The 44110-nt window shown below is 44.0% G+C and carries 42 protein-coding genes (1 of these 42 running past the window's edge); 17 read left to right on the top strand and 25 right to left on the bottom strand.

Translation table 11 applies throughout. The features are described 5' to 3' along the window. The first annotated feature begins 399 nt into the window (after positions 1-399). Positions 400-1335, top strand: a complete 936-nt coding sequence (locus tag H9653_RS04460) for a D-2-hydroxyacid dehydrogenase (protein WP_191690759.1) — start codon at positions 400-402, stop codon at positions 1333-1335. Between the two features lie 20 nt (positions 1336-1355). On the opposite strand, the gene H9653_RS04455 is transcribed toward H9653_RS04460, so the two are convergent. Together H9653_RS04455 and H9653_RS04450 are read right to left on the bottom strand one after the other, a co-directional pair. Further along, positions 1356-2987 carry a flavin-containing monooxygenase gene (locus tag H9653_RS04455; protein ID WP_191690757.1) on the bottom strand — a complete coding sequence of 544 codons (1632 nt, stop codon included), beginning with the start codon at positions 2985-2987 and terminating at the stop codon, positions 1356-1358. A gap of 81 nt (positions 2988-3068) precedes the next feature. Beyond that, entirely contained in the window at positions 3069-3782 is a 714-nt protein-coding gene (locus H9653_RS04450) for an RluA family pseudouridine synthase (RefSeq protein WP_191690755.1), read from the bottom strand. Positions 3783-4153: 371 nt separating this feature from the next. Between H9653_RS04450 and trxA the strand changes: the two genes are divergently transcribed. From trxA to H9653_RS04435, 3 genes are all read left to right on the top strand, one after another. Next, positions 4154-4480 (top strand): thioredoxin, encoded by a 327-nt coding sequence (gene trxA, locus H9653_RS04445; RefSeq protein WP_068403703.1) that lies wholly within the window; start codon positions 4154-4156, stop codon positions 4478-4480. A gap of 572 nt (positions 4481-5052) precedes the next feature. After that, entirely contained in the window at positions 5053-6321 is a 1269-nt protein-coding gene (gene rho, locus H9653_RS04440; RefSeq protein WP_068403707.1) for a transcription termination factor Rho, read from the top strand. Between the two features lie 293 nt (positions 6322-6614). Then, positions 6615-6860 carry a hypothetical protein gene (locus tag H9653_RS04435; RefSeq protein ID WP_191690753.1) on the top strand — a complete coding sequence of 82 codons (246 nt, stop codon included), beginning with the start codon at positions 6615-6617 and terminating at the stop codon, positions 6858-6860. A 182-nt stretch (positions 6861-7042) separates the two neighbouring features. On the opposite strand, the gene ypfJ is transcribed toward H9653_RS04435, so the two are convergent. After that, on the bottom strand, positions 7043-7945 hold the full coding sequence (ypfJ, locus tag H9653_RS04430) for a KPN_02809 family neutral zinc metallopeptidase (protein WP_318242147.1): 903 nt from the start codon (positions 7943-7945) through the stop codon (positions 7043-7045). 477 nt (positions 7946-8422) lie between these two features. Between ypfJ and H9653_RS04425 the strand changes: the two genes are divergently transcribed. Then, positions 8423-8779 (top strand): hypothetical protein, encoded by a 357-nt coding sequence (locus tag H9653_RS04425; RefSeq protein ID WP_191690749.1) that lies wholly within the window; start codon positions 8423-8425, stop codon positions 8777-8779. A gap of 189 nt (positions 8780-8968) precedes the next feature. Here the strand turns inward: H9653_RS04425 and H9653_RS04420 are convergent, their stop codons facing one another. The 5 genes from H9653_RS04420 to rpmI all read right to left on the bottom strand — a co-directional run bounded on the left by H9653_RS04420 (position 8969) and on the right by rpmI (position 14067). Continuing rightward, positions 8969-9265 (bottom strand): integration host factor subunit alpha, encoded by a 297-nt coding sequence (locus H9653_RS04420; RefSeq protein ID WP_068403716.1) that lies wholly within the window; start codon positions 9263-9265, stop codon positions 8969-8971. A gap of 248 nt (positions 9266-9513) precedes the next feature. Then, positions 9514-11928, bottom strand: a complete 2415-nt coding sequence (gene pheT, locus H9653_RS04415; RefSeq protein ID WP_191690747.1) for a phenylalanine--tRNA ligase subunit beta — start codon at positions 11926-11928, stop codon at positions 9514-9516. Between the two features lie 68 nt (positions 11929-11996). Next, complete coding sequence (pheS, locus tag H9653_RS04410; protein ID WP_191690745.1) at positions 11997-13052, bottom strand: phenylalanine--tRNA ligase subunit alpha; 1056 nt, start codon at positions 13050-13052, stop codon at positions 11997-11999. Between the two features lie 329 nt (positions 13053-13381). Further along, complete coding sequence (gene rplT, locus H9653_RS04405; protein ID WP_191690743.1) at positions 13382-13738, bottom strand: 50S ribosomal protein L20; 357 nt, start codon at positions 13736-13738, stop codon at positions 13382-13384. Positions 13739-13869: 131 nt separating this feature from the next. Beyond that, positions 13870-14067, bottom strand: a complete 198-nt coding sequence (rpmI, locus tag H9653_RS04400; RefSeq protein ID WP_011281253.1) for a 50S ribosomal protein L35 — start codon at positions 14065-14067, stop codon at positions 13870-13872. 350 nt (positions 14068-14417) lie between these two features. Between rpmI and hisIE the strand changes: the two genes are divergently transcribed. The 6 genes from hisIE (at position 14418) to H9653_RS04370 (ending at position 20128) form a co-directional block, all read left to right on the top strand. Beyond that, positions 14418-15266 carry a bifunctional phosphoribosyl-AMP cyclohydrolase/phosphoribosyl-ATP diphosphatase HisIE gene (hisIE, locus tag H9653_RS04395; protein WP_191690741.1) on the top strand — a complete coding sequence of 283 codons (849 nt, stop codon included), beginning with the start codon at positions 14418-14420 and terminating at the stop codon, positions 15264-15266. Positions 15267-15455: 189 nt separating this feature from the next. After that, positions 15456-15695 carry a Sec-independent protein translocase subunit TatA gene (tatA, locus tag H9653_RS04390; protein WP_144297674.1) on the top strand — a complete coding sequence of 80 codons (240 nt, stop codon included), beginning with the start codon at positions 15456-15458 and terminating at the stop codon, positions 15693-15695. Between the two features lie 25 nt (positions 15696-15720). Then, the gene (tatB, locus tag H9653_RS04385) at positions 15721-16437 is read left to right on the top strand and encodes a Sec-independent protein translocase protein TatB (RefSeq protein ID WP_191690739.1); all 717 of its coding nucleotides are present in this window, start codon (positions 15721-15723) and stop codon (positions 16435-16437) included. Then, a complete protein-coding gene (gene tatC, locus H9653_RS04380; RefSeq protein ID WP_191690737.1) occupies positions 16437-17315 on the top strand; it encodes a twin-arginine translocase subunit TatC in 879 nt (292 codons plus the stop codon). Before tatB ends, tatC begins: the two co-directional genes overlap by 1 nt. Before the next feature lie 224 nt (positions 17316-17539). Then, complete coding sequence (locus H9653_RS04375) at positions 17540-19039, top strand: UvrD-helicase domain-containing protein (RefSeq protein ID WP_191690735.1); 1500 nt, start codon at positions 17540-17542, stop codon at positions 19037-19039. Between the two features lie 66 nt (positions 19040-19105). Continuing rightward, a complete protein-coding gene (locus H9653_RS04370) occupies positions 19106-20128 on the top strand; it encodes a tRNA dihydrouridine synthase (RefSeq protein WP_191690733.1) in 1023 nt (340 codons plus the stop codon). A gap of 70 nt (positions 20129-20198) precedes the next feature. Here H9653_RS04370 and H9653_RS04365 read toward each other — a convergent pair whose 3' ends face one another. Continuing rightward, positions 20199-20624, bottom strand: coding sequence for an MAPEG family protein (locus H9653_RS04365; protein WP_144297679.1), 426 nt, complete (start codon positions 20622-20624; stop codon positions 20199-20201). A 14-nt stretch (positions 20625-20638) separates the two neighbouring features. Continuing rightward, on the bottom strand, positions 20639-21052 hold the full coding sequence (locus H9653_RS04360) for an OsmC family protein (RefSeq protein ID WP_191690731.1): 414 nt from the start codon (positions 21050-21052) through the stop codon (positions 20639-20641). A gap of 582 nt (positions 21053-21634) precedes the next feature. Between H9653_RS04360 and H9653_RS04355 the strand changes: the two genes are divergently transcribed. After that, entirely contained in the window at positions 21635-22156 is a 522-nt protein-coding gene (locus H9653_RS04355; protein WP_068403735.1) for an RNA pyrophosphohydrolase, read from the top strand. Positions 22157-22219: 63 nt separating this feature from the next. Here H9653_RS04355 and H9653_RS04350 read toward each other — a convergent pair whose 3' ends face one another. After that, positions 22220-23038 carry an NRDE family protein gene (locus H9653_RS04350; RefSeq protein WP_191690729.1) on the bottom strand — a complete coding sequence of 273 codons (819 nt, stop codon included), beginning with the start codon at positions 23036-23038 and terminating at the stop codon, positions 22220-22222. 35 nt (positions 23039-23073) lie between these two features. Next, the gene (locus tag H9653_RS04345) at positions 23074-24687 is read right to left on the bottom strand and encodes a DUF4139 domain-containing protein (RefSeq protein WP_191690728.1); all 1614 of its coding nucleotides are present in this window, start codon (positions 24685-24687) and stop codon (positions 23074-23076) included. A 180-nt stretch (positions 24688-24867) separates the two neighbouring features. On the opposite strand from H9653_RS04345, the gene lgt reads away from it, so the two are divergent. The 3 genes from lgt (at position 24868) to H9653_RS04330 (ending at position 27320) form a co-directional block, all read left to right on the top strand. Continuing rightward, complete coding sequence (lgt, locus tag H9653_RS04340) at positions 24868-25752, top strand: prolipoprotein diacylglyceryl transferase (protein ID WP_191690726.1); 885 nt, start codon at positions 24868-24870, stop codon at positions 25750-25752. A 79-nt stretch (positions 25753-25831) separates the two neighbouring features. Further along, positions 25832-26704, top strand: coding sequence for a thymidylate synthase (locus tag H9653_RS04335; protein ID WP_191690724.1), 873 nt, complete (start codon positions 25832-25834; stop codon positions 26702-26704). A 43-nt stretch (positions 26705-26747) separates the two neighbouring features. Then, entirely contained in the window at positions 26748-27320 is a 573-nt protein-coding gene (locus H9653_RS04330) for a dihydrofolate reductase (RefSeq protein ID WP_191690722.1), read from the top strand. A gap of 109 nt (positions 27321-27429) precedes the next feature. Here the strand turns inward: H9653_RS04330 and uvrC are convergent, their stop codons facing one another. Both uvrC and H9653_RS04320 read right to left on the bottom strand, forming a co-directional pair. Then, positions 27430-29274, bottom strand: a complete 1845-nt coding sequence (gene uvrC / locus H9653_RS04325) for an excinuclease ABC subunit UvrC (protein ID WP_191690720.1) — start codon at positions 29272-29274, stop codon at positions 27430-27432. Between the two features lie 148 nt (positions 29275-29422). Next, a complete protein-coding gene (locus H9653_RS04320; RefSeq protein ID WP_191690718.1) occupies positions 29423-30943 on the bottom strand; it encodes a DUF3360 family protein in 1521 nt (506 codons plus the stop codon). 444 nt (positions 30944-31387) lie between these two features. Here H9653_RS04320 and H9653_RS04315 point away from each other — a divergent pair, with 444 nt between their 5' ends. Further along, complete coding sequence (locus tag H9653_RS04315; protein ID WP_191690716.1) at positions 31388-31945, top strand: DUF4442 domain-containing protein; 558 nt, start codon at positions 31388-31390, stop codon at positions 31943-31945. Positions 31946-32175: 230 nt separating this feature from the next. Here H9653_RS04315 and rplS read toward each other — a convergent pair whose 3' ends face one another. From rplS to rpsP, 4 genes are all read right to left on the bottom strand, one after another. Continuing rightward, positions 32176-32568: a 50S ribosomal protein L19 gene (rplS, locus tag H9653_RS04310; protein ID WP_191690714.1), complete on the bottom strand. Its 393-nt coding sequence runs from the start codon at positions 32566-32568 to the stop codon at positions 32176-32178. Between the two features lie 203 nt (positions 32569-32771). Further along, positions 32772-33542, bottom strand: coding sequence for a tRNA (guanosine(37)-N1)-methyltransferase TrmD (gene trmD / locus H9653_RS04305; RefSeq protein WP_191690712.1), 771 nt, complete (start codon positions 33540-33542; stop codon positions 32772-32774). A gap of 62 nt (positions 33543-33604) precedes the next feature. Next, complete coding sequence (gene rimM / locus H9653_RS04300; protein ID WP_144297691.1) at positions 33605-34138, bottom strand: ribosome maturation factor RimM; 534 nt, start codon at positions 34136-34138, stop codon at positions 33605-33607. Positions 34139-34350: 212 nt separating this feature from the next. Further along, positions 34351-34620 carry a 30S ribosomal protein S16 gene (gene rpsP / locus H9653_RS04295; RefSeq protein WP_021812802.1) on the bottom strand — a complete coding sequence of 90 codons (270 nt, stop codon included), beginning with the start codon at positions 34618-34620 and terminating at the stop codon, positions 34351-34353. A 426-nt stretch (positions 34621-35046) separates the two neighbouring features. Here rpsP and H9653_RS04290 point away from each other — a divergent pair, with 426 nt between their 5' ends. Then, positions 35047-36519: an ATP-binding protein gene (locus H9653_RS04290; protein ID WP_191690711.1), complete on the top strand. Its 1473-nt coding sequence runs from the start codon at positions 35047-35049 to the stop codon at positions 36517-36519. A gap of 81 nt (positions 36520-36600) precedes the next feature. On the opposite strand, the gene H9653_RS04285 is transcribed toward H9653_RS04290, so the two are convergent. The 7 genes from H9653_RS04285 to atpA form a co-directional block, all read right to left on the bottom strand. Further along, a complete protein-coding gene (locus H9653_RS04285) occupies positions 36601-36780 on the bottom strand; it encodes a hypothetical protein (RefSeq protein ID WP_068404248.1) in 180 nt (59 codons plus the stop codon). An 84-nt stretch (positions 36781-36864) separates the two neighbouring features. Next, positions 36865-38550, bottom strand: a complete 1686-nt coding sequence (locus H9653_RS04280; RefSeq protein ID WP_191690709.1) for an ATP-binding protein — start codon at positions 38548-38550, stop codon at positions 36865-36867. 366 nt (positions 38551-38916) lie between these two features. Continuing rightward, positions 38917-39633: a response regulator gene (locus H9653_RS04275; RefSeq protein WP_021812806.1), complete on the bottom strand. Its 717-nt coding sequence runs from the start codon at positions 39631-39633 to the stop codon at positions 38917-38919. A 779-nt stretch (positions 39634-40412) separates the two neighbouring features. Next, positions 40413-40829 (bottom strand): F0F1 ATP synthase subunit epsilon, encoded by a 417-nt coding sequence (locus H9653_RS04270; protein ID WP_191690707.1) that lies wholly within the window; start codon positions 40827-40829, stop codon positions 40413-40415. A gap of 115 nt (positions 40830-40944) precedes the next feature. Beyond that, the gene (gene atpD, locus H9653_RS04265; protein ID WP_144297510.1) at positions 40945-42378 is read right to left on the bottom strand and encodes a F0F1 ATP synthase subunit beta; all 1434 of its coding nucleotides are present in this window, start codon (positions 42376-42378) and stop codon (positions 40945-40947) included. Positions 42379-42428: 50 nt separating this feature from the next. After that, positions 42429-43310 (bottom strand): F0F1 ATP synthase subunit gamma, encoded by an 882-nt coding sequence (atpG, locus tag H9653_RS04260; protein WP_068404256.1) that lies wholly within the window; start codon positions 43308-43310, stop codon positions 42429-42431. A 249-nt stretch (positions 43311-43559) separates the two neighbouring features. Next, positions 43560-44110, bottom strand: the 3' portion of a protein-coding gene (gene atpA / locus H9653_RS04255) for a F0F1 ATP synthase subunit alpha (protein ID WP_068404258.1). 994 nt of this gene lie beyond the right edge of the window; only the last 551 of its 1545 coding nucleotides appear in the window; its start codon lies off the right edge, out of view — the gene reads right to left on this strand; the stop codon is at positions 43560-43562.

Here is a 44110-nt window from a genome sequence, read left to right as displayed (position 1 = left end):
TTTCGGTAGCAACCATGTTGTGCCATAGTCACTTGTAGCTGTTCCCAGAGATTATCGGTCAATGCTTGTCTGGCCATTTTTCTTATATACCTCTTATTTTATAAAGTGTATGCTTTATTTTAGAAGATATATACTTTTTTGCCAATTAGGGACACGCCCTAGGAACGATATAAGTACAAGAACTCCTGTTGCATAAAATAAAACCTCTATTTCAATTGAAGTAGAGGTTTTTTACTGCACGTTTTTCGATGAGGTTTTTGACGCATTTTTTGACTAAGTGCGGCAACGTGCTACATTAAGCCAATAACTCTGTCAGCCTATTTAAAATGCAAGCCCATTTAAAACGTACTCTATTTAAAATGTCATCTATTTAAAATAACAATGAAATAAGGAATCATCATGCAAGCGGTTTTTTTAGACAAAGGTACTTTTTCTGATAATGTCGACTTGCCAGCACCCGTTGGCGTTACCGACTATATTACTTACGACGATACGCCTCAGGAGCTGATTATTGAGCGCTGTCAAGATGCCGACATTATTTTTACCAATAAAGTCCAAATCAGCGCTGACGTCATAGCCAATTTGCCCAAGTTAAAGCTTATCCAGCTAACTGCCACTGGTATGAATAATGTCGATCAAGATGCCTGTGCTAAGCAAAATATCGCGCTGTATAATGTCGCTGGTTACGCGGTCAAAAGCGTGCCCGAGCATACCTTTATGCTGATGCTAACGGCCATGCGCGCAGGCATCTATTATCATGAAAAAGTTGCTGACGGTACGTGGCAAGATAATGGTAATTTCTGCTTGCTCGATATCCCACTGATAGATTTGGAAGATAAGACGCTTGGTATTATTGGTGTTGGCACTATCGGTAAACGTGTCACCGACATCGCCCGCGCTTTTGGGATGACGGTATTGTGGGCGGAGCATCAAGGGCGTACGCCGCGTAATGAGGATTATACGGCGTTCGATGAGGTACTTGCGCAGTCTGATGTATTGAGCTTACATTGCCCATTAAACGAGCAAACCAAGCACATAATTAATAAAGACACCTTAGCAAAAATGGCTAAGCAGCCACTAATTGTTAATGTCGCTCGTGGTGGTATTGTCGACAGCCAAGCGCTGAGCGATGCCATTAACAACGAGCAAATTATTGGTTATGCCACCGATGTATTTGAGCAAGAGCCGATTGTCAAAGACGACCCTTTATTAACCCTTTCTAATCATCCTCGGGTGATATTTAGCCCACATAACGCTTGGGGCAGCAAAAGCGCGCAAGAAACCTTGTGGCAAATTTTAAGTAAGCAAGTTTCAGAATTTATCGATAAGCATTAAAAGACAATCACTAATAACACTTAACGACTAAAGCGTAACCAGTCGTCTTTTACTTTACGGTATTTAAGCATCACGCGGTCACTCAGATAATTATTGGTGACTCGCCAAGGATAAATATCGCCTTGTTTCGGTAATTCGTGTTGCGCGCGCTGCACGTAGCCTGCCGTTAGCGCGCCCATGACCGTATCTGGCTGCGTATGCGCCTCGCTATGCGCAGTTTTTGCGTGTGGCACTGCCACCTGATAACCGTGCTTGTGCATATGGTTGAGCAAGCGCAGCACATACTGACAAGCCAAATCGATTTTGAGCGTCCACGACGCATTGGTATAACCAAATAGCGCCACCATATTTGGTACACCTTCAATCATCACCGCCTTATACGTCATGCGTTTGCCAATATCAATTGCCCGTCCATCGATATATAGTTTCGCGCCGCCAAGCATTTGCAGCTTTAGCCCCGTTGCGGTCACAACAATATCAGCGTCAAGGTGTTTACCAGAATCAAGCATGATGCCAGTTTTGGTAAAGTGGCTAATTTGATCAGTCACGACGGCAGCGTGCTTGCCATGTAATGCCTTAAACAAATCGCTGTCTGGCACGGCACAAAGCCGCTCATCCCACGGATTATAAGTAGGCATAAAATGCGCAATATCAACCCCGCTGCCCTTTAACTCGGTTTTAACGCCACGCTTTAATAAGGCTTTTATCACCTTGGGCGCAAACACCGCCGCTCGATACGTCCCTTGTTGCATCAACACATTACGCGCGCGCAGTAGCTTATAAGCTTGCGTTTTTGATAACGGCGAAAATTTACCTGCCAGCCAATCAAGCGCATAATCATCGCCCGGTACACTTGCTACATAGGTCGGCGAGCGTTGTAGCATAGTGACGTGCTGCGCGCACTGCTCGCTTTCTTCATCGACCATAGCGGGCAGTAGCGTCATCGCGGTGGCACCGCTACCGATTATGACCACTTTTTTATCGTCATAATTGACGTTTTGCCAATGCTGCGGATGGATGATTTCACCTTGGAAATCTGCTTCGTTTTCAAAATGCGGGCGATAACCTTGCTCATAATCATAGTAGCCTGTAGCACCGACGACAAACTTTGCCGTTAAGGCAAATACCTCGCCGCTTACATGGTTTTTTACCGTTGCCGTCCACTGCTGACTATGGCTTGACCAAGACAGTTGTTGCACCTCATGCTGATAGCGAATGTGCTCAGAGACGCCAAACACACGCGCGGTATCGGCAATATAGTTTTTAATATCATCGCCTTTTGCCAATACCCGATGGTCCAACCATGGACGAAAGCTATAGCCAAAGGTCAAAGCATCAGAATCGGAACGAATACCAGGATATGTAAACAAATCCCACGTACCGCCCAAGTCTGCGCGTTTTTCTAATACCACAAAGCGCTGGCTAGTTTTTTGCCGCTTTCTTGTGGCTCGCTGTTTTAAGCGACTTGGGCTTTTCTGCCCAAACAGCCCTTTGTGCTTTTGCTGCTGCAATCGACACGCCATACCGATACCGGCAATCCCTGCGCCAATAATCAGCACCTCGCAATCGACGGGCGTCTTTGAGGTAGATGACGACGATTTAGGTTTAAAGCGCTGTTTAAGCGTCTGTTTAGCGGTATTGATATCAAGCATAATACGATCCTTGTTTTGCATGATTTATTTAAAAAAGCTTTTTAAAATGAGCTGATCAAAAAAGTTGTTAAAGAGGAGTGGCTAAAAAGGGCATGGGCTTTCCCAATCCATCCAAGCACCAAGCGTCGGATGCTTGAGGCGCAAATGCTGGGCATGTAAATTAAGCCTCGGCGCAATCGTTAAGGCATCACCTTCAGCATAGATTGGGTCGCCAATCATCACATGACCGACGTGTACCATATGCACGCGCAGCTGATGACTGCGTCCGGTCACGGGCTTTAACAGCACGCGGGTGACGACCTGACCATTGCATTCTTCATGCGCCAATACTTCATACAATGTCAATGCATGCTTTGACCAATCATAGTCAACGATATGCCGCGGTTTGGTCGTGGGCTCATAGCGCACTGGCACTGATATCTCGCCTTTGGCACCGACACGCTGCCACGCCCCAAAGACGCGCGCTTGATAGCTTTTTTGCGGCAGGCGGTCGATGAATTGCTTACTAATATGGCTTTGTGCGGCGGCATTCTTGGCAAAAATTAGTAGCCCTGAAGTATCCATATCTAAACGATGAATCAATTTTACCGCCGGATTGGCGCGCTCGAGCCGTGCCAATAAGCTTACCTTAAGGCTTTTACCATCGACGCTTAACAGTCCGGCGGGCTTATCAACAACCCAAATGTCATCGTCTTCATAGACAGTAATGTCTTGGGCAAATTTTTGGAAAAACGCAAGAGGATAGGCATTTTCTTGAGCGTTTAAGGCGTTTATTGCTTCATCGGTAAAAGGCATAAAAATGGGCTACTTATATCAAAAGGTTGGTGGTCTAAAAATAGATTATTCTAATAAGGCAATAAATGATATTAGGGTTTAGAAATATTAACGGCGCTACACGGTAAACATGCTAGATGTAGAATAATGCCCGCAAGAGATTAGGGTGACAGATAAAACATAACCTGTGTCATTATGTGTCGATTTATTGTGCTAATAGTAATAGTTAAACATTTTAACCCGCCTGCATCTGTCAACTTTGAGCAAACATGTTAATATAATGGCAGATTTTCACCACCTCCCAACCATTCTTTAACCACTCATCGCTCGAATATGACAGCCGTATTGTATGATGACTGGTGATAGAAATAATAAAACAAGAGAGATAAATTATGTCAGACCTTATTGTTAATACCACTGATGCAAACTTCGACCAAGACGTTCTACAATCTGATATGCCAGTGCTAGTAGACTTTTGGGCAACTTGGTGTGGTCCTTGTAAAGCCATTGCACCTATTTTAGAAGATTTGGCGAGCGAGTACCAAGGTAAAGTCAAAATCGTTAAAGTCGACGTCGATAACAACCCGCAAGCAGCGAGCCGTTTTGGTATCCGCAACATCCCAACGCTATTTGTCTTTAAAGATGGCGAAAAAGTCGATTCAGTCATGGGCTTACAGCCAAAAGCTGAACTTGCTAAAGTATTAGATAAACATCTATAAGTACGGTTAATACACGCCCTCTAATAATCGCTAAAGGTGTTTGTTAAAAATAGCGATTTTAAAGAATGCGCTATGCTATTTATAAAGTACGTATTGAAAAAGCCATTATCTTTTTGAGCTAATGGCTTTTTTGCTGCTTTTCTGAGCAAAAAGCTGGATATTATAGCTTTTTTAGCAAAAATTATTGACAACGCTGTCTTGAACGCCGTATAGTCTGCTGACAAGAGAAAACTAATCATTTTCCTAAGTGTCTTGTCGCTATTCTCCTCGTGTTTATCAACAAAAACACAATCGTCATTATAAAACACCACTACTGAACGCAATGACTAAACACAATTACTGATATTGAGTTTTTGACGCAGACTCTTATGTAGACTTCTTTATCTTCACTTTTTATAAACCTGCCCGACTGTCTTGCAAGGCGTTTATAAGCTGGCACGTAAAACAAATCCTACATAAGCCCCAAGCCCTGTGTATATACCCTCTATCGCCCTACACCCTTTGTTTAATCCTTGTCGTGATTTGTGCTGATAATGGCATCTCTCATCTGATCAACTGCTAATGACCTATCTATGAATCTTACTGAACTAAAGAAAAAATCAATCGCTGAGCTATTGGCCATCGCCAAAGAAATGGGCCTTGATAATATGGCGCGTAGCCGTAAACAAGACATTATCTTTGCTATCTTAAAAACCCATGCCCGTAACGGCGAAGCCATCTACGGCGACGGTGTGCTTGAGGTACTTCCTGATGGTTTTGGCTTTTTACGCTCATCAGAGGGCTCTTATTTAGCAGGCCCTGACGACATTTATGTCAGTCCGAGCCAAATTCGCCGTTTTAGTCTCAAGACGGGCGATAGTATCGCGGGCACCATTCGTCCGCCAAAGGATTCTGAGCGTTATTTTGCGCTACTAAAAGTTGGTGAAATCAACTTTGATACCCCAGATCGCTCGCGTCATAAGCTGATTTTTGAGAACTTAACGCCATTATTTCCAACTGAGCAATTAAAGCTAGAGCTTGGTAATGGTACGACTGAAGATTTGACTGGTCGTATCATCGACCTGATTGCCCCGATTGGTAAAGGACAGCGCTCGATTATCGTTGCACCGCCAAAAGCCGGTAAGACCATGCTCTTGCAATCTATTGCTCAGTCTATCACCCGCAATAATCCTGAATGCTACCTTATCGTCTTGCTCATTGATGAGCGTCCAGAAGAAGTAACCGAGATGGAACGCACCGTGCGCGGTGAAGTCGTTGCCTCAACCTTTGATGAGCCACCGCAGCGCCATGTCCAAGTCGCCGAAATGGTCATCGAAAAAGCTAAACGTCTGGTCGAGCATAAGCAAGACGTGGTCATTTTGCTTGACTCTATCACCCGTCTTGCCCGTGCTTACAACACTGTTATTCCATCATCGGGTAAAGTATTGACCGGTGGTTTGGATGCTAACGCGTTAGAACGTCCAAAACGCTTTTTTGGCGCGGCGCGTAACGTCGAAGAAGGCGGCAGCTTAACCATCATTGCCAGTGCCTTGATTGATACAGGTAGTAAAATGGACAGTGTTATCTTTGAAGAGTTTAAAGGTACGGGTAACCAAGAAATTACCCTTGAGCGTGACTTAGCCGAAAAACGCGTCTTCCCTGCGATTAATATCAAGAAATCCGGTACCCGCCGCGAAGAGCGCCTACTTGATGAAGATAAACTACGTAAAGTTTGGATATTGCGTAAACTGTTACAACCGATGGATGGCGTGCAAGCGACTGAGTTTTTGCTTGATCGTTTAAAAGAAGCCAAAACCAATGATGAATTCTTTGAGCAAATGAAACGTAAGTCACAAAACTAGACCGATAGCATGACTTATAGATTAAAAAAGACCACTTTATGTGGTCTTTTTGGTTTTGCAATTACGCAATTGCAAAAAACAGTTAGCGGACTATCACCATAAATACAATAACTATAAGCAAAACCCCTACCAATGATACAGCGAAGTAACATAATTTACCGTATATTTGCAAAGCTTAGCGTTTCTACTACGGCTTGATAGAGACAAACAAGCTATTATTAAAAGTAGTACAGACATATTTAGATACATCCTGTATATTGGATTTCAAATTTGACAACTTAATAGGTGATACCATGAAATTTGCTAAAACTTTTGCACTAACTGCGATTGCAAGCTCAGCTTTGATGATGGGCGGTTGTGCTAACAATGGTTATGGTTACAACAGTGGCTTAAGCAACACTGCTAAAGGTGCAGCAGCGGGCGCAGCAGCGGGCGCTTTGATCAGAAGTGGCGGCGACAGTAAAGATATCGCTCGCGGGGCATTGGGCGGTGCTGCTGTTGGTGGCGCAGGTGCTTATATCCTTGACCAAACTCGTTAATCACTATTCGTTAGCTATGATTAAATCATTATCTTAATTAAGATGATAGATTACATGAATATTGAAAAAAGATAGCTGACTATTAAAAAGTTAGCAAGAAAAAAGCCTGCAATGGATTTGCAGGCTTTTTTACGTTTATAGGGTAAGCAATACCCAAATATTTTTATAACACAAAACGAACTCTATAGCGCGCCGCTAAAAGTATCGCATGCTTGTACATTACCGCTCTCTAAACCACGGGTAAACCACTGCACGCGCTGTTGACTGGTGCCATGAGTGAAATTATCTGGTACCACAGCGCCGCCACCGGCACGCGCTAAACGGTCATCGCCGATTTGACTGGCCGCATTGATGGCTTCATCAATATCGCCCGCTTCTAAGAACTGTACGCGCTCTTGATTGCGCTGCGCCCAGACACCTGCAAAACAATCGGCTTGTAACTCTTGCATGACGGATAACCTGTTAGCCTGCGCGCGTGTTACTTGACGACTGGCTTCATTGACTTGCTGAGTAATACCAAGCAAAGTCTGCACGTGGTGACCGACCTCATGAGAGATGACATAGGCTTGCGCAAAGTCTCCCGCTTTACCTTGATTTTCACTATCGCCTGAACCTTGTTCATCGCCAGTAATACCCAAACTTTGCCGCATTTCTACAAAAAACGACGTATCCAAATATACCGTCTGATCGCCTGGGCAATAAAAAGGCCCGGTGGCGGCGCTGGCACTGCCGCAAGCTGAGCTGACCTGTCCATTAAATAAAATCAATGACGGCTCTTTATAAGTGCTCCCTGCCTCGTTAAATATCTGATGCCAAACTTCTTCTGTATCCGCCAATACGACTTTTACAAAGCGAGTATCACGGTCATCACTAGTGGCAGGTTGGGTAGACGTATTGCCGCCACCCGTAATCACTTGCCCCGTTTGCAAGGCGGTCATCGGATTGACTCCAAACACCAGCCATAAAATACCAGCAATGATAATACCGCCGATACCGCCACCAATCATTTTGCCGCCGCCACTGGTGGTGCGCACATTCGAGCTGCCACGTCTGTCTTGCCACTTCATAATGTTTCTCCTAAAAATCCAATAGCATGCCTATCACTATCGTAGTAAACCCTATTATTTGATTATTAACGTTATAAGATATATGACTCATTCCGTTGATTTTATATTCTAGCTTTCAACCATAATCGCTTCTATATTTTTGCTTTATTTTAATGTCAATTTTATTGATAAATAGCCTATCGATAATCTCGAAATACGCTTAAAATCCTAAAGAAAATCCTTTTATCAAAAAAGTGCTAAAACGTCCTGATGTCATTGATTATACGTCGATTAATTTGGCTTGTTGTATTAAAAAGTATATTAAATGAGCAAGTTAAAAGTCGGTTTACAATTTTATTGTTACTTAATTGTACAACCTCTTTCCATGCAGAAAGAAATCATATAGAATGCGTAAAAGCTGAGTAGCTGTAATTAATACTAGTTGAATTCTGGGACATCTCAGATATTCAACCTTTTTTGCTGCTACTGATCATTTCATTTTTCCGGAGAAACCCTATGAAACTTAAATTACTTGCTCTAGCTGGTATCATGACTGCAACTATGGGCCTTACTGCCTGTGATAGCAACAAAGAAAACGCTGCTGAAGATTTATCTGACGCGCAAGAAGAAGTGCAAGACGCTTCTGAAGAACTAAACGAAGCTGCTGCTGAAGGCGAAGCGGTACCTGCAGAAGCTGAAGCTGCTGTAGCTGATGCTGAAGCTGACATCGCTGATGCACAAGCGGCTACTGCTACTGACGAAGTTGATGCTGAAGTACCTGTAGACGGTACTACTACTAGCGTTGATGTAGCTAGCGAAACTCCAGCTGTTGACGCTGCTGACGAAGTTGTTGTTGAAGAACCAGCTCAGTAATTTTTATTTTTCATAATAAAAGTACTGCAGTAAAAAAGAGAGCCTATGCTCTCTTTTTTTATGTCTACTATTTATGTTTTATAAAAAGTAGTATGATATAAAAGCGCCACATAAAAAATGATGGTTATCACAGTAATATATTCAATAGACTGTGATAACCATCATTTTCACTTACTGCCGAGATTATTATTAGTCAAATAAGCGCTCATCCACTTGTTGGCGAAACTTCTGTCCTGTTTTAAAGGTGACGACGCGGCGTGCTGACACGGCAACGGGCTCCCCTGTTTTTGGATTGCGCCCAGGACGGCTGTTTTTATCTTTAAGCTCAAAGTTGCCAAAGCCTGACAGCTTGACCTCTTTGCCATCAATCAAACTCTCTGACAACTCGTCAAAAAAATTCTCCACCAAACAGCGGCCTTCTTGGCGTGTCAGGTTAAGATGACTCATCAAATGCTCAATCATGTCAGATTTGGTTAAGGTGCTCACAGTACGACTCCTATGCTATGTCGTGATGTCGAATATCATGGTTTAGCGGCATGAGAATTAATGTTAGTTATTATAAAGGTTTTTTGTCATCTTTTTCATAAAGTCTGCATGAAAATCCTTTATTAATAACCACTTAACTTTTTTAAGGATGAAAATTTCTATCAGATAATCATTTTTATAAATAGCAAAACGCCATAGCCTCATTTATGCAGAGGCCATAGAGCGTTTTAGATGGTTATATCTTGGTTTTAGCTATCACGCAACTGAGCGGCGTGCTGTTCAGTTAGCGCTTGCACGACTTTATCTGTCGCCGTTTTTACTGCGTCATCAGATAATGTCTGTGCTTTGTCTTGCCATATTAAAGCGAATGCTAAAGAGCGTTGACCAGTCGGTACTTTGTCGCCTTCATACACATCAAATAACCATAAATCTGTCAGCAATTCATCAGCTGCGGCACGAATCGTCGCCTGCAAGGTCTGTAAGCTGATGTCACTATCGACTAAGATGGCGATATCGCGGCGTACGTGCGGGAATTTGCTTGGCGTGGTGATAGCGTGCTGTTCACGTACCAAGGTTAATAATGGCGCCAGTGACAATTGCGCCACCCACGTCGCTGGCAAGTCTAGCTGTTTAGCGGTATTAGGATGGAGTTGACCCAACCAACCGATGTATACCTCATCGATATAGAGCTTAGCACTTTGACCAGGATGTAAGAAGGCAAGCGCACTACGCTCATAGCGGATACGCGCACTGTCGATTTGCGCAGGTAATAACTGCTCAATATCATGCTTAAGATCATAAAAATCTAGCGCACGGTTTTGATACGCTTGCTCATCCCAAACATCGCCGACAGCAACCAACGCAATACTTGGCGTTTGTACCAACTCGCTAATACTTTGACCGACAAAGCTTAACCCCGTTTCAAAGAAACGCACGCGCGGCTGCTGACGATTGAGGTTATATTGCACACAAGGCAATAAGCTTGATAGCAAAGTACGGCGCATCACTGCCAAGTCGCTAGAGATAGGATTGGCCAGTGCCAACACTTCGCCCAGCGCTTTATCATCAAGCAAGGCTTCTATTTTTGCATCACTAAAGCTAAAGCTAATGGCTTCCATATAGCCATTATCGACTAGCGCGAGCTTCATCTCGTGCGTCAAGTCCGCGGTGTCGTCATAATCCATACTGACTTGCAAATGCGGCAAGACGCTTGGAATATTATCATAACCGTAAATACGGGCAATCTCTTCAATCAAGTCCTCGCGGATACTCATATCAAAACGATACGATGGCGGCGTGCAAATCAGCTTATCTGCTTGCTGCTCTACCTCAAAGCCTAATTGAGTCAAAATACGCACCATCACGGCAGGCTCAATCTCAATACCAATGACCTCACGGACTTTAGTGATTGGCAAAGTAATCGGCGTACGTGTTGGCAAGTGCACGATATTTTCTACTTTTACTATTTGCCCAGCTTGAGAGCTCGTGACACTGGTAATCAAATCAACTGCACGCGCTAGTGCTAACGCTGGCAATTCAAAATCGACACCACGCTCAAAGCGTTGTGAGGCATCGGTATGCAAACCAAAACGGCGGGCGCGTGCAGCGATCGCTAATGGGTTAAAAAAGGCACTTTCTAGGATAATATTGGTGGTGTTATCAGTGACACTGCTGCGCTGACCGCCCATGATACCAGCAAGTGCCAATGCACCTTTATCATCGGCAATGACCAACTCATCACCCGTTAGAGTAATAGTTTGCTCATTTAATAAAGTAATGGTCTCAGCAGGCTGCGCCAAACGTACTACGATATCGCCTTCAATGGTATCAGCATCAAACGCATGTAGCGGTTGACCGAGTTCCATCAATACATAGTTAGTCACGTCAACCAAAAAGTTATGCGAGCGCAGTCCTGACTGTACGAGCGCATCAGTCATCCACTTTGGCGTATCGATGCTACGATCAATGTTACTGATTGATTGGAGTAAATAGCGTGGGCACGCTTCAACCGCGCTTACTGTTACTGCTGGCGTAGTATTTCCAGCACCGTTAGCGTCAGTTGGCACGTTGGCAGGAATCTCAGGCTGCTGCATTGGCAAATCGTTAATGACTGATATCTCGCGCGCGATACCGCGTACGCTGAAGCAATCACCGCGATTTGGGGTGATAGAGATATCCAGTATTTGATTGTCTAAACCTAAATACTCACGGATATCCATGCCAATCGGTGCATCACTTGGCAATTCAAGCAGACCATCGATGCTATCGGTTAAATCAATTTCAGAGGCACCGCAGAGCATACCGTTAGAGTCGACACCGCGTAGGTTGCCATTTTTAATTGTAAAGCCTTCTGCGTCGTTAGATGGTAAAACGGCACCAACGGTCGCAACCGGCGCTTTCATACCAACCGTCACATTGGGCGCGCCGCAAACGATTTGTAACGGCTCAGCGGCACCAATATTGACCTGCGTGACGCGCAGTTTATCGGCATCGGGATGCTGTTCAACGCTAATCACTTCACCGACCACCACGCCGCTAAAAGCACGAGCAACCGCAAAGCGATCGTCAATCTCAAGCCCTGCCATTGTAAGCTGTTCGGCCAATTGCTCACTGCTATTGTTGGGGTTTACCCATTGACGTAGCCACTGTTCGCTAATTTTCATAAATATCTCGGATCTGAATTTTATAATAAAGATTTTAGAATAAAGGGTGACATATTAATAACGACCATCTAGCCAAACTGTTTTAAGAAGCGTACGTCGTTTTGGAAAAATAGGCGCAAATCGTCGATACCATAATACAGCATGGCAAAGCGCTCAATACCCATGCCAAAAGCAAAGCCGGTGTATTTTTCGCTATCAATACCGCAATTGGTCAGCACCTGTGGGTGTACCATGCCGCAGCCCATGACTTCAAGCCATTTACCATTATCATCGAGGATATCGACTTCAGCAGAAGGCTCGGTAAATGGGAAAAACGACGGACGGAAACGCACGGTTAGCTCTTTGGCAAAAAACGCTTCTAAGAATTCACTAATCAAGCCTTTTAGCTCGGCAAAGGTGCTCGATTCTGTCACCATAAGCCCTTCCAACTGATGAAACATCGGCGAGTGGGTTTGGTCTGAATCATTACGATAAACGCGACCTGGACAAATAATACGAATCGGCGGCTCATTCTTTTCCATGGTGCGAATCTGCACCGGACTGGTATGGGTACGCAGTAAATAATGCGCATCAAAATAAAAGGTATCGTGCATCGCCCGTGCTGGATGATGCGACGGGATATTTAGCGCTTCAAAATTATAGTAATCGCTCTCAACTTCAGGGCCAGTGGCGACATTAAAACCCGCTTGGATAAAATACTGCTGCATACGCTGGGTAATCATGGTCACGGGATGCAAATGACCTTTTTGACCACCGCGCGCAGGCAGGGTGATATCAATGCTCTCGCTGGCAAGCTTGGCATTTAATGCCGCCACTTCTAGCTCTTGCTGCTGCGCCGTCAATGCATCTTGAATGCGGCTACGCACTTGATGTAACCAGCCACCGTAAGTTTTTTTGTCATCGCTGCTAAGTTTGCCCATCTGCTTTGACCAGCCGGTTAATGGGCTTTTTTTACCGGTCAGTTGCACACGTAAATCTTGTAGCGCGCGCACATCGGTTACTTGTAAAACTAACGCTTCAGCAGCACTGGCAAACTCATTTAACTGGGCTTCGCTTAACTCGCTGAGCTCGGTGGACAAGGTCGGTAGCGCCGACAAATCGGTGGTAGCAGCAGGGGTAGTCATAAGACGCATTCTTCCTGATTTAAACGGACTATTAATAATAGTGATTTATAATTGTAGGGATTTGACCAAATATTGCAAACCATTTACCCACTCATTTTCAACCAAAGGCGTGTGATATAAATGGCTTGAATATTTAGACAATAAAAAGTGCAACTTTACTAAAAACGTTTTACATTTTTGCGGTGTAAAACTGGCTGTAAAATAATCTACTATAAAAAAAGCCACCGACCAGCGGTAGCTTTTATTAATATCGTACTATTAATCAATATTATTGCTATCCATTTAAGCAAACACTCAAACAAGCAGAATACTTAAAGGATAACTAATATTTAGGCTAATTCCGCTTTTGCTTTTTCAACTAAGGCGGTGAAAGTCGCTGCATCATGCATAGCGATGTCAGCAAGTACGCGACGATCGATAGTGATGTTTGCTTTTTTCAAGCCGTTGATAAGGCGGCTATAGCTTAAGCCGTTTAAGCGTGCACCAGCATTGATACGTGCAATCCAAAGACGACGGAAAGTACGTTTTTTGTTGCGACGGTCACGATATGCATATTGACCAGCTTTGGTCACAGCTTGTACTGCTACGCGATAAACACGTGAACGAGCACCGTAGTAGCCTTTTGCGCGCTTTAAGATTTTTTTGTGACGGCGATTTGCCTGTACACCACGTTTTACACGGGCCATAAATTACTCCAAGATTTTTTAATCATTATTAAACGAATCACGATGTCATCAAATAATTGACTAATAGACATCGTTATCAAATTGCAAAGTCAAATATCTTTAATTGATTAAAGCTAAATGACGATAGGCTATTAGATGTATGGGCACATACGACGAACTGCTGCTTCGTCAGACTTGTCCACCATCTTTAGACCGCGCAACTGGCGAATACGCTTAGCTGATTTCTTGGTCAAGATATGGCTTTTGAATGCTTGTTTACGCTTAAAGCCGTTCGCTGTTTTTTTGAAGCGTTTAGCGGCGCCGCTTCTGGTTTTCATCTTAACTTTCATGATGATTTGCCTCTTTGTCTTTGATAGAACCTGGTCGTCAAATAGTAAAACGAATAGTCGCTTTAAAAACAAGCACTAAACGGCTATTTGCCTCGAGGTGGGAGGCGCTATTTTAGCAGATAGTACGCTGTTTTGCCAAGGAAAGTTTTAATCGCTACTTTATAGGGTGCGTTAGTTGATATGAAATACACTACGCGCAAAACGTGCTGCTGCTATAATTGCGCTTTATTTCCTGCGTTAACATATTGAATGTCAGCGGTAGCTGTGTTTAAGTAGGGTTTGAGTGCTATCTTTATTACTTTATACTTTTTACCACTTTCTCATTTCTTTTATAAGACGACTGATAGATTATGACTTTACCTGCTTGGCTTGCTGCCGTAAATTTTAATACTGATGGTTTGATTCCTGCAATTGCACAAGATTATGTGTCAGGGCGTATTTTGATGATGGCGTGGATGAACGCCGAATCCCTACAATTAACCGCGCAAACGCAGACGGCAGTGTATTTTTCGCGCTCGCGTGGCAAGTTATGGCATAAAGGCGAATCGTCTGGGCATACCCAGCGCGTGCATGATATTCGTTTGGACTGCGACGCTGATGTGATTGTACTGAGCGTCACGCAAGCGGGTGGTATTGCATGTCATACTGGCCGCGAGTCTTGTTTTTATCAGCGTTTGGATTTGTCAGGACAAACACCTGAATGGCAAACCGTCGATAAAGTATTAAAAGATCCCGCAGAGATTTATCAGACAAACGCCGCAGCAAAAGTAATGCCTAAAATTAATGAAGCGGCGGCGGAAGATATAGACCATTTGCACACCCATCAAAATAACAGACTTGCTACCACTCATTCTATTTTGCAGCAGCTTGATAAAGTATTGGCTGAGCGCAAACAAGCAGACGCTGACAGCTCATATGTAGCAAGCTTATACGCCAAGGGTTTAAATAAAATATTAGAAAAAGTAGGCGAAGAAAGTACCGAGAGCATTATCGCGGCCAAAGACTTAGCCAATTGCGATGAAAATGTGGATAAAACCCAGTATGACGAAGCGCGTCACGAGCTGATCTATGAGGTCGCTGATGTTTGGTTCCATACTTTAGTGGGCTTGGCATGGTTTGATATAGAATCAGAAGCGGTATTAAATGAGCTAGGCCGACGTTTTGGTCTGTCAGGTATTGATGAAAAAGCCGCGCGCTAGCGTTTTTTAAGCTTAGCCGTTACCCTGTTTGATTATTGTTGCTTTCACCTTTTTGTCACAAGTGCAGGTTATAATAGTGTGACGTGTTACTTCGCATAAGCTGTCGATAGCTTTTGTGTACGACAGCAATATTCTATACACTCAAAGTATTTATATAAAGACTAAAAACCAAGACAGAAGGATAGCATCATGGGTAGTTTTTCCATTACGCATTGGCTGATTTTATTGGTGGTGGTGGTGGTCGTATTTGGCACCTCCAAGCTAAGAAATGCCGGTAAAGATTTGGGCGGCGCGGTCAAAGGTTTTAAAGACGCCGTTAAAGATGAAAATACTGAACATGCCAAAAAACAAGTCGTGCTCGATCATGACGGCAACGCGCACCCTGAAGAGCGCACAACCACCAAGGTTGATGACAAGCATAATGTATAGCATTTAATAGTGGCATTGAGACATTATGTTTGATATCGGATTTTCAGAATTACTGCTGTTTGGCGTCATCGCCTTAATCGTTTTGGGGCCAGAAAAACTGCCCCAAGCGGCGCGTACGGCTGGGCAGTGGTATGCCAAAATTCGTCGTACGGTGTCTACTTTACAGTCTGAAATCGAAGCTGAGCTTGACTTGGCAGAGACGCGGCAGCAAATGCAAAAAGAGCTGGCGAAAATTCGTGAAACTGAAGCAGAAATGCGCCGTGAGATGGCAGAGATGCGCGGCAGTCTGCAAGAATTTGAATCCTCGCAAAACCAGCATCTTAAAGCCGCGCATCAAGTCAATACTGCGAAAGTGGATAGCGCTAGTAATAAAATCGACCATGAAAAAGACGATCATTCATCAGTAACGCCAAAAGAATTTGACTACGCTTACGACCGCTATGACTCCGATAAAAAATTAACAGCGCCTGAACCATTAGAATTACAGAACTCAAATAATGATGCTAATCTGAAAACTGATGTTAACGACAATACCCATCAAATAATCCAAACTGCCATTACCAAACCCTGGGAAAACATGTGGTTTCGTTTGGGCGCTTATGACAAAGCAAGGCGTCTGCCGCAGCCGCCCTACCTGCCCAATTATAAAGCCGATACGTTATTAAATAACCAGTTAAATAAACCATCGATTAACAAATCATCAATTCAGCAGGCTTCCGCCAAGCAGCAGGAGAATGATTAGTGGGTTTATTTAAGCGTAAAAAAAGCCGTCAAGAAAAAGTAACGGCTACAGACATCGATGCTATTACAGATGCCGCCACAGATGCCGCTGCGCATGATGACTCTGGTGATATCTTAAGCTCAATGGCTGATATGCCGATTACTGAGCATTTGATTGAATTGCGTCGGCATCTGATTAAAATATGCGTCGCGGTACTGGTGATATTTTTGGCGTTGGTCGGATTTTCACGTGAGCTCTATGATTTTTTATCCGACCCATTGGTTGCTCAGTTGCCCGCCAACTCGACGATGATAGCAACCGATATCACCTCTAACTTTATGGCGCCAATACGTCTGAGTATCTTTGTGGCGGCATTTTTGGCAATGCCCTATATCTTGTATCAAATTTGGTCGTTTGTCGCGCCTGGTTTGTATAAAAAAGAGAAGAAAGTTGCTATTCCTGTACTGATGTCTTCGATATTTTTATTTTATGCGGGCGTAGCGTTTGCTTATTTTATTGTTTTAAAGGGCGTGCTTAAGTTCTTTATCATGTTTGCGCCGCAAAACGTCTTACCGATGACAGATATCGACAGTTATTTAAGCTTTGCGCTCAAGCTGTTTATGGTGTTTGGGCTTACCTTTGAGATTCCAGTGGTGACTTTACTATTGATATTGGCGGGTGTCGTCTCCATTCAGAGTCTAGAAGATAAACGTCGCTATATTATCGTCGGCTGTTTTGGCGTTGCAGCGGTCGTTACACCGCCCGACGGGGTGTCGATGTTAATGCTTGCCATCCCAATGTGGTTATTGTTTGAGCTGGGATTGTTTTTGGCGAAAGTTTTAATCAAAGAAGAACGTAAACTGACTTTGACAGACGATATAGAGTTGAAGAAAGAATAACTTTACTTATCAGGCACTTATTCAAAAAGCAGCCAACACGCTAATCTGTTAATATAACTTTCTTATTTAAATCGCTTTCTTATTTAAGTCGCTCAGTACTACCCTCAGTGTTAATGAGTGTCTCAATATCACCGTTATTATCAGCCGTCAGCCATTGTTTATGCAGTGGCTTTTTTTACCGTCGCTAATCTTGACCCCATTCTAGTTTTTTAGGTAGCTTTATTATGTCCGCATCGATGCCAGCTTATATGAGCGATCCCACTGATGAGCAGCTGAACGCGCTAAACATGGCGATGGATCACAAGTCATTTAAAGTGGTCGCTTATGCGGGCGCAGGGAAAACCACGACGCTCAAATTAATTGGTGAGCGTCTGCGCGGTCGCGGCTTGTATTTAGCCTTTAACAAAGCCATTGCCAACGATGCGCGGCAAAAATTCCCCGGTCATGTCGATTGTCGGACGTTTCACTCATTAGCCTACCGTCACGTACCACGTGATATTACCGCTAAATTGTCGTTACCGAGATTTTCACCCAAGCGTTTGGGTGATGATTTGGGCTTACAACCGGTACAAGTACGCCGGCAAATGGATGGGGTGAATAAATATATTACCCTCACGCCAGCGCGCTTGTCGCGGTTTGTCAGTGATGCAGTGAGTAATTTTTGTAGTACCCACGCCAGCTATCCTGCCCCAAGGCATCTTGAATTTCCAAGCTGGCTTGCTGAGTCAGATAGCGAGCAGTTACGCGAAATGCTCTACCCTGCTGTTGAGCAGCGCTGGTTACAGTCGATTGATGCGCGCCATCCGGCTGGTATCGGCCATGATATTTATCTTAAATTGTGGGCACTATCGAAACCGAGTATTCCTGCGGACTTTATCTTATTTGATGAAGCTCAAGATGCCGATCCGTTGATGATGGGGATTTTGACCCAGCAGCCACGGCAGGTGATTTATGTCGGTGACGCCCATCAGCAGATTTATGAGTGGCGCGGCGCGGTCAATGCGATGAAAAAACTGCCGTTGCCGCAAACCTTATTGACCCAATCGTTTCGTTTTGGCGAACCAATTGCCGAGATTGCCAATACCTTGCTCAAAGCTTTACAAGAAGACGTACCATTAAAAGGCAATCCAAATAAGCAATCGTCTACCGAAAAAGGCATGGTACATAGTAAAAAAGATGCCATTCTTTGCCGTACCAATGCTGCGGCGATGTCGCAGTTATTAACTGGTTTAAAACTTGGGCATAGAGTGGCGTTACAAGCCGATACTGATCGTATGCTTAAATTTTGTCAGGCAGCCGAAAACTTAAAAAATGGTAAATCGGCGTATGGCGTGCCCGAACTGGCGTATTTTTATAATTGGGGTGACGTTCAAGAATACTCTGAAACCAATGAAGGCAGTGACCTTAAAACCTTGGTGAAGTTGGTCGATGACCATGGTACCAATGTGTTGACGCAGGCAGTTAACAGCCTAACCCGTATCGAAAATGCTGATTATGTCATCTCAACCGCGCATAAAGCCAAAGGGCTTGAGTGGGGCAAAGTGCAGCTCGATGATGATTTTTATTATGACGTAACCACCAATGCGGTCAAGATTAGCCCAGAAGAGCTGCGTCTGCTCTACGTTGCGTGTACGCGCGCGCAAAGCAATTTAGATATTCATAATATTAAAGACTTGGTATCAGGACTGCAGACGGGTAAAAAGGTGATTTTTGGTAATACTTAATCTGCCCGTCTATCTCTCCCCTCATCGCCTTTGCCGACCTCTTTTTATAACATTGACTCTCCTATCATGAATCATAATCAGCAACTTCAAGCACGCCAAAACACCATACAGCAATTATTTGCCAATTCTGTTCGTCTTCTTGCGCCCATGGAAGGCTTAACTGATCCCTTGATGCGCCAAATCCTAACCCAAATTGCGTCAGACTTGGGTCGTCCTTATGATTGGTCGGTCAGTGAGTTTATTCGCGTCACCCAAACTGTCTTACCAGCACACGTTTTTTATAAATACGTACCAGAGTTGCATCATGATGCCAAAACTGCATCCGGTACACCGATTCATATTCAGTTGCTCGGTAGTGACGCGCAATTGATGGCAGAAAATGCCGCTTATGCTGCCGAGCTTGGTGCGCCTGCGATTGATATCAATTTTGGTTGTCCGGCTAAAACGGTTAACAGCCATCGTGGTGGCTCAGTGCTACTTGATGAGCCTGAGGTGATGTATGAGATTATCAGTGCCGTACGCCGAGCTGTACCCGCGCACCTTCCCGTATCCGCAAAGATTCGCCTGGGCTATACGGATACGAGTCGCATGGACGATATCAAAGCGGCGATTGCTGCGAGCGGCGCTGATTGGTTAACCATTCATGCGCGTACCAAAACCCAAGGTTATAAGCCGCCCGCTTACTGGGACAAAATCCAAAATTTTAATATGCTTGCTATACCAGTGATTGCCAATGGTGAAATTTGGAATAGTGAACACGCACAAAACTGTATGACGCAATCCGGTACGACGCATTTAATGCTTGGTCGCGGCGCTGTCACCCGTCCTGATTTGATTGCCAAGATTGATCTCGATAATAATGACACAAAAACACTGACAGTCTTAGCATGGCAAGATTTAATTACCCATCAGATTAAGTTTTTAGAGGGTGCGGCGAAAAACGATGTGGTGTTGGTCGGGCGTTATAAGCAGTGGCTTGGTATGTTGACCAAAGGTTACTCTGAGGCGCAAACCTTGTGGGAACGTATTAAAAGAGAAAAAAATAAAGCGGTGATTATCGCGGCGCTGCAAAATAGCACATGCGAATAAACAGCGCCTTATGATCGATACTGTAAAGGTGTTAAAAATGAAAATCTCAAAGACTTACAGCAGCAATAAGCTAAAAACTGACCCGAATCGCTAAATAAAACAACATCAATGAGCAAGCCATCGAAAGCACCCAAAGAATAGAGCGAAAGGTCGCTAAATTGGTAATATAGGCCACGCAAAACCCAATACGAATCAGCACATAAAGCCAAGCGATGGTATTAATTATCAACTGCGGTACAAAAAACAGCATTGCTACCAATACTGCCGCCAAAAATATAGGCAAGGTTTCATAGCTGTTTTGCTGGGCAGCATTGGCCCGCGCGGCAGCTCCTGTCGTCCCTTGTAAGAAATCACGCGGGTGGGCATTGTCAGCAAAATTAAAACCACCAAGCGCTTTTGCTGTCAGCGCCATCATCAGTGGCAGCAGACTTGCCACCACCATCGCCCAAATAGCCGCTGCGGCACTATCGGGAATCAACCCAAAGAATAGACTCATCAGTATACTCGTCCCTATCCTGCAATCACTTCAAAATCGTGAGTCACATTGACGCCGCCCTGTACCAGCATCCGACTGGCTGAGCAGTATTTTTCGGCCGACAATTTGATGGCTTTTTCTACTTGGCTTTCTTTGACCTCTTGTCCGGTCACCACAAAATGCATATGAATGTCGGTATAAACTGCTGGAATGGTCTCAGCACGCTGAGCGGTCAGCTCACAACGTACATCGGTCACTTGTTGGCGCGACTTTTGTAAAATTGCCACCACATCGTAGCTGGCACAGCCACCAAGTCCTAATAAAATTAGCTCCATAGGACTGGCGCCCTTTTCTTTATCAGCATCGATTTGGACGTTATGTCCTGATGGCGACACACCCATAAAGGCTTTATTTTCTTGCCACGTGACGCTTGCTTTTGACTCTGACATCTTAGATATTCCTTGTTTTAATTGCTACGACTTTGAATGCGCATGCTTCTTAATTCATATGCTTCTTAATTCATATGCTTCTTAATTCATATGCTTTTTAATTTGACATGATTTTTAGTTTGAATAGTAAAGGTTTCTTATTTTCTGAAATACAATCTCTTTTTGAAAAATACTGTCTTTTATTAGTGTAGCATAAGCAAAAACCAGATTTATGACGCTCTTTCCTCGTTTGCCTTTTCTTGTTTACCTTTTATAAACCGCTACCTTATTTATGCTTTAACAATAATATTCGATATTTAAGTATTTATACACCTATCGTTACCGCGACTTATCATTGTTAGAAAAATCTGCGGAATTTACTTACAAAAGTAGAATTATAAGTTACTGATTTTAAAGGATTAATCTTGTGAAACATTTTATAGCAAAATACTGTTACACATTTTGGTTGTTTCTTGGTTTAATAACGGTAATGAATCTTATTTTGTCATAGTACTGATGGTCATCACCCTATAATAACTATGATTGCTGTCGTTGTACCTTGTCGAAATAAGCTATTTTTAAACAATTTAAAAGGGTTTAGTCATGATAGATGCAGACGGCTTTCGCGCCAATGTCGGCATCATCTTGGCAAATACACAAGGGCAAGTTCTGTGGGCAAAACGTATTGGTCACAACGCTTGGCAGTTCCCTCAAGGCGGCATCGACCGCGGGGAGACGCCGATGGATGCGATGTATCGCGAGCTCTGGGAAGAGGTCGGTTTACATCCGCGTCATGTCGATCTACTGGCGGTCACGCAAGATTGGTTGCGTTATCGTTTGCCAAAACGCTATGTGCGTCATGGGCAGTACCCTTTGTGTATTGGGCAAAAACAAAAATGGTTTTTGCTGCGCTTAGATGAGCCGAATACTCAACACATCCGCTTTGATGAGGGTAAACCAGAATTTGACCATTGGCAATGGGTCAGCTACTGGTATCCACTCGGACAAGTGATTCATTTTAAACGCGGGGTATATCGTCGCGCCTTGCAAGAATTGGTGCGCGAACTACCGCTTAAACAAGAACTGATTATTCCAGAACAAAACAACCATTTGTTGGTGGAATAAGTATTCAAATAGAAAACAAATTCCCCTATTGATAGCTATTATTCATAGGGGAATTTTTTTATGTTAGATTTGCCTATGCTGGCATTCACGGCTAATAAGCGCTGCTTTGATTTTTTTGTCTGAACTATCTTCTTTACGTAAGGTTAAAATACTTTGCGTCCGCGTTCCATAGCTTGGCATGGCTGTTTTATTCATACTACTTAAATCAGCAGATTCAATATAAATGGAGGACAGTGCGCGCTCAATCTGCTTAGCGACACCTGTTTCGGGTAATTTATTTTCTGGCGCTGGCGTATTATCTGACATCACGGCAAACGCCGCTGCTTGCCAGTAGTCAAGGGCGCTGTTCTCGCTAATCAATGGCAACACCTCTTGGCGTAACCGACCGCGTAGGCGTTCGGTTTTAAACCACCCTTCTTCTGGCTGACCATTGGATATTACGTACAATCCAGCATATAACGGCGTTGGTGCATGACCACGATTATTGACAATCACCGCTTGCGCCGTATCGCCAATAACAAGGTTAAAACCTGCGTAATCTTGCAAACTGATTTGTCGAGCAAATTCCAATGGGTTTAAAGTGCTGGTCAAAAAATCGGTGACCAATTCGCCACGTGAGCGCTCATCATTACTTGCTTGTACGCCATCACGAAAATTTAACACCGCCGCCCAGCGCCCGTTTTGGTCGTAAAAATCGCCATGTTGCTGTTGATGTATGCCAAGCCATGTGCCGCCACTTTGCTTATCGCGCCCTGCATAAATAGGCTTATCCTCCCATTGATGCAGCGGCGCTGTTGGACGCTGTAAAAACTCATCACGGTTGGACAGTAAAACCAACGGCAGCTCATCAAATAACTGCCAAGCAATGGCGACGATACACATAGTTTTCCTTGATATAAATATTAAATTATTAGCGCTTAGTTGGTATTCAGCTTTTTATCAGCAGGGTAGCTGATTTGATACGTCGATTGCAGCACTTGTGATTGCTTACTTGGCAAATCAAACTCCCAAGCGACCATGCCTTTATGGTCATTCCAGTCTTTTTGGCTAATCGCTGGGGTGTGCGCCGACGTGACTTTAATATTGTCATCACTGCTCACTGGCTCAGCACTTAACACCTGCAAGCGCACGCTGCGATTGTGCTGATTGGTAAATTGATACGCTTGAGTGATGGTTTTGGTTTGCTGACGGTTAAACACGCCTTTATCACCTTGTTTACTCTCGTCAGTCAATTGCTTCACCAGCAAACTTGGGGCAATACCGAAGCCAACACCCTGCTCTTTTAAATTTTGATAATTATAGCGCGACTGCCCGACATAGTTATCATCACGGTATAGCTGCAACGAGCCATCAGCCCAAGCAGGCGTCAAGAACGGCGCGGATGCATACCAATAAGCGGCGGTCTCGGCACTTGGTGTACTGCGTAGCCAAAGCTTACTGGTGCCAGATTGCTCATCAATGACCGTGCGTACGCGCCTGCCATCACTAGGAATACTGACCCGCTGCGGCAAGCGATATTCGGTGATGCCATTTTTGTTTTGACTACTCACAGTAAAGCTCGGTAGTGGCGGCATCTCTGCACCGCCGCCATAATTGTCTCTTGCAGAAGCAACAACGACAGGCGATGCTTCCATCTCCATCATCGGCGCTGCATAACGAGCCAATTTAGCTTGTTGCTGCTCTTCATATAATGACAAGCGCTCAACGTGTGGCAGCTGACTGGTAGTCGTTTGATTGGGATTTACGCTGCTTAAAATAACAGGCACGTTGCTCCAATTCTCGCCGGTTCGTTGAGCGATAATGGCGGAGGCGGTAATATTCAGCTGCTTGCTGTCGGTATTTAAGCGCGCTTGATAGGTCGGCTCCCAACTGGCGCCGCGCACCTGATAATGCAGTTTAACGGTGCTTGGCGTGCGACTGGCGGTGCGAATACTAACTTGGATCACGCTATTCTGTTTTGAGGTCGTACTGCCCGCCAGCAGCTGATTGAGCGCATCTTTTGCTTGTGCCTCGCGCTGCTGTAACTCGATAATTCTTTTATTAATATTGGCCGCTTGTGTCTCTAAATCGCGGGCGTTATTGGCCAATGTGCCAGCCGTATTAATTTGCGTGACCTTGGTCAAATTTTGCAGATAGGCTTTGGTTAAGCGTGCCGCTTCTAATTCGGCACTGATATCGGCAACAGTGTTTTTCTGGACTTGTACTTTGCTATCGCCTTGATATTGGCCATATTGACATTGCGCCGCTTGCTCAGAGCTCAAGGTTTCGATACTGACTTCACCGACGTTAACATTACCTAGTGCTTGAACGCTAATGCTATCAGCGTCAATGTTCGGCGATAAACAAGAAAAAACCAGCGTTTGCTCGCCACTGCCGTTGATTGGCAAGGTACGCGTGACGCTGGCTAAGCCTTGATAAATAGTAATATTTTCAATATTACTCAGCGCTGCTGGGGCATTGATAGGAACCCATAGCGTCAAACCTGAAGCTAGAATGCCGAGCAAGGATAATGTTGGTAAAGGCAGCTGCATAAGGATTCCTTAGAAATTGAAGCACTTTTTTTCATCTTATCGGTTTTTGCTCCGATTTGCTATTGATTCCATGTGCCATCCCCTTATCTATTTATATATAGATAAACTTATCATAGTATTCGCAACGGATGAATTTTGCTATTATGGGCCACATTCCATTATCAATAATATGATGCCTTTATGATGATTCACCCTCAGTTCGACCCCGTAGCGCTGTCCTTGGGGCCAGTAGAAGTGCACTGGTATGGTTTAATGTACTTGCTGGCCTTTGCCGCCGCTTATGGCCTTGCATGGTATCGCAGTAGCAAACGCGATGGCTGGACCACCGACATGGTGTCTGATTTGGTCTTTTTTGGTGCCCTTGGTGTCATTTTGGGCGGCCGTATCGGCTATGTATTGTTTTATCAATTTGGAGAATTGCTACAAAATCCTGCGTATCTGTTTAGGGTATGGGAAGGCGGCATGTCGTTTCATGGCGGCATGATTGGCGTCTTATTAGGCATGTTATATTTTGCCCGTAAATATAAAAAGACCCCTTTTCAGGTGCTCGATTTTATTATTCCTTGTGTACCAACGGGTCTGCTGTTTGGGCGTATCGGCAACTACATCAACGGCGAGCTATGGGGACGCGTTTCAGACGGTGGCTATAATTGGCTGACTTACTTTCCGCAAGCCGCAGCATTTGATGCGCAGCAATTACAAGCTAATCCTGAATTGCAATCGTTAATGCTTGAGGTCAATGGCCAGTATTTATTGCCGCGTCACCCATCACAGCTCTACGAAGCCCTAGCTGAAGGTCTGCTGCTATTTATATTTTTATGGTGGTATTCCTCAAAACCGCGTCCTCGTATGGCCGTCTCTGCCCTCTTCTTATTGGGCTACGGTCTCAGCCGCTTTATCATTGAGTTTTTCCGTCAGCCCGATGCCGACCAAGGTTTTATTTTACTTGGCTGGATGACTAAAGGCCAAATATTAAGCGCGCCAATGATTATTATTGGTCTCATCATGCTGGTTTATGCTTATAAGCGTAGCATCTATGATTGGGGCAAGCAGGCGGCTTATTAAGCGTTAATTACCAAGTAAGATATTAAAAACACGTTTAAATATTGAATGCTATATTTGAATCAGGCAAAAGAGTAGTTTTATGACCAGTAATTATCATAACAGTAAAAATGAGCAAGCCTATTTAGACTTGCTACAACATGTCATGACGAATGGCACTGAAAAAGGCGATCGTACTGGCACTGGTACACTAAGCCACTTTGGTGCGCAGCTACGTTTTGACTTAGCCGATGGATTTCCCTTACTAACCACCAAAAAAGTCCATTTCAAATCGATCGTTTATGAGCTATTTTGGTTTTTAAGCGGTAGCACCCACGTTGATTATCTACAACAAAATAACGTGCGTATTTGGAACGAATGGGCGACCGCTGACCAAACCGCGCGCTTTAATCGTCCTGCTGGCGACTTGGGTCCCATTTATGGTCATCAATGGCGCAATTATGGCGCCACCAAGCGTGAAGACGGCAGTTATGACAACGATGGCGTCGATCAAATCACTGAGGTGATTGAACAAATAAAGACCAATCCCAACTCGCGCCGCTTAATCGTCTCCGGTTGGAATCCAAAGGAAGCCGATCAAGTTGCCCTGCCGCCTTGCCATACCTTATTTCAGTTCTTTGTCGCAGACAATAAACTGTCCTGCCAGCTTTATCAGCGCTCAGCGGATTTATTCCTAGGTGTGCCATTTAATATCGCTAGCTACGCTTTGCTTACCCATATGGTGGCGCAAGTATGCGGCTTAGAGGTTGGTGAGTTTGTTTGGACGGGCGGCGATTGTCATATTTACCAAAACCATCGTGAGCAAGTTGAATTGCAGTTGACGCGCTCGCTATATGAGCTACCAACCTTAACCCTAAACCCTGACATTAAGGATATTTTTGCCTTTACCTTTGACGATATCAGCGTTGAAGGTTATGAGTCGCATCCAGCTATTAAAGCCAAAGTTGCCGTCTAAATTTAATCGCTTTACTTTTAAAAGACCATAAAAAGGATAGGTTATGAGCTATGCCAATACCGAAGTTGCCCAAATCGCGGCTATTAGTCGCAATCGCTGTATCGGCAAAGGAAATGAGCTGCCGTGGCATATCTCAGCTGACTTGCAGCATTTTAAAAGCATGACGACCAAACAAAGTGACGGCGCGATACAAGGCATCGTTATTATGGGTCGCAAAACCTTTGAGTCGATGGGCAGCAAGCCGCTACCAAAACGCATCAGCTTTATCATCACCACCCAACTAGACTACGCCGAGCAAAATAACTTAGCCGGTAGTGAAAAAGCGTATGTGATGCACAATTTAGACGATGCGCTGACACAAGCGGCCAGCCTTGCTCATGGTGCGCACCTTGATACCATTTGGGTGATTGGCGGCGAGCGGGTCTTTAGTGAGGCGATGATGTATACCGACCGCGTCGAGCTGACGCATGTCGATACTAATATTGAAGATGGCGATGCCTTTTACCCTGAGCTGCCAAATGAGTTTGTAGTCACAGCAGAATCTGAGCAAAAACACGATGAAAAAAGTGGCTTAGAATTTAGGTTTGTGACTTATAAAATAGAAAATGCCGAATAATAATTGTAGTTTATTAAAATAAAAAAAGCTGTCCTAGATAATTCTAAGACAGCTTTTTTATTGTTGGGCTTTATGAGCACAAACTTAAATTTAGCCCATACTGCTGAAACTACTCATGCAGCACTTTATAAATCGTTTTCGCTAATACCGGACCAATCCCCTGCACGCCAGCCAGCTCTTGCTGCGATGCGCCAAGCAATTGCTGCATACCGCCAAAGTGATTAAGCAGGTCACGGCGACGCTTTTCACCCAGCCCCGGTATGACTTCTAGCACCGATGAGGAACGGCGTTTATCGCGCTTTTTACGGTGTGCGGTAATAGCAAACCGATGCGCTTCATCGCGAATATGCATCAATAAATGCAGCGCTTTGCTATCCATCGGCAAATCAAGCGGTTCATGATCGATAAAGTGCAATACTTCCAAGCCTGCTTTACGCCCTTCACCTTTTGCCACACTAATGAGCAACGTATCATTAAGAATACCCAGCTCTGTGAGTACTTCTTTAGCAATACCAAGTTGACCTTTACCACCATCAATCAGCAATAGATCCGGCAATGGCTGCTTCTTATAACGCCGCGTCAGCACTTGCTTCATCGCCGCATAATCATCACCACCTTGGATATCATGAATCGCATACTGACGATAATCACGGCGACGCGAGCCACCTTGGTCAAAGACCACGCAGCTACCGATGGTCGCCTCACCCATGGTATGCGAGATATCAAAACACTCGATACGGTCGATGGTTCGATCAGTAACCTCTGCTAGCACCTCTTTAAGCGCGCCAAAGCGGGCATGCAATTCTAAATAATCACCAAGTTTGGTTTTTAGCGCATTATTGGTATTAAGTTTTGCCAAATCTAACCACTCAGCGCGGTGCTCACGGACATTGGTTTTAATGACGACTTTGCTACCAAAATGCGTTGCCAGTGCTTCACTCACCGCTATCTGATCGGGTAGCTCATGACTTAAGATAATTTCTGCTGGCAAGTCATCGGTCACCTGAAAATAGAATGAAGTAATAAACGCTGATAAATTATCAGCAAGAGGCTCACTGCTATCAACATCAGGGAAATAGTTCTTACCGCCTAGCACGCGCCCGCCGCGCACCGTCAATACATTGACACAGGTCATGCCTGCTTGGCTGGCAATAGCTATTACGTCGGCCTCGCCTTGTACGGTATAAACGGCTTGCTTTGCTTGGACTTCACGCAGCATAGACAGCTGATCCCGATAAAAGACCGCCTTTTCAAAATCTAAAACTTCAGCCGCACCTTCCATTTTTTCAATCAGCGTACTATGGATATCGCTAGAATCGCCTTTTAGGAAACGAATGGTGTTATTCACATCTTCCGCATATTCTTCTGGCGATACCAAACCAACACAGGGCGCACGGCAACGCTTAATCTGATACTCAAGGCAAGGGCGCTTGCGCTGTTTAAAAAAGGTATTGGTACATTGGCGCATCTGAAACATTTTTTGCATGAGCACCAGGGTCTCTTTTGCCGCATGCGCAGAAGGGAAAGGACCAAAAAACCGGCCTTTTTGGTGATTGCCTTTACCGCGACCATAAGCCAATCTGGGATAAGGTTTATCGGCTGAGATAAACACATAAAGATAAGATTTATCATCACGCAATAGCACGTTATAAGGCGGACGGTGTTCTTTAATCAGATTTTGCTCGAGCAGCAGCGCTTCAGTTTCACTACGAGTAATAATGGTTTCGATATTATGAATCCGCGCGACTAACGCTCGCGTCTTTGGATGGTCAATGGTCTTGGCAAAGTAGCTGTTGACGCGACTTTTAAGCGACTTGGCTTTACCGACATAAAGAATATCGCCATTTTTACCGAGCATTTTATATACCCCTGGCAAATTTGGCAGGCGCTGAATCAAATGCTTAAGACGGGCTTTTTTATCGTCGACGGGACTCGATGCTGAGACATTAACCATAGAATTTACTGCTCTCAAGATACTGATATATAGCTATTTATGGGGCGATAGTGAGTGTTTTACAAGAACCTTTATCAGCTTAGCAACAACCATAAAAAAAGCCAGCACCAAGGCTGACTTTTTGCAGAAAAACAACCCTACAGTGCGACTAGTGACGGAAATTTGGTAATAATGCTGGGATACCTGGCAACATACCGACGATTGCCATAACCCCTGTTAATATCACAAACGTGACCACAGGAATAATCCAGCGGCTCATTTTGGTCAGATTGGCACTACGCTCTTTCGAGCCAATTAAGCCTAAATTATCCAGTACTAGAGTAATTGACCAACCAAAGGCTGGATTTACCAAGGCTGACGCAAAGACAACAATAGCAGCAGACTGAGTGGTTTTGCCCTCGCGTGTCATCTCCATCCCAGCTTCAAGCAATGGGATAAAGACACCAACAATCAGCGCCACACACATCACCGGTTCCCAAATAGCCAAATCCATGGGATAACCCCAAATACCGGCAATAAGACAAAATACGCCCGTTAATACCGCACCAGCTGGAATAGGACGTTTGGCAATTGCGGCGGGTACAATATACGTGCCCCATGACGACGCAAAGTTTGCACCGCCTAATAAAGAACCTGCTACCTGACGAATAGAAGCACTGGTCATGGTATCATCGATATCCATAAGCACGCGCTCAGTGCGTTTTGGATAGCTAATTTTTTGAAAGACTTGATGACCTAAAAAGTCTGGCGACCACATGGCGACGGCCAACACCGCAAAGGGTAACACCACAACGAAGCTTTCAATGGTTGGCAATCCGAGCATCCAACCGGTATCTTCACCCCACCAATACATAGGGTTCATGTGCGGTAAACCCGGTGCCGTTTCAAAAACAAAGGGTGCACCCATCGCAAAGGCAACCCCGCCACCTAACAGACAGCTTAACGGTACCGCAAGCCAGCGCTTTTGGAAGTTCTCTAACACCGCATATAAGATAATCGTCAGTAAAATGACCACAAAGGCAATATGCGCCATGCCAATACCTTCTGCCCACGCAAATAGGTTTTTGACTTGCGAGATGGTACCAATAAAGCCCAGATACAACAGCAAGCCACCGCACACGCCTTTACTGGTCAAGTTTGCTAGCAAACTACCTCCTTTACTGATGGCAAGTAACAAGCCAAAAGCACCGATTAGCAAACCGAAGGCCATTGGGTGACCGCCAGCAGCAACGACGATAGGAATGAGCGGAATCAGTGGACCGTGCGTACCGGCAAGGTTAGCAGTTGGTAGTAGGAAACCTGAGAATAAGATAATAAAAAATGAAACGATTAGCAGCTCATAGCGGACGTTTTCTAGGACAAAGGCATCACCTAAACCAAGCGGGCCGGCAAAGGTTGCCGCAATAGCACCCACCATCACGACTTTACCAATGGTCGCGGCCATCGCCGGAATCGTATCTTCATATTCAAAACGATAATCACGGAACGGCAGATTGGGTCGCCAGCGTTTCGGCTGCATGATTTGCAATTCATGATTGAGATAGGCGTTACGATTTTTAAAACTAGAATTGGGCTTATGTAAGTCTACATAGCTGTCTTGCAAATCACTATCAGAAGGGGTTGGTTGCTGCGGGTTGGACCCTGAGGCGGGAAGCTGTGTACCACTCATCACATTTCCTTATGTCGACTGAGGTTTGAGCGGCGCTACTACCCTAAGAGCGGGTAAATATGACGCTGCCCAAAACAAAATTGCGGCTATTGTAAGGCATCGGCAAGGATAATGCGAGGCTTTATAGATGAAAAGATACCATACGTATCGTTATGAAAAGTATTTATTATGGCTTAGCAGGTAACACTTATAAAAATGTAATGAATCCACGTAAAGGATAAGCGGTATCATGGTCATTTTGCGCTTGTTACGCTTTAAAGCTGGTGAGCTTAGGTGTTTTTCACTATGATAAATATCTTTTTATCGCCCATTGCTTGGTAGCTCGTATTTAAAAGCAGCAAGCACGGCCGTCAAGGTTGACTGCATACAATAAAAATACTCCATACGATAAAAAAATCCATACGATAAGATTAGCAAAACCGGAAAAGCCAATAGGAAATATTGATGAGTTTACTGCCTAAAAATCTTGAAACGCTGAAACGTAATGCCAAAAAAAACATCATTCCATTACTCACCCCTTATTTGCTTAAATTGCGTATCAACACTTATGCGCCCTACATCGGTGCCGGTATCAAGATTGAGCATATCAACCTAGACCAAGGTTTATGCGTGGTCAACATGGGGCTAAATAGCTTAAATAAGAATATCGTTGGCACCCAGTTCGGTGGCAGTCTATATTCGATGGTTGATCCATTTTATATGCTGATGCTGATGCACCAACTCGGTAGCAGCTACGTGGTTTGGGATAAAAGCTCACATATTGAATTTATCGCCCCTGGCAATAGCAAAGTCACCGCGCGCATGAAAATCCCTAGCGCTGAAATTATTACTATTCAGGAATTGGCGAAAGAAGGTGAGCCGGTATTTCGTGAATATAAGGTCGATATCGTTGATGAACAACAAAAAGTCATCGCGACTGTGACTAAGACCCTTTATATTCGACTGCGTAAGTACAGCAAATCTAAAGACCAAACCAACCGTATAGACAACCTTGAAAGCTAACGTTAAGCTTAAAGCGTTCAATTAAAATAAAGCCCCACATACAAAAACCCCAATCTGGCATGCGCACAGATTGGGGTTTTGTCTTTTTTGGTATGGCCCGCTTATTTATAAATAAACCTATGAATAAGGGCTTGTATCTACTTTTACTTCATAATGCAGCTGTACAATAGACGGCTGAATCATATAAGTAATTTTAAGCGCGATGCTTAAAATCAGATACTCGGTACAGTCTAAGCGTCAGTTTTTTTCTGAGCCGCTTTAGGAGCACGAGCAACCAACTTTTCGCGGATACGTGCTGATTTACCAGAGCGCTCACGTAAGTAGTATAGTTTCGCACGGCGAACTGCGCCACGGCGTTTCACTTCAATGCTATCAATGATTGGTGAATGCAATTGGAATGCACGCTCAACACCAACACCGCTTGAAATTTTACGAACGGTAAATGCTGAGTTTAGACCGCGGTTACGCTTAGCAATTACAACGCCTTCAAAAGCCTGTAAACGCTCACGCTCACCTTCACGTACTTTTACTTGAACCACAACGGTATCGCCGGGTGCAAAGCTTGGGCGCTCAATCAATTGAGCATTTTCGATGACCTGAACCAATGGATGCTTGTTGCTCATGAGAGTTATCTCCTCACATTAGATAATAGAGGCTTGACGCATATCACCTGTTTGTAATAATGAATCATAGCTATTATTAATATCTTGGATTAATAATAACTACAACGTAAATGGGTTATGACCAACGGCCATGATGCTATGACACGTTTTATTGTTGCTCAAAATTTTATTGCTTAACTGTTTATGTTTTTAACCGCTATTAACTAACGTGGCTTTTTATCTGCTTTTGTCAATGCCTTTAACCACTTCGCTTGCTCGACCGTTGGCGTAAACGCTTGCCATAAATCTGGACGCCGCGCTTGCGTACGTTCGACCTGTTGGCTAAAGCGCCACTTGGCGATATTGCCATGATGTCCTGAAAGTAGAACTTCAGGAACCGCCAACCCAGCAAATTCATGCGGCTTGGTATAGTGCGGACAATCAAGCAAACCATCGACAAACGAGTCTTGCTCAGCAGATTTATCATCACCCATAATATCAGGCAGACGACGTATCACACTATCCATGAGCACCATTGCTGGTAGCTCGCCACCGGTCAACACATAATCACCGAGCGATATCTCCATGTCGACATACTGCGTCAGTAAGCGCTCATCAATACCTTCGTAACGACCACATAATAAAATCATGCCGTCATACTCAGTCATACTGACCACACTACTTTCGCTGAGCGTTTTGCCTTGTGGTGACATATATATCACCGGACAGTGCGCACTATCGACACGGCAACCGTGCTGACTGGCGCGCAGGCGGGCATCCTCAATTGCTAGGGATAATGGCTCAGCCATCATCACCATACCAGGACCTCCACCATACGGGCGCTCATCAATACGGCGATAATTATCCGTAGTATAATCACGTGGATTGATGCATTCAATCGTGACTTGCTCCTGAGTGACTGCCCGTCCCGTGATTCCAAACTCACGAATCGTGGCAAACATTTCAGGGAAAATACTAATCACGGCAAAATACATCAGATCTCTACTTGCATAAACACTGCGTGAATGACGTTTTTATCAATCAAAAGAAATTACGATTAATAATCACTTTGCCATGCCACAAGCACGGTTTTCTCAGCCAAATTGACCTCAATCACCGTTTGCTTATGCCAAGGTATCAGGCGCTCCTCGGCGTCCAAACTGTCTGACGTTGCCGCGACACGCATGATGTCATGGGCCCCGGTTTCAAACATTTCAGTAATCTCGCCTAAGTTTTCGTCCTGCTCGTTTATCACGCGCAGGCCAACCAAATCTGACCAATAATATTCGTCTTCACCGGTTTCTGGCAAAACGTTTTGCTCAACCCAAATGGTCACGCCATTCATGGTCTCTGCAACGTTACGATCAGGGACTTGCTCAAATTGAGCGACAATGCCCGTCCCTTGCTCGCGCCACGCCTTTACGGTTAAAGGCTTCATGCCAGTAGCAGTTTTCATCCACCAAGGCTGCATGTCAAAGATTGCCGTGCGATCATCCGTGTCACTAAATACCCACAGCCAGCCTTTGATGCCATAAGGCTTTTTTAGCTGACCGATTTTCATAAGCGCACTAGCGTTTGGAACAGATGACATAACGGCTAACCTAACGATGACTAAAACAACAATGATAGATACAGCAATGACTAAAAAACGAGGATAAATACAATTCAATCAACAGCGCTAAGCGCAATCAAAAGTCATAAACAGTTAATGGCGCACCCTGGTCAGACCAGTTACGCTATGTTTTCTAAAGTCTGTTGAGACTGCCATAGACCAGCTATCAGCGCCTCATTGACGGTACAAACTTAAGCAGTTGCTTCAGTTTGAGCGGCAGACTTGTTATAAGCTTTTGCTAATGAAGCAACGCGATCTGAAGGTTGTGCACCTTTAGCGATCCACGCATTGTACGCTTCCATGTTTAGGCGTACTGCTTCTTCAGACTCTTTAGCGAGTGGGTTAAAAAAGCCGATGTTTTCAATGTAGCGACCGTCACGCGCGCGGCGTTGATCAGCAACAACTACTTGATAAAATGGGCGTTTCTTGGCACCGCCCCGTGCTAAACGAATAACAACCATGTGAATTCTCTCTTTCGCAGGTATACCAAAAAGGGCATAATTATAGCACAGTCTTATTTTATTGAAAACATAAACCGTGCTTATTTAATTATTTATTAACAATAGCTTAAATGGTAAAGCATGTAAAATACAATTCAAAATATCTTGTCTATTATAGGGACAAAATATTATTTCAGGCTTGAGTCTTCTTGCAAATTGACTATCGTAAAGCAACCTGTCTTATTATTTGATTATGCTATGCTACCAACAATAGCAGTGATAGAAATCTATAAAACATAAGCTTGTAAGCGCGCATACAGCGAGTTACTTTTTATCTAGATATTTAATTTATATAGACATTCAATAAAAATACCTTATTCAACTGCTTTACCTGCCATTTTAAAGAAAATCACTTTACCCATATTTTGATTAATTTTTTGGATATATATGACCACCGCAAAATCACAGCCTCGGCGCAAAGGACGGCTTGCCCGCTCCTACTCTAACAGTTGGCTCACCACCTTGATGGTCGCTTTTATTGTCATTATCAGTGTCGGGGTATCGATTTCGTTTTTTTGGCGCAGTCTATATTTGCCAGAGCTTAAAAATCATGCGCGCTATCTGACCAGCGAATTACGCTTGATGAACAGTGTTAATAAAGACTGGAAGAATGAGCCGGCTGTACGGCAATGGATTTATCAACATTCACATGTGGTGGTGGTCAATAATCCTAGCGATTTTCCGGTGATAGAGGATAAGGCGTTTGTTGGCGTCTTTACCGATGTGTTGCAGCGCGAAATTGGTGCGCAATTGGGTCGTCCCGTAGAGGTCTACTTTAAGTTTAAACCAACGCCGCAGCTGTGGGTGCAAGACAGTCGCGATACCAGCTTTTGGATTCGCGAGCCGGTGGTATATTACTCACAGTACAGTCCCGCTTTATTAGTATTATTTTTAGTTGGCTTACCAATTTTAACCTTGCTGACCATTATTTTATTAGCGCGGCAATTAAATCGTCCACTACGCTATTTGCAGCGTGCGGCGACCAACTATATTCGCTTGGGTCACGCTACCACTTTACCGACCCACAATGGTCCTACTGAGATCCGCCAAGTTAATATGGCATTTAATCGCTTATTTACTACCCTCAATCAAGCACAAAAAGAGCGGACGATTATGCTGGCGGGCATCTCGCACGACTTGCGCACGCCGCTGACCCGTATGCGTTTAACCGCTGAGATGCTGCCCGATGAATTTTTCCGTGAAGGTTTGATTTACGATATCGAAGATATGGATGCGATTTTGGAGCAGTTTATTTCCTTTATGAAAGACGGTTCCGATGAGCCAGTGCGCCTGACCAATTTGGACACCATATTTAATGAAATCATGGTGCAATTTGCGCCGCTAGAGTTTATTTATCAATCCGAATGTCAAAAAATGGTACCCGTACGGCCAATGTCTATCAAACGCTTGGTGATTAACTTGGTTAATAATGCCAAACGTTACGGCAAACCGCCCATTTATTTATCCGCGACCGTGGTGCCGACATTCATAGAAAAAACGGTGGTAGAAGACAGCGATGTAGTGACTGAAAATGAGGTCAATAAAGAAGCAAAAGAGCAGTTATTGATATGTGTGCGCGACTGCGGTGAGGGCGTCGCAGAAGACCAATTAGAGCGTATTATGCAACCGTTTGAGCGCGGGGAGTCAGCACGTACTACTCAGGGTAGCGGGCTTGGTCTAGCGATTGTCGATCGTATCGCGCGCCTGCATCATGGGACGGTCGAGGCCATCAATCATCCAGATGGCGGCCTACAAGTCTGTGTCCGTATTCCACTTATCTCTAAAGTTGCCGGAGAGCCGCCATTGGCTTCTGACAATGACAAAATAACTAACGCTGCTAGCAATATAGACGACCAATAAAATAGATGGTCGTTAAATAAAAGTAGCAGGCAACATCAAAGAATTGCTAATAACTGATCGTTATTAGCGACTTTAATAACCCTACTTTTTAGTACCAATCACTGGAGGAATGTACTCGGCGCTATTACTAAAAGTTAAAGGTTGGGTTATTTCTTGCTGCGCAGCCTTTAGCGTCTCAGTGCTGGTTGGCTGCTGTAAAAATAAATAATATCCAAGCGCTGCTGCGTTCAATACCACTAAACCACCAAACAAATACGGCATCCTTTGCCCTCCTCTACTATCAATAAGCTCATTTCAATCATTTTAATACATCATCAATATCAATTTATCCGTCATTATAAAAGATTAAGCATCGAAATCGCGTTCACTTTTTTCTTGCGTCAATTCATCGGCAGCAAGGACTTGGGTCAATGGTTTAATCGGCCAAGTCATGACAAAGCGTGCGCCGCCAAGCTCACGGCTCTCGTCCACTTTCATATTGCCATTAAACCAAAAAGCGATACGCGATACGATAGACAAGCCCAAACCATAACCACCTGAGGCACGTGTACGACTATCGTCTAAGCGCGAAAACGGTATAAAGACTTTTTCACGGTCGGCTTCAGGGATACCGTGCCCATCATCTTCTACGCTGACAAAAGCATTACCTTTTTTCACTCCCGCACTAATGATAATTGTACTCTCAGCATAACGTAAAGCATTCCCGGCTAAGTTCTGAATCACCCGGTGCAGGTAACGTCTATCCGCAACTGCCGTTACTTTTGCATTTGGCAGCTTGGTTACTATCTTAATGGGTTTGCCTAAAGCATTGGTTTCACGCTCAATTTGCTCCAGTAACTCGCGCAGATTGACCGGTTCTAAATCCAGTTTTGGTGAGCCTTCTTCAAGTTTGGCGTACGTTAGAATCTCATCAATCAAACCATTTAGAGCTTCGATATCTTCATCAATATAATCACGCTGCATAAAGCGCGAATCTTCATCATCGGTATCTGCCAGCATATCGACAGCGAAACGAATACGTGCAACCGGCGTTCGCAGTTCGTGCGATACTGCCCGCGTCAGCTCGCGCTGCGATTCAATCAAACGCTTAATATGTGCCGTCATCGCATTAAAGGTCGCGGATAGACGCGCAATTTCATCTTGTCCGATAACCTGCACTTTGATATCAAGATTGCCTTTACTGACTTCGTTAACGCCCACTTGAATCAGTTGCAGCTTGCGCTCTAGCGGGAAAATAAGCGCATACACGCCTAAGCTGATTAAGAACATACTGATCAAAATCATACTGACAATCAGATTGAGCGGGAACCAGTTAAACAAAGGTACCGGCCCGATTAAAATCGCCATATCATTGATTTCAGACGGTACAACCACTTTAATCGACGAATAACTTTTACTGGTATTGGTATCTTGTAATAAGATGACGACCTCATCGCGGCGCAAGCGTGCCATTTGATCGGGGTCTAAATTAAGGGTATTGATCGCTCTAAACTCTAATGGAAAAGAAAACTTCTCTTCCAATTGAGCCAAACGCGCACGCTTATCGGATAAAGTCGCGTAATAGGACAAATCATCAAGCAAAAATACCGCGATGGCACGTACTTGCTGCTCGGTTACTTGCGAGATACGTGCGGTTAAAACGCTCTCGTTGTCCGGTAAGCGATAATAAACATCGGCATAAATAGGCTGGGCAACATAGCGAACGACGGTGTTGCCTTTTTCAAAACGGCGCAGCTCACTGGCATTAAAATCGACCTCGTTAATAGGCACAATGTTGAATTCTGCGCCAAATAAGCTACTGGCATCAGACAGCCAATACTCACGCTGCGATTCGCTTTCTTGATGCGCAATGCCTTCAGCAACGATATGAAAAGCGCCCGTAGCCATATTTTCCCGGTAAGATTGGACGCGTTCTTTATTGATCGTATCCATCAACAATTGCGCAAATAATGCCACACACAAACAGACAATGAGCAGTCCAGCATAAATACGAACAAAGATACTGTGTTTAAGAGAAGAAACTAATGACATACGTGCCGTGACCAACCTAATAAAAAATTATTGATAAAGGAAGAAGAGAAATTCTTGCAGCGCAGTTTATCTCATATAATCAAAATATCCTAAAAACGCTACGGTGTTGCTGATATCAATTTTTTGTAGCCTCTGTCTGCGCAGGCACAGCAAGCAAGAAAAATTGATATTAGCAGTGCGTGATGTATCGATATTACTTTTCACTCACTATACTATTAATCTAGCGTCCATAATTATCGCTCAATTAAACCACATAACGCAGCATTTAAGTTTAAAAATTAAAATTTAGACCATAAAAAACCAGCTTTACGCTGGTTTTTTATTAAAAAGTATTTTAGTAAAGAGAATTGCATTAACAATTTGCTGTTAATTGCCTTCTTTAACGAACAAATAACCTTTACTACGCACGGTTTTGATGCGTTTAGGATTTTCTGGATCATCACCAATTTTTGGACGGATACGTGAGATACGTACGTCGATTGAGCGATCTTGACCGTCATATTCGATACCGCGTAGACGCTCAAAAATATCTTCGCGTGACAAGATACGACCAGCGTTAGACGCGAGTAACCATAATAAGTCATATTCGGCACTGGTGAAATCAACCAATTCGTCACCCAAGTTCACTGAGCGACCGCCATTGTCGATAACCAACTCACCAAACTCAAGACGCTGCGGCACATCTTCCGATGGCGCATTTTCTGAGCGGCGTAATAAAGCACGGATACGGGCAAGCAATACACGTGGCTGCGCAGGCTTAGCGACATAGTCATCAGCGCCCATTTCAAGACCCAAAACCTGATCCATATCTTCTGTGCGCGCGGTCAGCATCAAAATAGGATTTTGATAGTGTGGACGTACTTCACGACATACCGTCAAGCCATCGCTACCAGGAAGCATGACATCAAGTACGACCAAATCTGGTTGTTCATTGACAATACGGCGAATGGCGCGATTACCATCGGTTTCAATTGCCACTTCTAAACCATTTTTAACCAAGTAATCTTGGGTCAACATGGCTAAACGCTCGTCATCCTCAACAATCAAGATTCGGGGGGTGTTGTCTTCTTCATTCGTTGTCATTGTTATATCCTCTAATACATCTTATTTAAAAGCGGTGAAAATAAGAGCGGTAAATTAATAGCACCGTAACTCAATCAATTTGTAATCCAATACAGGCAGTGACCGTAACACGGTTACAAACTTGGTAGCACAGTATACTATTAAACACACAGCTTCCTATACTATAGCTTATAGTTAGTAACAAAACCTATAAACTACGTCCTATAAAACGTTAGTTTGCGTCCAAAAATTATACCTCTTATTAACTTTAAAAGGCATAGGATAAATTTTATTCAATAATTCTACTGGTCTTATATCGAACCAACGCTTTAAAAGCCCAAACATTAAATACTATTAAATGACGCCAAAGAACTGCTGGACTTTTAAAATAAAAAACGTGGTTACTACACTCTAATATAACCATATATCTGCGTTGCCGCTAGTCACTTCTCCATCACTTTATGAAAATAAGTTTAGTTTTTGATAAATATTGCATAACTTAGGAGATTTTCAAATATAGTCAAAATATCCTAAAACGTGACGGTATTGCTGATATCAATTTTTTGTAGCCTCTGTCTGCGCAGGCACAGCAAGCAAGAAAAACTGATATCAGCAGTGCGTACTGTATTGATATTACTTTTCACTCACTATAGTAAATGTCTGAGCTATGGCAAATATTAAACGCTAACTACTAGAAAGCTAACTACTAGAAAGCTAACTATTAGAAGAACAAGCATAAAAAAACAGCCCCTCATGGACTGTTTTTATGTTTATAACAAAAACTAAAGCGTAACAATGTGCTAGGCGCGGTTTTTATATTTACGAATAGTCTGCAGCTGGGCGACTGATTCAGCCAATGACGCTAATGCCGCATTGGTTTGTACAGTATCAGATTGGTTGACCAGCATTTGTTCAGCTTTCTTACGTGCTTCAACGATTTTACTTTCGTCAAGATTGTGCGCACGCATCGCAGTATCAGCAAGTACGGTGACCATTTTTGGTTGTACTTCTAACACACCGCCAGATACATAAATAACTTCTTCTTCACCGTTAGGCGTTTGTACGCGCATCGGACCGGGTTTTAGCAAAGTAATAAGCGGGGTGTGACCTGGCAATATACCAATTTCGCCTTCGGTACCACTAGCTATTAACATGCTAATTTCGCCTGAATACAACTCTTCACGAGCACTTACGACGCGACATTGTAACGTTGCCATACTTAATTCCTTACCATCAAAGCGCGATCAAAAAACAGTAAAAACTGCGATGCGTTACTGAGGAGTAGATATAAAGGTTATATTATACCTACTCGTTAGCCCATACTTATAAAACTTACGCTGCAGAAGACTTCATTTTTTCTGCTTTAGCAACAACTTCGTCGATACCGCCTGCCATATAGAAAGCTTGCTCTGGTAGGTCATCGTATTCACCCGCGATGATTGCTTTAAAGCTAGCAATGGTATCGCGTAATGCAACATATTTACCAGGAGCACCGGTGAATACTTCCGCTACGTGGAATGGCTGTGACAAGAAACGCTGGATCTTACGCGCACGATAAACGACTAGTTTATCTTCTTCTGACAACTCATCCATACCTAGAATGGCGATAATGTCTTTAAGCTCTTTATAACGCTGAAGAACTTCCTGCACGCCGCGAGCAACGTTGTAATGCTCTTCACCGATAACCAATGGATCAAGCTGACGTGAGGTTGAATCTAGTGGATCAACCGCAGGATAGATACCTTGTGAAGCGATATCACGGCTTAGTACCACTGTCGCATCCAAGTGAGCAAACGTCGTTGCTGGTGATGGATCTGTCAAGTCATCCGCAGGTACATATACCGCTTGTACAGAAGTAATTGAACCTGATTGTGTTGAAGTAATACGCTCTTGCAGCATACCCATTTCTTCAGCGAGCGTTGGCTGATAACCAACCGCTGATGGCATACGGCCTAGCAGTGCTGATACTTCAGTACCCGCTAGCGTATAACGATAGATGTTATCAACGAACAATAATACGTCACGACCTTTGCCAGTAGCAGGATCTTTGGTATCACGGAAGTACTCAGCCATGGTCAAACCAGACAGTGCAACACGTAAACGGTTACCTGGTGGCTCATTCATCTGACCATATACCATCGCAACTTTAGATTTGCTAAAGTCTTCAACGTTGACAACTCCCGCTTCTTGCATTTCGTGATAGAAGTCGTTACCTTCACGAGTACGCTCACCAACACCAGCAAACACGGATAGACCTTCGTGTTTAAGGGCGATGTTGTTGATCAATTCCATCATGTTGACGGTTTTACCAACACCAGCACCGCCAAACAGACCAACTTTACCACCTTTAGCAAATGGGCAAAGCAGATCAATAACTTTAATACCTGTCTCTAACAGCTCAGTACTGTTAGACTGTTCTGCATAGCTTGGGGCTTCACGGTGGATGGACCATTTTTCTTCAGCAGCAACTGGACCTTCTTCATCGATAGGACGACCAAGAACATCCATGATGCGACCTAATGTACCCATACCGACTGGTACAGAAATAGGTGCGCCTGTGTTGGTCACTGGTAGGTTACGCTTTAAACCTTCGGTTGAACCCATCGCAATAGTACGTACGATACCGTCACCTAGCTGTTGCTGGACTTCTAGGGTGGTCTCAGTGCCGTCTACTTGCAAGGCATCAAAAATTTGAGGAACTTCGTTACGGTCAAACTCAACGTCAAGAACCGCGCCAATAATCTGTACAATACGACCGCTACTCATTGCGTTCTCCTTGAACTTCTGTATATAGTGGGTTTTATAAAGGGTTTCAATTATGAAACAGCAGCAGCACCGCCAACGATTTCCGAGATTTCTCGGGTAATCGCCGCTTGACGCAGCTTATTATAAACCAACTGTAAATCGTTAATTAGGTCACCAGCATTATCTGTTGCCGCTTTCATCGCAACCATACGTGAAGACTGCTCAGAGGCAATGTTTTCCATTACCGCTTGATAGACAATCGACTCGATATAGCGACCAAGTAATTCATCAATCAAGGTTTTAATGTCAGGCTCGTAGATATAATCCCAGCTCAGCTCTGTTTGTATGCCACTTTCTTCATCACCAAATGAACCCTCTGGTAAAGGTACCAATTGGTTGACAATCGGCTTTTGGGTCATAGCGTTGACAAACTGATTATAGACCACATAAATACGGTCTAATTTACCGTTGCTATAGTCTTCTAACATCGCTTGCACCGGCGCGTTTAATTGCTCAAACGTCGGTTTATCACCATAGTCAGTAACGGCTGAAGTGACTTTACCACCGAAGTTTTTAAAGAAACTCACGCCTTTAGCACCAATAACGGCAAACTCGGCTTGTACGGACTGGTCTTGATACTGCTGAATGCTTTTAGATAAAGCTTTGAATAGGTTAATATTCAAACCACCCGCTAGGCCGCGATCTGATGTGATGACAATATAGCCAACTTTATCAACCGGACGCGAGACCATATATGGGTGTTTGTAATCTGATGAGGCATGCACCAAATGCGAAATAACCCGGCGCATACTATCAGCATACGGGCGACCCACTTCCATGCGCTCTTGGGCACGGCGCATTTTACTAGCGGCTACCATTTGCATAGCGCGAGTAATTTTCTGGGTACTTTTAATACTGGTGACTTTGGCACGTATCTCTTTTAAGCTTGCCATAATGATTCCAATATAAGAGGGTTAAAAAGCATGGGCGTATGCAACAATCATTTAATATAAAACACTGAACTTATCGAAATAATGTCTTTACATCTTGTGGCATGACGCAATCTTAGACCTTCATTGGTTAAAACAGCGGCGCGATTATCTTAAAAGAAAGTCTTTTAGACTTAAAAAGCTTCTTAAATAATGCGCCACTTTTTGCGCTCTAAAGCAGAGCGCTAACCACTTCAGGTTTAACCCGTTAAATTAATAACTGTGATTTTGTTTAAAGGTCTCTAAAGATGACTTTAAACGACCTGCGATATCATCATTATAATTCGCAGTGTCATCAATCTCACGCATCAATTCACTCTGCTCATCATGCATATAGCGTAAGTAAGCTTCTTCAAAAGAACCAATTTTTTCAACAGGAACGTCTGCTAAGAAGCCTTCGTTCGATGCATAAATAACTGCCGCTTGCTCAGAGATAGACATTGGCTGATATTGTTTTTGCTTCATCAATTCAGTCACGCGCTCACCATGATCAAGCTGTTCGCGAGTCGCATCATCAAGGTCTGAGGCAAACTGAGCAAATGCTGCCAATTCACGATACTGAGCTAATGCAGTACGGATACCACCAGATAGCTTTTTGATAATCTTCGTCTGAGCAGCACCACCAACACGCGATACCGAGATACCAGCGTTGACTGCTGGACGGATACCTGAGTTAAATAGGCTAGACTCTAAGAAAATCTGACCATCAGTGATTGAAATCACGTTGGTTGGTACGAAGGCAGATACGTCACCAGCTTGGGTTT

The sequence above is a fragment of the Psychrobacter communis genome, from assembly GCF_014836505.1.
Classification (GTDB): Bacteria; Pseudomonadota; Gammaproteobacteria; order Pseudomonadales; family Moraxellaceae; genus Psychrobacter; species Psychrobacter faecalis.
Note: the sequence above shows the minus strand (reverse complement) of the source record. Positions and strands in the feature narration are given on the sequence as shown.

Coding starts and splice junctions, on each gene's coding strand:
- H9653_RS04460 (WP_191690759.1), top strand. CDS start 400: ATGCAAGCGGTTTTTTTAGACAAAGGTACTTTTTCTGATAATGTCGAC.
- H9653_RS04455 (WP_191690757.1), bottom strand. CDS start 2,987: ATGCTTGATATCAATACCGCTAAACAGACGCTTAAACAGCGCTTTAAA.
- H9653_RS04450 (WP_191690755.1), bottom strand. CDS start 3,782: ATGCCTTTTACCGATGAAGCAATAAACGCCTTAAACGCTCAAGAAAAT.
- trxA (WP_068403703.1), top strand. CDS start 4,154: ATGTCAGACCTTATTGTTAATACCACTGATGCAAACTTCGACCAAGAC.
- rho (WP_068403707.1), top strand. CDS start 5,053: ATGAATCTTACTGAACTAAAGAAAAAATCAATCGCTGAGCTATTGGCC.
- H9653_RS04435 (WP_191690753.1), top strand. CDS start 6,615: ATGAAATTTGCTAAAACTTTTGCACTAACTGCGATTGCAAGCTCAGCT.
- H9653_RS04425 (WP_191690749.1), top strand. CDS start 8,423: ATGAAACTTAAATTACTTGCTCTAGCTGGTATCATGACTGCAACTATG.
- pheT (WP_191690747.1), bottom strand. CDS start 11,928: ATGAAAATTAGCGAACAGTGGCTACGTCAATGGGTAAACCCCAACAAT.
- pheS (WP_191690745.1), bottom strand. CDS start 13,052: ATGACTACCCCTGCTGCTACCACCGATTTGTCGGCGCTACCGACCTTG.
- rplT (WP_191690743.1), bottom strand. CDS start 13,738: ATGGCCCGTGTAAAACGTGGTGTACAGGCAAATCGCCGTCACAAAAAA.
- rpmI (WP_011281253.1), bottom strand. CDS start 14,067: ATGAAAGTTAAGATGAAAACCAGAAGCGGCGCCGCTAAACGCTTCAAA.
- hisIE (WP_191690741.1), top strand. CDS start 14,418: ATGACTTTACCTGCTTGGCTTGCTGCCGTAAATTTTAATACTGATGGT.
- tatA (WP_144297674.1), top strand. CDS start 15,456: ATGGGTAGTTTTTCCATTACGCATTGGCTGATTTTATTGGTGGTGGTG.
- tatB (WP_191690739.1), top strand. CDS start 15,721: ATGTTTGATATCGGATTTTCAGAATTACTGCTGTTTGGCGTCATCGCC.
- H9653_RS04375 (WP_191690735.1), top strand. CDS start 17,540: ATGTCCGCATCGATGCCAGCTTATATGAGCGATCCCACTGATGAGCAG.
- H9653_RS04370 (WP_191690733.1), top strand. CDS start 19,106: ATGAATCATAATCAGCAACTTCAAGCACGCCAAAACACCATACAGCAA.
- H9653_RS04365 (WP_144297679.1), bottom strand. CDS start 20,624: ATGAGTCTATTCTTTGGGTTGATTCCCGATAGTGCCGCAGCGGCTATT.
- H9653_RS04360 (WP_191690731.1), bottom strand. CDS start 21,052: ATGTCAGAGTCAAAAGCAAGCGTCACGTGGCAAGAAAATAAAGCCTTT.
- H9653_RS04355 (WP_068403735.1), top strand. CDS start 21,635: ATGATAGATGCAGACGGCTTTCGCGCCAATGTCGGCATCATCTTGGCA.
- H9653_RS04350 (WP_191690729.1), bottom strand. CDS start 23,038: ATGTGTATCGTCGCCATTGCTTGGCAGTTATTTGATGAGCTGCCGTTG.
- H9653_RS04345 (WP_191690728.1), bottom strand. CDS start 24,687: ATGCAGCTGCCTTTACCAACATTATCCTTGCTCGGCATTCTAGCTTCA.
- lgt (WP_191690726.1), top strand. CDS start 24,868: ATGATGATTCACCCTCAGTTCGACCCCGTAGCGCTGTCCTTGGGGCCA.
- H9653_RS04335 (WP_191690724.1), top strand. CDS start 25,832: ATGACCAGTAATTATCATAACAGTAAAAATGAGCAAGCCTATTTAGAC.
- H9653_RS04330 (WP_191690722.1), top strand. CDS start 26,748: ATGAGCTATGCCAATACCGAAGTTGCCCAAATCGCGGCTATTAGTCGC.
- uvrC (WP_191690720.1), bottom strand. CDS start 29,274: ATGGTTAATGTCTCAGCATCGAGTCCCGTCGACGATAAAAAAGCCCGT.
- H9653_RS04320 (WP_191690718.1), bottom strand. CDS start 30,943: ATGAGTGGTACACAGCTTCCCGCCTCAGGGTCCAACCCGCAGCAACCA.
- H9653_RS04315 (WP_191690716.1), top strand. CDS start 31,388: ATGAGTTTACTGCCTAAAAATCTTGAAACGCTGAAACGTAATGCCAAA.
- rplS (WP_191690714.1), bottom strand. CDS start 32,568: ATGAGCAACAAGCATCCATTGGTTCAGGTCATCGAAAATGCTCAATTG.
- trmD (WP_191690712.1), bottom strand. CDS start 33,542: ATGTATTTTGCCGTGATTAGTATTTTCCCTGAAATGTTTGCCACGATT.
- rimM (WP_144297691.1), bottom strand. CDS start 34,138: ATGTCATCTGTTCCAAACGCTAGTGCGCTTATGAAAATCGGTCAGCTA.
- rpsP (WP_021812802.1), bottom strand. CDS start 34,620: ATGGTTGTTATTCGTTTAGCACGGGGCGGTGCCAAGAAACGCCCATTT.
- H9653_RS04290 (WP_191690711.1), top strand. CDS start 35,047: ATGACCACCGCAAAATCACAGCCTCGGCGCAAAGGACGGCTTGCCCGC.
- H9653_RS04285 (WP_068404248.1), bottom strand. CDS start 36,780: ATGCCGTATTTGTTTGGTGGTTTAGTGGTATTGAACGCAGCAGCGCTT.
- H9653_RS04280 (WP_191690709.1), bottom strand. CDS start 38,550: ATGTCATTAGTTTCTTCTCTTAAACACAGTATCTTTGTTCGTATTTAT.
- H9653_RS04275 (WP_021812806.1), bottom strand. CDS start 39,633: ATGACAACGAATGAAGAAGACAACACCCCCCGAATCTTGATTGTTGAG.
- H9653_RS04270 (WP_191690707.1), bottom strand. CDS start 40,829: ATGGCAACGTTACAATGTCGCGTCGTAAGTGCTCGTGAAGAGTTGTAT.
- atpD (WP_144297510.1), bottom strand. CDS start 42,378: ATGAGTAGCGGTCGTATTGTACAGATTATTGGCGCGGTTCTTGACGTT.
- atpG (WP_068404256.1), bottom strand. CDS start 43,310: ATGGCAAGCTTAAAAGAGATACGTGCCAAAGTCACCAGTATTAAAAGT.